Source organism: Streptomyces sp. NPDC059002, assembly GCF_042740435.1.
Classification (GTDB): domain Bacteria; phylum Actinomycetota; class Actinomycetes; order Streptomycetales; family Streptomycetaceae; genus Streptomyces.
In genome coordinates this window covers 222,201-279,752 of sequence record NZ_JBHYJI010000002.1, presented here as the reverse complement: position 1 = coordinate 279,752, position 57,552 = coordinate 222,201, and the positions used below count along the sequence as shown (strand labels likewise).

General features: G+C 71.9%; 47 protein-coding genes and 1 pseudogene (1 of these 48 cut by a window edge). 34 read left to right on the top strand and 14 right to left on the bottom strand.

What is annotated here, in order from left to right; genetic code table 11:
* Both ACFWZ2_RS03200 and ACFWZ2_RS03195 read right to left on the bottom strand, forming a co-directional pair.
* Positions 1-331 carry the beginning of an NAD-dependent epimerase/dehydratase family protein gene (locus ACFWZ2_RS03200; RefSeq protein WP_384540993.1) on the bottom strand. 614 nt of this gene lie to the left of the window's left edge, so only the first 331 of its 945 coding nucleotides appear in the window; its start codon is at positions 329-331; its stop codon lies beyond the left edge, outside the window.
* A gap of 155 nt (positions 332-486) precedes the next feature.
* Positions 487-1,425, bottom strand: a pseudogene (locus ACFWZ2_RS03195) (alpha/beta hydrolase family protein); the annotation flags it as partial.
* 192 nt (positions 1,426-1,617) lie between these two features.
* Here ACFWZ2_RS03195 and ACFWZ2_RS03190 point away from each other — a divergent pair.
* Positions 1,618-2,232 (top strand): TetR/AcrR family transcriptional regulator, encoded by a 615-nt coding sequence (locus ACFWZ2_RS03190; protein ID WP_384540990.1) that lies wholly within the window; start codon positions 1,618-1,620, stop codon positions 2,230-2,232.
* A 164-nt stretch (positions 2,233-2,396) separates the two neighbouring features.
* Positions 2,397-3,956: a PepSY-associated TM helix domain-containing protein gene (locus ACFWZ2_RS03185; protein WP_384540987.1), complete on the top strand. Its 1,560-nt coding sequence runs from the start codon at positions 2,397-2,399 to the stop codon at positions 3,954-3,956.
* Between the two features lie 15 nt (positions 3,957-3,971).
* Here ACFWZ2_RS03185 and ACFWZ2_RS03180 read toward each other — a convergent pair whose 3' ends face one another.
* Positions 3,972-4,406 (bottom strand): VOC family protein, encoded by a 435-nt coding sequence (locus ACFWZ2_RS03180; RefSeq protein WP_384540984.1) that lies wholly within the window; start codon positions 4,404-4,406, stop codon positions 3,972-3,974.
* Positions 4,407-4,633: 227 nt separating this feature from the next.
* Positions 4,634-5,308 carry a class I SAM-dependent methyltransferase gene (locus tag ACFWZ2_RS03175; RefSeq protein ID WP_384540981.1) on the bottom strand — a complete coding sequence of 225 codons (675 nt, stop codon included), beginning with the start codon at positions 5,306-5,308 and terminating at the stop codon, positions 4,634-4,636.
* 112 nt (positions 5,309-5,420) lie between these two features.
* On the opposite strand from ACFWZ2_RS03175, the gene ACFWZ2_RS03170 reads away from it, so the two are divergent.
* Positions 5,421-6,140 carry a hypothetical protein gene (locus ACFWZ2_RS03170; RefSeq protein ID WP_384540978.1) on the top strand — a complete coding sequence of 240 codons (720 nt, stop codon included), beginning with the start codon at positions 5,421-5,423 and terminating at the stop codon, positions 6,138-6,140.
* A gap of 163 nt (positions 6,141-6,303) precedes the next feature.
* Here ACFWZ2_RS03170 and ACFWZ2_RS03165 read toward each other — a convergent pair whose 3' ends face one another.
* Both ACFWZ2_RS03165 and ACFWZ2_RS03160 read right to left on the bottom strand, forming a co-directional pair.
* Positions 6,304-7,272, bottom strand: a complete 969-nt coding sequence (locus ACFWZ2_RS03165; protein ID WP_384540975.1) for a hypothetical protein — start codon at positions 7,270-7,272, stop codon at positions 6,304-6,306.
* A gap of 144 nt (positions 7,273-7,416) precedes the next feature.
* Positions 7,417-8,106 (bottom strand): YoaK family protein, encoded by a 690-nt coding sequence (locus ACFWZ2_RS03160; RefSeq protein ID WP_384540972.1) that lies wholly within the window; start codon positions 8,104-8,106, stop codon positions 7,417-7,419.
* Between the two features lie 97 nt (positions 8,107-8,203).
* Here ACFWZ2_RS03160 and ACFWZ2_RS03155 point away from each other — a divergent pair, with 97 nt between their 5' ends.
* The 9 genes from ACFWZ2_RS03155 to ACFWZ2_RS03115 all read left to right on the top strand — a co-directional run bounded on the left by ACFWZ2_RS03155 (position 8,204) and on the right by ACFWZ2_RS03115 (position 18,435).
* A complete protein-coding gene (locus ACFWZ2_RS03155) occupies positions 8,204-8,662 on the top strand; it encodes a ferredoxin (RefSeq protein WP_384540969.1) in 459 nt (152 codons plus the stop codon).
* 78 nt (positions 8,663-8,740) lie between these two features.
* The gene (locus ACFWZ2_RS03150; RefSeq protein WP_384540966.1) at positions 8,741-9,304 is read left to right on the top strand and encodes a cysteine hydrolase family protein; all 564 of its coding nucleotides are present in this window, start codon (positions 8,741-8,743) and stop codon (positions 9,302-9,304) included.
* A gap of 133 nt (positions 9,305-9,437) precedes the next feature.
* On the top strand, positions 9,438-10,637 hold the full coding sequence (locus tag ACFWZ2_RS03145) for an acyl-CoA dehydrogenase family protein (protein WP_384540964.1): 1,200 nt from the start codon (positions 9,438-9,440) through the stop codon (positions 10,635-10,637).
* Between the two features lie 100 nt (positions 10,638-10,737).
* Positions 10,738-12,312: an alpha/beta hydrolase gene (locus ACFWZ2_RS03140; RefSeq protein ID WP_384540961.1), complete on the top strand. Its 1,575-nt coding sequence runs from the start codon at positions 10,738-10,740 to the stop codon at positions 12,310-12,312.
* Between the two features lie 30 nt (positions 12,313-12,342).
* Complete coding sequence (locus ACFWZ2_RS03135; RefSeq protein WP_384540958.1) at positions 12,343-13,275, top strand: oxygenase MpaB family protein; 933 nt, start codon at positions 12,343-12,345, stop codon at positions 13,273-13,275.
* Positions 13,257-15,497: a tetratricopeptide repeat protein gene (locus ACFWZ2_RS03130; RefSeq protein ID WP_384540956.1), complete on the top strand. Its 2,241-nt coding sequence runs from the start codon at positions 13,257-13,259 to the stop codon at positions 15,495-15,497. Before ACFWZ2_RS03135 ends, ACFWZ2_RS03130 begins: the two co-directional genes overlap by 19 nt.
* Positions 15,498-15,572: 75 nt before the next feature.
* Positions 15,573-17,123 (top strand): phytoene desaturase family protein, encoded by a 1,551-nt coding sequence (locus ACFWZ2_RS03125; RefSeq protein WP_384540954.1) that lies wholly within the window; start codon positions 15,573-15,575, stop codon positions 17,121-17,123.
* 57 nt (positions 17,124-17,180) lie between these two features.
* A complete protein-coding gene (locus ACFWZ2_RS03120) occupies positions 17,181-17,798 on the top strand; it encodes a TetR/AcrR family transcriptional regulator (RefSeq protein ID WP_384540952.1) in 618 nt (205 codons plus the stop codon).
* 121 nt (positions 17,799-17,919) lie between these two features.
* Positions 17,920-18,435, top strand: coding sequence for a lytic polysaccharide monooxygenase auxiliary activity family 9 protein (locus ACFWZ2_RS03115; protein WP_384540949.1), 516 nt, complete (start codon positions 17,920-17,922; stop codon positions 18,433-18,435).
* Between the two features lie 1,010 nt (positions 18,436-19,445).
* Here the strand turns inward: ACFWZ2_RS03115 and ACFWZ2_RS03110 are convergent.
* A complete protein-coding gene (locus ACFWZ2_RS03110; protein ID WP_384540947.1) occupies positions 19,446-20,672 on the bottom strand; it encodes an FAD-dependent oxidoreductase in 1,227 nt (408 codons plus the stop codon).
* A 179-nt stretch (positions 20,673-20,851) separates the two neighbouring features.
* On the opposite strand from ACFWZ2_RS03110, the gene ACFWZ2_RS03105 reads away from it, so the two are divergent.
* Complete coding sequence (locus tag ACFWZ2_RS03105; RefSeq protein ID WP_384540945.1) at positions 20,852-21,964, top strand: NAD(P)H-dependent flavin oxidoreductase; 1,113 nt, start codon at positions 20,852-20,854, stop codon at positions 21,962-21,964.
* Complete coding sequence (locus tag ACFWZ2_RS03100; protein ID WP_384540942.1) at positions 21,961-23,511, top strand: acyl-CoA synthetase; 1,551 nt, start codon at positions 21,961-21,963, stop codon at positions 23,509-23,511. Before ACFWZ2_RS03105 ends, ACFWZ2_RS03100 begins: the two co-directional genes overlap by 4 nt.
* An 18-nt stretch (positions 23,512-23,529) precedes the next feature.
* Here ACFWZ2_RS03100 and ACFWZ2_RS03095 read toward each other — a convergent pair whose 3' ends face one another.
* Positions 23,530-24,408, bottom strand: a complete 879-nt coding sequence (locus tag ACFWZ2_RS03095) for a nitroreductase/quinone reductase family protein (protein ID WP_384540940.1) — start codon at positions 24,406-24,408, stop codon at positions 23,530-23,532.
* Between the two features lie 168 nt (positions 24,409-24,576).
* Between ACFWZ2_RS03095 and ACFWZ2_RS03090 the strand changes: the two genes are divergently transcribed.
* Together ACFWZ2_RS03090 and ACFWZ2_RS03085 are read left to right on the top strand one after the other, a co-directional pair.
* Positions 24,577-24,975: a MarR family winged helix-turn-helix transcriptional regulator gene (locus ACFWZ2_RS03090; RefSeq protein WP_384541264.1), complete on the top strand. Its 399-nt coding sequence runs from the start codon at positions 24,577-24,579 to the stop codon at positions 24,973-24,975.
* Positions 24,976-25,064: 89 nt separating this feature from the next.
* Entirely contained in the window at positions 25,065-26,609 is a 1,545-nt protein-coding gene (locus ACFWZ2_RS03085; protein ID WP_384540937.1) for an acyl-CoA synthetase, read from the top strand.
* Here the strand turns inward: ACFWZ2_RS03085 and paaK are convergent.
* Positions 26,572-27,873, bottom strand: coding sequence for a phenylacetate--CoA ligase PaaK (gene paaK / locus ACFWZ2_RS03080; protein ID WP_384540935.1), 1,302 nt, complete (start codon positions 27,871-27,873; stop codon positions 26,572-26,574). The genes ACFWZ2_RS03085 and paaK overlap by 38 nt on opposite strands.
* A 176-nt stretch (positions 27,874-28,049) precedes the next feature.
* On the opposite strand from paaK, the gene ACFWZ2_RS03075 reads away from it, so the two are divergent.
* From ACFWZ2_RS03075 to ACFWZ2_RS03060, 4 genes are all read left to right on the top strand, one after another.
* Positions 28,050-28,895 (top strand): alpha/beta fold hydrolase, encoded by an 846-nt coding sequence (locus ACFWZ2_RS03075; RefSeq protein ID WP_384540933.1) that lies wholly within the window; start codon positions 28,050-28,052, stop codon positions 28,893-28,895.
* Positions 28,896-28,994: 99 nt separating this feature from the next.
* On the top strand, positions 28,995-29,666 hold the full coding sequence (locus ACFWZ2_RS03070) for a chorismate mutase (protein WP_384540930.1): 672 nt from the start codon (positions 28,995-28,997) through the stop codon (positions 29,664-29,666).
* 108 nt (positions 29,667-29,774) lie between these two features.
* Complete coding sequence (locus ACFWZ2_RS03065) at positions 29,775-30,227, top strand: cupin domain-containing protein (protein ID WP_384540928.1); 453 nt, start codon at positions 29,775-29,777, stop codon at positions 30,225-30,227.
* A gap of 105 nt (positions 30,228-30,332) precedes the next feature.
* Positions 30,333-32,144, top strand: a complete 1,812-nt coding sequence (locus ACFWZ2_RS03060) for a WD40 repeat domain-containing serine/threonine protein kinase (protein WP_384540926.1) — start codon at positions 30,333-30,335, stop codon at positions 32,142-32,144.
* Between the two features lie 31 nt (positions 32,145-32,175).
* On the opposite strand, the gene ACFWZ2_RS03055 is transcribed toward ACFWZ2_RS03060, so the two are convergent.
* Positions 32,176-33,789 carry an acyl-CoA synthetase gene (locus tag ACFWZ2_RS03055; protein ID WP_384540923.1) on the bottom strand — a complete coding sequence of 538 codons (1,614 nt, stop codon included), beginning with the start codon at positions 33,787-33,789 and terminating at the stop codon, positions 32,176-32,178.
* A 209-nt stretch (positions 33,790-33,998) separates the two neighbouring features.
* On the opposite strand from ACFWZ2_RS03055, the gene ACFWZ2_RS03050 reads away from it, so the two are divergent.
* The 7 genes from ACFWZ2_RS03050 (at position 33,999) to ACFWZ2_RS03020 (ending at position 41,629) form a co-directional block, all read left to right on the top strand.
* A complete protein-coding gene (locus ACFWZ2_RS03050) occupies positions 33,999-34,799 on the top strand; it encodes a crotonase/enoyl-CoA hydratase family protein (protein ID WP_384540920.1) in 801 nt (266 codons plus the stop codon).
* Between the two features lie 107 nt (positions 34,800-34,906).
* Entirely contained in the window at positions 34,907-35,875 is a 969-nt protein-coding gene (locus ACFWZ2_RS03045; protein WP_384540918.1) for a Zn-ribbon domain-containing OB-fold protein, read from the top strand.
* Complete coding sequence (locus tag ACFWZ2_RS03040) at positions 35,876-36,955, top strand: thiolase domain-containing protein (RefSeq protein WP_384540915.1); 1,080 nt, start codon at positions 35,876-35,878, stop codon at positions 36,953-36,955.
* 8 nt (positions 36,956-36,963) lie between these two features.
* Positions 36,964-38,130: a thiolase domain-containing protein gene (locus tag ACFWZ2_RS03035; RefSeq protein WP_384541262.1), complete on the top strand. Its 1,167-nt coding sequence runs from the start codon at positions 36,964-36,966 to the stop codon at positions 38,128-38,130.
* A gap of 107 nt (positions 38,131-38,237) precedes the next feature.
* Complete coding sequence (locus tag ACFWZ2_RS03030) at positions 38,238-38,480, top strand: DUF397 domain-containing protein (RefSeq protein WP_384540913.1); 243 nt, start codon at positions 38,238-38,240, stop codon at positions 38,478-38,480.
* 157 nt (positions 38,481-38,637) lie between these two features.
* Complete coding sequence (locus ACFWZ2_RS03025) at positions 38,638-39,138, top strand: hypothetical protein (RefSeq protein WP_384540911.1); 501 nt, start codon at positions 38,638-38,640, stop codon at positions 39,136-39,138.
* A gap of 262 nt (positions 39,139-39,400) precedes the next feature.
* A complete protein-coding gene (locus tag ACFWZ2_RS03020) occupies positions 39,401-41,629 on the top strand; it encodes a glycoside hydrolase N-terminal domain-containing protein (RefSeq protein WP_384540909.1) in 2,229 nt (742 codons plus the stop codon).
* A gap of 108 nt (positions 41,630-41,737) precedes the next feature.
* Here the strand turns inward: ACFWZ2_RS03020 and ACFWZ2_RS03015 are convergent, their stop codons facing one another.
* Both ACFWZ2_RS03015 and ACFWZ2_RS03010 read right to left on the bottom strand, forming a co-directional pair.
* Positions 41,738-42,733 carry a helix-turn-helix domain-containing protein gene (locus ACFWZ2_RS03015; protein ID WP_384540906.1) on the bottom strand — a complete coding sequence of 332 codons (996 nt, stop codon included), beginning with the start codon at positions 42,731-42,733 and terminating at the stop codon, positions 41,738-41,740.
* Between the two features lie 110 nt (positions 42,734-42,843).
* Positions 42,844-44,835: an N-acetylmuramoyl-L-alanine amidase gene (locus ACFWZ2_RS03010; RefSeq protein ID WP_384540904.1), complete on the bottom strand. Its 1,992-nt coding sequence runs from the start codon at positions 44,833-44,835 to the stop codon at positions 42,844-42,846.
* 355 nt (positions 44,836-45,190) lie between these two features.
* Here ACFWZ2_RS03010 and ACFWZ2_RS03005 point away from each other — a divergent pair, with 355 nt between their 5' ends.
* Positions 45,191-46,054: a GyrI-like domain-containing protein gene (locus ACFWZ2_RS03005; protein WP_384540901.1), complete on the top strand. Its 864-nt coding sequence runs from the start codon at positions 45,191-45,193 to the stop codon at positions 46,052-46,054.
* Between the two features lie 19 nt (positions 46,055-46,073).
* On the opposite strand, the gene ACFWZ2_RS03000 is transcribed toward ACFWZ2_RS03005, so the two are convergent.
* A complete protein-coding gene (locus ACFWZ2_RS03000; protein ID WP_384540898.1) occupies positions 46,074-46,907 on the bottom strand; it encodes an alpha/beta hydrolase in 834 nt (277 codons plus the stop codon).
* A 136-nt stretch (positions 46,908-47,043) separates the two neighbouring features.
* Positions 47,044-48,261 carry an ROK family protein gene (locus ACFWZ2_RS02995; protein ID WP_384540895.1) on the bottom strand — a complete coding sequence of 406 codons (1,218 nt, stop codon included), beginning with the start codon at positions 48,259-48,261 and terminating at the stop codon, positions 47,044-47,046.
* Positions 48,262-48,451: 190 nt separating this feature from the next.
* On the opposite strand from ACFWZ2_RS02995, the gene ACFWZ2_RS02990 reads away from it, so the two are divergent.
* Genes ACFWZ2_RS02990 through ACFWZ2_RS02965 form a run of 6 tightly spaced genes read left to right on the top strand, consistent with a single transcriptional unit; the run spans position 48,452 to position 57,320 of the window.
* Positions 48,452-50,020: a sugar ABC transporter ATP-binding protein gene (locus ACFWZ2_RS02990; protein ID WP_384541259.1), complete on the top strand. Its 1,569-nt coding sequence runs from the start codon at positions 48,452-48,454 to the stop codon at positions 50,018-50,020.
* On the top strand, positions 50,017-51,021 hold the full coding sequence (locus ACFWZ2_RS02985; protein WP_384540893.1) for an ABC transporter permease: 1,005 nt from the start codon (positions 50,017-50,019) through the stop codon (positions 51,019-51,021). The genes ACFWZ2_RS02990 and ACFWZ2_RS02985 overlap by 4 nt, the downstream gene beginning before the upstream one ends.
* Positions 51,018-52,031 (top strand): ABC transporter permease, encoded by a 1,014-nt coding sequence (locus ACFWZ2_RS02980; RefSeq protein ID WP_384540890.1) that lies wholly within the window; start codon positions 51,018-51,020, stop codon positions 52,029-52,031. The genes ACFWZ2_RS02985 and ACFWZ2_RS02980 overlap by 4 nt, the downstream gene beginning before the upstream one ends.
* Positions 52,028-53,242: a substrate-binding domain-containing protein gene (locus tag ACFWZ2_RS02975; RefSeq protein WP_384540886.1), complete on the top strand. Its 1,215-nt coding sequence runs from the start codon at positions 52,028-52,030 to the stop codon at positions 53,240-53,242. Before ACFWZ2_RS02980 ends, ACFWZ2_RS02975 begins: the two co-directional genes overlap by 4 nt.
* On the top strand, positions 53,239-54,129 hold the full coding sequence (locus ACFWZ2_RS02970) for a sugar phosphate isomerase/epimerase family protein (RefSeq protein ID WP_384540883.1): 891 nt from the start codon (positions 53,239-53,241) through the stop codon (positions 54,127-54,129). Before ACFWZ2_RS02975 ends, ACFWZ2_RS02970 begins: the two co-directional genes overlap by 4 nt.
* A 50-nt stretch (positions 54,130-54,179) precedes the next feature.
* Positions 54,180-57,320, top strand: a complete 3,141-nt coding sequence (locus ACFWZ2_RS02965) for a ThuA domain-containing protein (protein WP_384540880.1) — start codon at positions 54,180-54,182, stop codon at positions 57,318-57,320.
* Positions 57,321-57,552 lie beyond the last annotated feature (232 nt).

The following is a 57,552-nucleotide window of genomic DNA, read 5'->3' as shown; positions in this document are numbered from 1 at the left end:
GCCGTACGCCCCAATCCTGCGCCGCCTGCACGGCGTTGAGGAGTCCGTCGAGCGCCTGCCGTGTCGCCTCGACCGGCGCGTCGGGGACGGGCGGCCAGGGGTAGGACCCGGCCAGATGCACGATGCCCGTGATGGGGTGACGGCGTCCGATCGAGAGCAGGGCGTCGCGATCGGTGATGTCCGCCCACTCCACCGCGATCCGCGCCCCGGCGAGCACGGCCGGGAGTTCACGGGCGCGGCGCTGGACCACGACGCACTCCTCGCCCTGGTCGAGCAGGGCCCGCACGGTGTGGGACCCGATGAAGCCGAGGCCGCCGGTGACGAGGATCATCGCTGGGCCTGAGCTTGGGTGCGGGTGCGGGTGCGGGTGCGGGTGCGGGTGCGGGCATGGGCGTGGGCGTGGGTCTGGGTCTGGGCGACGTGGGGCAGGGCCTGGGCCTCGGTCTGGCTATCGGCCGCGGTCTGGTTCGCGTCCCCGTTCCCGTCCTTGCTCCGCACCGACCCCAGCGCGTCCGGGTCGTCCGCCAGGGCGGCGGTCGCCGCCTTCCAGCCGGTGTCCTCGGGGGAGAGGACGCTGTGCAGGAAGGCGGTGGTGAGCCGTTGGAGCAGGGCGACGCGGGCGGGGTTCTCGTCCGTCGTCTCGGCGGCCTCATGGCCGGGTATGCCGCCGAGCGAGTGCTCCGCCCCGAACAGGGTGAGCAGGCTCTTGCTGCCGGGGCTGTGGACGTACGGGTCGGTGAACCAGTCCGGTCCTCGGGTGGACAGGTGGGACTGGTCGTGGTCCCCGGCGACGATGAGGGCCGGTGGGGTCATGGTGGCGAACGACGGCCGCATGAAGGGGAGATGCTCGACGGCGAACGGGGTCAAGTCGTCGCCCAGGCCGGTCAGGGCGAGCAGCACTCCCGCCTTGACCCGGGGATCGGACATGTCCTCGCCGGGCACGCCGTCGGAGTCGAGGACGCGCGCGCCGAGCAGGGTGCTTGCCGTCTGCGCGCCCCAGGAGTGCCCGGCCACGGCGATCCGCTCGCGGTCGACGCGCCCGCGGAGCCCCGGCACGGCGGCTTCCAGGGTGTCGAGTCCGTCCAGCACGCGCTTGAGGTCGTCGGTGCGGATGCGCCAGATCCGCGGCGTACGAGGGTCGTCGGCAGGTAGGCCGAGTGTCCTGGAGTCGAGGTGGGTCGGCTGGAGGACCACGAAGCCGTGTGCGGCCCAGTGGTCGGCCAGCGGCGCGTAGCCGTCCATCGACCAGCCGAAGCCGTGCGAGAAGACGATGACGGGCGGGGCGCTGCCCGTCGCGGGGGCGGACACCCGGACCTGGAGGTCTTCGCCGCGGCCCGGGGCGGGCAGGACGACGGGCTTCGCGGAGATCACCGTGGCGGGAGCGGGCGCGGGCTGCCGCGGGGTGGTGGCGTTCGGGTCGGACATGGAGGTGCCTTCCGATCAGGTTCTTCGGACTCTTGGTGCGGTGGCACGGCGGCACGGGCGCGGCCGTCGACGGTCTGCCATCATGAGCAAAACGGAACCTTGCTCCGCCAACGATACGGAACGCTGTTCCGCTTTACAACCCCTTATGGAATCTCACGGAATCTCATGGAATATCGCGGAAGGAGCGTCTTGGTGAGCGACGGCAAGGGCGCCAAGGGTGGCAACGGCAGCAGCGGGCAGACGAGCGCCGCCACCCCCAAGCGCAAGGACGTCCGGCGCAATCAGCAGACCCTGCTGGACGCGGCCGCGGCGATGTTCATCGCCAAGGGCGTGGAGGCGCCGGTGCGCGACATCGCCGCCGAGGCCGGTGTCGGTGTGGGCACGGTCTACCGTCACTTCCCCACGCGCGCCGACCTCGTCATCGCCGTCTACCGTCACCAGATCGACGCCTGCGCCGACGCGGGCCCGGCCCTGCTCGCGGCAGGACCGACGCCGCACGCCGCCCTGGAGCGCTGGGTCGACCTCTTCGTCGACTTCCTCGTCACCAAGCACGGCCTTGCCGCCGCGATGCAGTCCGACAGCGCCGGTTTCGAGACACTGCACGCCTACTTCCTCGACCGTCTCGTGCCGGTGTGCACCGAACTCCTTGAGGCCGCCGTCGCCTCCGGCGAGATCCGCGCCGACCTCGACGCCTACCAACTCATGCGCGGCATCGGCAATCTCTGCATCGGCGCGGAGAGCGACGCCCGCTATGACGCGCGCCGCATGGTCGCGCTTCTCGTCGCGGGGCTGCGCGCGCCGCGCTGACCGCGGGCGGGGGTGCGCGGGGGTACACGAGGCGTATCCGACGGGGTGTGGCACGCGTCACGCGCGATGGCTGGAACTCGACGGGTGCGCGGCCCGACTCCTGGACCGGTCCGGCTGTCGCCGGTCCGCGGCCCGCCGACTCAGCCGACCCAGGAGAACACCCCATGCCCGCCGAACCCACCGTCCTCGCCCCAGGCGACGGGCAGCAGCCGGACGAACCGGCGAAGCCACCGCAGGACTCGCCGAACCCGCCCGCCGCCCGGTCCGCCACCCGGCGTGCCGCCTTCGCGTCGTTGCGTCCGCTCGTCCTGCGACTGCACTTCTACGCCGGGCTCTTGATAGCGCCCTTCCTGCTGATAGCCGCCACGACCGGACTCCTGTACGCCGGGTCGTACCAGGCCGAGAAGATCGTGTACGCCGACGAACTCCGTGTCCCCATCGGCAAAGACGGCAAAGACGGCAAGGACGGCAAGGACGGCAAGGACGGCAAAGACAAGGACGAACTGCCCCTGGCCCGGCAGGTGGCCGCGGCCCGTGCGGCACACCCCGAGGGCACGGTCAGCGCGGTGCGGCCCTCGCCGGAGGACGGCGCGACGACCCGCGTCCTGCTCTCCGGGGTGCCCGGTGTCGATCCCGAGCGCACGCTCGCCGTCTTCGTGAACCCGTACACGGGCGAGGTGCGCGGCGCGCTGGAGCAGTACGGCGCCACCGGAGCGCTGCCGCTGCGCACCTGGATCGACGAACTCCACCGCGATCTGCACCTCGGCGAGCCGGGCAGGCTGTACAGCGAACTCGCCGCCAGCTGGCTCTGGGTGATCGCGGGCGGCGGACTGGTCCTGTGGTTCGGGCGGCGCAGGTCGCGCCGGAAGCTGCGGGGCACGACGGGCCGCCGCCGCACGCTGTCGCTGCACGGTTCGGTGGGTGCCTGGGCGGCCGCGGGGCTGTTCTTCCTGTCGGCGACGGGCCTGACCTGGTCGGCGTACGCGGGCGAGAGCATCAGCGACCTCCGGGAAGCCATCGGCCAGACGACGCCCGCGGTGACGGCGACCCTGGCACCCGGCGGCGCGTCCGGCGCGGGCTCCGGAGGGGAGCACGCCGGTCACGGCATGTCCGGCGGTGCAGGTGCAGGTGCAGGGGCAGGGGCAGGGGCAGGGGCTGGCGCAGGGAAGGCGGGCTCCGACGTAGGACTCGACGCCGTCCTCAAGTCCGCCCGCGCCCAGGGCCTTTCGGACCCCGTGGAGATCGTCCCGCCGGCCGACGCCTCCTCCGCGTACGTCGTCAAGCAGGTCCAGCGCAGCTGGCCCGAGAAGCAGGACTCGGTCGCCGTGGACCCCGCGAACGGCGAGGTGACCGACGTGCTGCGGTTCGACGACTATCCGGTGCTCGCCAAGCTGACCCGCTGGGGCATCGACGCGCACTCGGGTTCGCTGTTCGGCCTCGCCAACCAGGTCGCGCTCGCCGCCCTCGCCGTATGTCTGATCCTGCTGATCGTCTGGGGCTACCGGATGTGGTGGCGGCGCGGCCGCGGCAGCACCTTCGGGCGTCCCATGGCGCGCGGCGCGTGGCAGGACGTACCGGCGTACGTCCTGGTGCCGCTGCTCGCGGCGATCGCCGTGGTCGGCTACTTCGTGCCGCTGCTGGGCATTCCGCTCGCGGCGTTCCTCGTCGTGGACATCGTGCTGGGCGAGATCGCGTACCGGCGCGGGAAGCGCACGTACGCGTGAGGTGAGGCCGGGAGGTCAGGCCGGGGCGGCGGCGACGCAGAATTCGTTGCCCTCCGGGTCGGCCATCGTGACGTGGTGGCCGTCGAACTCGGCCAGGACGCTGCCGCCCGCGCCGACGAGGCGCGCGGCCTCCGCCCTGATCCGCGCCCAGCGTTCGGCGGTGCTGCCGTGTCCCGGCACCCGGACGTCGATGTGCAGCCGGTTCTTCGTGGTCTTCGGCTCGGGGACCTCGAGGAGGGAGAGCCGGGGGCCGACGCCGTCCGGGTCGCAGAGCCACGCCCCGCCGTCCGCCGGGTCGTCGTCGGGCAGGTCGAAACTCGCGAGCCACTCCTCGCGGGTGGTGAACGGCGCGGGCGGCGGCTCGTCGACGTAGCCGAGCGCGGTCTTCCAGAAGGCGGCGAGGAGCTGGGCGTCGGCGCAGTCGAGGGTCAGATCGATTCTGGTGGCCATGCCGGGACCGTACTGCGCGGCACCGACGGTCCGCGGTCCGGATGAGGGTGGTTCGGCCCGGTTCGGGGCGGCCGCGGGCGTGGCTCAAAAGGCAGCTCAAGGCGGGTCGGGGAGGGGCCCGGCGGCGAGAAGTTTTCGTTCGTGTGTGTGACTCCGCTCTGTGCGGGGCACCCGATCTGTGGGTCCCGCCGTGTCTCCCCCGTCGCGGCGGGGCCCGACCCTTTGCCTCACGCCCCTTCGGGCCGGTGGGCCACGAACGTGGCGAGGGTCCGTGTGGCCCCTTCCTTGGGCTCCTGCACGAACCGGGCGGTGACGACGAGCCCCGCCCTGCCGAGCAGTTCGACGATCCGGTCCGGTGGCAGCAGATGGGACTCGAAGGACACGGGATGACCGCCGTACGCCTGGGCCGGCCGCAGCCGCTGAGCGGCCTTCACATGATCGGCCCCGACATGCCCGGCGACCATGAGGTGCCCGCCGGGCGCGAGCGTGCGACGGAATTCGCCGAACACGAGCGGCAGCACCTCCGGCGGCGTGTGGTGGACGGAGTAGAAGGCCAGGATCCCGCCGAGCGTGGCGTCGCCGATCGCCAGCCCGGTCATCGAGCCGACGGTGAACGTCAGGTCCGGGTGGGCCCGCCGGGCGAGTTCGACCATCGCGGGTGACAGGTCGACCCCGAACGCGGACACCCCGAGCCCGGCCAGATGGGCCGTCACCAGGCCGGGACCGCAGCCCAGGTCCGCGACGGGCCCGAGGCCGTCCGTCCGTACGGTCTCGGCGAACGCGGCCAGCATCGCGCGCGACCAAGGATCCAGCTCCGCAGGGGACTTGACCCGTGCGACGTAGTCGGCGGCGACGGTGTCGTAGGACGTGCGGACGGAGGCGAGATAGGAGAGGTCGGTCATTCGGGCGACTCTAGGCGGGCCTGTCGAAGTCCGGTGCGGGATCGCGCCCCGCAGGGGCGGTCACGGTCACTCGGGGTTCGTCCAGGGGTCGGCTCCGCCTCAAGGCGGACCCGTGGCGGGGCTGCCCCCGGGAGCCGTCGGCCATGTCTTCGCCACGGGGGAGCGCGGCGCGGGGCAGGGCGGGGAGACGGTCACGGTCGCCTGGTCGGTGGAGCCCGTGCGGGCCGAACTCCCCGTGCGGGGGCGGTGCGTGGCCGTGCACGACATCATGGGCAGGCGGGTCGCGGCCGATGTCACGGGCGACGGGGTACGCGGCGTGCGCGTCCGGCTCTCCCGCGATCCGGTGTACGTCGTCTGCGTCGACGACGGGCCAACCGGCGTACGTACGACACCCGTTGGCGAGGGATCCGGCCCGCGTCCGCCGCGGCGCACGCTCTCCCCGGCCGAGCACATCGTCCTCAGCCAGCGCTACGCCGCGCGCAACGCGGCACCGGGCAAGGAGGACGGCGACGCCGGACCGCCCCTCGGCCACCGGCTCGGTACCCGCACCCGGATGACCCTGGACGTCTACAACTTCCATGCCGTCCCGCAGGCCGTGACCGTCACGGCCCACCCGGCCGACGGCTGGACGGCGCGCCCGCGCGGGCCACGACGGGTCCGGGTTCCGGCGCTGGGGCGCGTCGGCGTGGAGTTCACCCTCACCGCGGACCGCACCGTACGGCGTCGGGTCGATCACCGGCTCGCCTTCTCGGCCGTACCCGAAGACGGTGCGGCCGTGCCCCGCTCGGTGGCGATGATCCACCTCAAGGGGCGGGCCCGGCACGGGACATGAGGGGCCTTCAGAGGAGTACGCAGGGGTGTGCCCACCCCGGCAGGGACGGGCCGGGGTGGGCACGGGGCGGTGCGCGGGGGACGCACCGGAGAAGGCGGGCGCGGCGGGTGACCGGCCGAGCGGCTGAGGCCGGATGTCACCGCGCCCGCCTGGCTCTGCTGGATCAGCCGAACTTCACGGAGCTGATCTTGTTGTCGAAGCCGATCGTGGCCAGGTCCGCCACATCGCCGTTGATGACCTTGGACTCACCGGTGCAGCCGCGGCCCGACCAGATCTTCGCCGACCCGCTCATGGAGATGGACGAGGCCACCTTGGGCCGGGCGACGTTCTGGCAGCCCTTGCCCGCGACGCCCTGGGCGGGACCGTTGTCCGAGAAGTTGGCGTCGTCGAAGAGGACGGCGCTGGTGGCGGGCGCCTGCTGTGCCTGATCGGACGCGGCGTCGTCCTGGCCCGCGGGCTGCCCCGACTTCTGGCCGTCGGGCCGGACGCCGAACCAAGTGCCGCCCACGCCCTGGCCGTTGGTGTCGCCGGGCCTGACGTCCTTGCTGAAGCGGTAGACCGGCCAGCCGCCGATGGTGACCTGGTGGGTGCCGTCGGCCCGGGTGATGACGCCGACGGCCGACGGCTCCACCCCGTCGACGAAGATCTTGCCGCCGGGGTTCACGAGCACGGGCGGCCAGGTGGTGGCGCAGGCGCCGTTGCAGTTGGACCGGGACGGTGAGGCGGTGTCCTTGTCGAAGCGGTAGAGGGTGAAGCCGGAGCCGTTGACGACGACCGGGTCGAGGTTGCCTGCGCGGCTCGCGGAGAGCTGGACCCACTTGCGCTGCACGGGCTTCGCCGCGGGCTTGCCCGGCGGGTTGGCCCAGTCCCCGGTGTTCTTGGGCGCGCTGTTCTGCTTCGCCGTACCGGACTTGAAGGCGAGGTCCATGGAGCCGGAGTCGGCGGCCTGCTCGGTGGCCGACGAAGTGGCCCCGGAGTCCGCGGACTTGGCGCCGGAGTCGGTGTCGTCACCGCCGCCGCAGGCGGACAGCAGCAGGGCTCCCGCGGCCGCGAAGGACGCGAACAGGGTGGCGTTCCTGCGGTACTTGGAGGTCGTGCCGGTCGTGCCGTCGGTGGCGGGCGTGCTGGTCATCGGGATCTCCTCGGTTGTCGACGCTGCCCAACTCGTGCGTTCGAAGCGTGAGTACGGGCGCCGGGCGCCGCCTCGTTCAGCGCCTTACGGGACCGAGACCAAACCGAGACATTGTCTAAAGCGCGATGATTTCCGGGAGTTGAGTCAGTCCCCTTCGCGGTAGCCCACGGCCGTCGCGGTGACGATCGCCGTACTCAGGAGCAGGGGCACGCCGATGCCGTGATGGAGGACGAGCCACGCACCGGGGACCGCGCCCGCGAGCATCGCGACCACGGCGACGGTCCGGCGCACCGCCCGGGCGTCGGTACCGCCCGCGAGCCGGGACTCCGCGGCGAGGGCGGCCAGCGTGCGGGTGAGCACGGTCGTGGTCATGTCCGGCACGGCCAGCTTGCCCACCGTGCCGTTGCGCAGCCCCATCGCCAGCGCGACCAGGGCGATCACCGGATACGGCGGCCTGCCGTCGGCCGCGAACGCGACGGCGGTCGCGATGCCGAGCAGCACGGCCTCGCCCCACACCGCGGCGCGCACCCACGGAACCCGGTGTCCGCCCCGGAAGGCGCGCGCGAGCCGCCCTGCCGCCACGGCGCCGGCCAGGAACGCGGCGAGCGACACCAGCGAACCGGTGACCGAGAACCCCGGCGCACCGGCCAGGGCGAAGCCGATGACGACGACGTTTCCCGTCATGTTGGCGGTGAACACGTGGCCGAGGCCGAGGTAGCAGATGGCGTCCACGAGACCGCTGACCGCGGTCAGCGTGATGAGGACCAGGGACAGCGGATGACGGTTCCCGATCTGCGCGGTCGGCACGGCGCGGCTTCCTTGGTGCGTGGTCATCCGGCCGTTCTACCGCGCCGGACGGGCAGGCCGGGGCGGGTGCGGGTTTGAGCCATGGTGCGACGGCTACCCGAGAGGTGTCGAAGGGAGGGGTTCCGTGACTTTCACACCGTCCTCGCCGGCCCTGCCGGCCACGCCCCGCGACGTCGGCACCGACATCGCCGCACCACCGAGAAGCGCGCCGGAGCCCCGTGGGGACGGCCTTCAGGAGGCCCGCCACGAGGACCTCGTCCGCTACTTGGAGGACCGCTTCGCCTGCGCCCAGGCCTGCGACGAGTGCGTCCGCACCTGCGCCGCGCGCCAGGGGCCCGCCGACCCCGGAGCCATGCCCCGCCTCAACTCGGTCTGTGCGGACGTGTGCGACGCGACGGCGCGCGTGCTCTCCGAACAGAGCGACCAGGACGAGCAGCGGGTCCGCATACAGGTCGAATGGTGCCGTGCCGTCTGCTTCCAGTGTGCGAGCCTCTGCGACCTGCGGACCCCCGCCGACCGCTGCGTGGAGGCGTGCCGCCGCTGCGTGCGGGCATGCGACGTGTTCCTGGCGACCCTGGGCTGAGGCACCGCGCGGGCTAGCCTCCGGTGACGCCCCCGGCAATGCCGCCGGGAGCGAGCCGATGGGGAAAGGACCGCGAACATGGTGCACAACGCCCTTCTCGTGATGGACGTCCAGCGGGACATCGTGGACATCGCCGACGACGGATCCGGCTATCTGTCCCGTCTGGGCAAGGCGATCGAGGGGGCCCGGGCCGCGGGCATCCCCGTGATCTACGTGGTCATCGCGGTGCGGCCGGACATTCCCGATGTCAGCGAGCGCAACAAGGTGCTCACCGCCGCGGTGCGCGACGGCCTGTTCGCCGAGGGGGCGCACGGGACCGGGATACATGACGACGTCGCGCCCAGGGAGGGCGACATCGTGGTCACCAAGAGGCGGGGCAGCGCCTTCTCGGGCAGTGACCTCGACCTCGTGCTGCGCGCCCGCGGCATCGAGGGCCTCGTCCTGACGGGCATCGCGACCAGCGGCGTGGTCCTGCACACCGCGCTCCAGGCCACCGACCTGGACCTCGCCCTGACCGTCCTGCCGGACGCCTGCCTCGACACCGATCCCGAGGTGCACCGGTTCCTGATCGAGAAGCTGTTCCCGCGCTGGGCGGACATCGTCCCCGTCGACGACTGGGTGGCGTCCGTCGCGTCGCGGTAGGCCGGCCGCCCCATGGGTGGGGCCCGCCCCCGTCACTCGCCGCGTCGACGCCATTCCCTATTACTGGAACGCGTTCTACTGTGTGCGCCGTCAAGTCCGGGACCGAGTGAGCCAGTCTGAGCCTGGAGGGGCCGTGCACCTCGAATACACGCCTGAGCAGCAGCGGTTGCGCACCGAGCTGCGTGCCTACTTCGCCGAGCTGGTGCCGGACAACGTCTATGCCCGGTACGGTGATCCCGCCGCCCAGAAGCGGTTCTACCGGGAGACGGTCCGCCGCCTCGGCACGGACGGCTGGCTCGGCGTCGGCTGGCCCAAGGAGTACGGCGGGCGCGGGCTCTCACCCATGGAGCAGTTCATCTTCTTCGACGAGGCGGCACAGGCGGGCGTGCCGCTGCCGCTCATGGCACTGAACACCGTCGGCCCGACGATCATGCAGTTCGGCACGGAGGAGCAGAAGAGCTACTTCCTGCCGAGGATCCTCTCCGGCGAACTCGACTTCGCCATCGGCTACAGCGAACCGGACGCGGGCACCGACCTCGCCGCCCTCAAGACCAAGGCCGTACGCGAGGGCGACGAGGCCACCGGCCACTACACGGTCAACGGGCAGAAGATCTGGACGACCAACGGCGACACGGCCGACTGGGTCTGGCTCGCCGTGCGCACCGCGACCCCCGAGGAAGGCGTCCCGCTGCACAAGGGCATCACCATGCTCCTCGTGCCGACGAGCGACCCCGGATACTCCTGCACCCTCATCAACACCCTCGCCTCGCACGACACCACCGCGAGCTACTACGAGAACATCCGCGTCCCGGTGTCCCGCCGCGTCGGCGAGGAGAACAAGGGCTGGCGGCTCATCACCAACCAGCTCAACCACGAACGCGTCACCCTCGCCGCCCACGGCACCATGGCCATCCGCGCCCTGCACGACGTGCAGCGCTGGGCGATGGACACCAAGCTCGCCGACGGCCGCCGCGTCATCGACCTGAACTGGGTGCGCCAGCGCCTCGCCAGGACCCACACCCGGCTCGACGCGATGAAGCTCCTCAACTGGCAGATGGTGAACGCCGTCCAGGAAGGCACCCTCACCCCCCAGGACGCCTCCGCCGTCAAGGTCTACGGCTCCGAGGCCCGCCGCGACGCCTACGCCTGGCTCATGGAGATCGTCGGCTCGGCCGGCGCCCTGAAGGAGGGCTCCGCGGGCGCGGTCCTCCATGGCGAACTCGAGCGCGGCTACCGGTCGGCGGTGATCTTCACCTTCGGCGGCGGCAACAACGAGATCCAGCGCGAAATCATCTCCTGGATCGGCCTGGGGATGCCGCGCGTCCGCAGGTGAACCAGTCGCGCACACCTTTCGCCCGTGCCCCGGGGGAGGCAAACAGGCCCGTGCCGCGTCCAACTGGTCGGTACCCAAAACCGAACAGAAGGAGCGTCACGTGCAGCACTTCGCCCACCGGCGGCGCCTGGTGCCGCTGATCGCGCTGGGGGTCGTCGCCGGGCTCGCGCCGGGGATCGCGGGCGGGTCGGCCTCCGCCGTCACCAGACGGACGGCCGCCGCCTCCCAAGACGCCCCGGCCGCCGACCGGTTGGCCCCGTACACGCGGCAGAAACTCACCTGGGAGCGGTGCGCCCCCGACAAGCCCGCCGCGTTCCAGTGCGCGACCCTGAAGGTGCCCCTCGACTACCGCGCGCCCGAAGGCAGGCGGATCGACGTGGCGATCTCCCGGATCAGGACGAGCGATCCCGACAAGCGGCGCGGCATCCTCACCATCAACCCGGGCGGGCCCGGCGGACCGGGACTCGACCTGCCGCTCGAGGCCGCCGACGCGCTGCCGAAGGCCCTGCTCGACCAGTACGACATGGTCGGCTTCGACCCGCGCGGAGTCGGCAGGAGCACCCCCGTCAGCTGCGGGCTCACCCCCGACGAGCTGCCCTATCCGCGCGTCACCCGCGACGCCGCCGACGCGGCGCGGAACGAGGCGTGGGCCAAGACGTTCGCCGACAAGTGCCGTGCCGCGGCCGGTGAACGGCTGCCGCACAACAGCACCCGCAACACCGCCCGCGACCTGGACGTCATGCGCGCGGCCCTGGGCGAGCGGAAGCTGACGTACTTCGGCATCTCGTACGGCACCGCGCTCGGCGCCGTCTACCTCCAGCTCTTCCCGCACCGAGCCGACCGGTTCGTGCTCGACAGCGCCGTCGACCCGGGCCGCCTGTGGCGCGGCATGTTCCGCATCTGGGGTCCCGAGGGCGAGCGGGCCTTCCAGCGGTGGACGAAGTGGACCGCGGGCCAGGACCGTACGTATCACCTCGGCAGCTCCCCGGCCGAGGTCGGCAGGACCTTCTGGGGGCTCGTCGCGCGGGCCGACGAGGAACCGATCGTCTTCGGCGACGCGACACTCGACGGACCCGCCGTACGCGACCTGCTGCGGCCGGAGTTGTACAGCGTGCGCAAGGGAGCGGAGGCCGTGGCGATGCTCAAGAAGGCCGCCGACGGCGAGCACGTGCCGGGGCTGCCCGCCGAGGAGCCGGGCGAGAACGAGATCGCCAGCCAGACGGCCGTGCTCTGCGCCGACGCCCCCTGGCCGCGCGACCCCGGCGTCTACCGCCGCGACGCCTTCCGCGACGCGGCCCGCCATCCCCTGTACGGCGACTTCGCCGCCTCCATCGTCCCCTGCGCCTACTGGCCGAGGGGCGCCGAGCCCGCCACCACGGTGCACAACGACGTCACGTCGCTGATCGTGCAGAACGAATGGGACCCGCAGACACCGCTGTCCGGCGCACGCGCCATGCACCGCGCCCTCAAGGGCTCCCGCATGGTCACCGTCGACGAGGGAGAGGGCCACGGAGTGGTGTTCAGCGACACCCGCAACGCCTGCGCCGAGAACGCCGCCCTCGGCTACCTCGCCACGGGCAGACTGCCGGACCGCGACATCACGTGCCACGCGACCCCGGGGTCGGCCCGGCACCGCTCTGGGGATGCCACGCTTCCGCGGCTAACCTGGCCTTGACCGGCAGTCAGGAGAGGAGGCGCGCGCACCATGGCAGGAACCGACGCCGACCCCGGGCTCTTCGGACCGTGCTCCGTGACCTGGCAGGCCCACGCGGACCCGATGATGTGGATCGCCGGGATACGCGCCCTCTACCTCCAGGCCCTGCATCCGCGCGCGGTCCGCGGCGTCATGCAGAACTCCGACTTCCGCAAGGACGCCTGGGGCCGCCTGATGCGCACCGCGGGCTTCGTCGGCACCACCACGTACGGGACCACCGAGGCCGCCGAGCGGGCGGGGGCCCGCGTCCGCAAGATCCATACGATGCTCAAGGCCACCGACCCGGACACGGGGGAGCGGTACGGCGTCGACGAGCCGGAGCTGCTGCTCTGGGTGCACTGCGCGGAGATCGACTCCTATCTCCATGTCGTACGCCGCTCCGGGTTCCGCCTCACCGGCGCGCTGGCCGACCGGTACGTCGCCGAACACCGGGAGAGCGCCCGCCTGGTCGGCCTCGACCCCGCCGACGTCCCCGCGTCGACGGCCGAACTCGCCGCGTACTTCGAGAAGGTGCGGCCCGAACTCGCCGCGGGGCCGGGGGCTCGCGCCGTCGACGACTTCCTGCGGCGGCCGCCGACCCACCCCCTCCTCGTTCCCGCGCGCGCCCTGCTGTGGCGGCGCGTGGCCGATCTGGCCTACGCCGCCCTGCCTCCATACGCCCACGAGCTGTACGGCAGGCCCGCCCCGCGGCCCGCGACGGTGACCCGCCGCCTGGAACTCACCGGCACCGCCCTGCGCACCATTCCCGCGCGTGTGCGCTGGCAACTGCCGCCCAAACACATCCTGCGGGCCATGGCCCGGCTCGGACCGGGCAGCCGCCCGGTACCGTACAAACTCGACAGACGGGACGCCATACTGGACGGGCCGGGGAGGGCGCAGCGAGGCAACGGGGGCGACAGCGCGAGATGGCGGACACCAGGCTGATCCACGGCCGGTACCGGTTGCTGGATCTGATCGGGCGCGGCGGCATGGGCGAGGTGTGGCGGGCGCGCGATGAGTCGCTCGGCCGCAGGGTCGCCGTCAAGTGCCTCAAACCGATGGGGCACCAGCACGACCAGTCCTTCACCCGCGTGCTGCGCGAACGCTTCCGGCGCGAGGCCCGGGTCGCGGCCGCGCTCCAGCACCGCGGCGTCACGGTCGTGCACGACTTCGGCGAGTACGACGGCGTGCTGTATCTGGTGATGGAGCTGCTCGAAGGGCGCAATCTCAGCCAGCTCCTGGAGGACAACAAACAGCATCCGCTGCCCGTCGACGACGTCGTGGAGATCGCCGAGCAGGTCGCGTCCGCCCTCGCGTACACCCATGAACAGGGCATCGTGCACCGGGACTTGAAGCCCGCGAACATCATGCGGCTCTCCGACGGCACGGTGAAGATCTGCGACTTCGGCATCGCGAGGCTCGGCGCCGACATCGGCTTCACCTCGCGCCTGACCGGCACCGGCATCGCCATGGGCACCCCGCACTACATGTCGCCCGAGCAGATCAGCGGCGACCCCGTCGACCAGCGCAGCGACCTGTACTCCCTGGGCTGTGTGCTCTACGAGATCGCCACCGGCGCCCCGCCCTTCGACCTGGAGGACGCCTGGGCCGTCCTCGTCGGGCACCGCGACACCGCGCCCGAGCCGCCGCGCCGCCACCGCGGCGAACTGCCCGAGTACTTCGAGCGGGTCGTGCTCGACCTGCTCGCCAAGGAGCCCGCCGACCGGCCGCACGACGCGCGCGATCTCGGCCGCCGCATCACCATGGGCCGCACTTCGCGCTCGTACGTCCCCACCGTCGTCACCACCCCGCCCGTGCGGCGCCACGAACAGCCGCCGTCCCACGAGCCGCGCCTGCCCTCCTGGACCCGCGGCATGACCACCGGGCACAAGGCGAGCGGCGCGTCCGCGCTGCGCACCACGCCGCCCGACGCGGCGGCGGGCCTGACCGGCGAGTGGATCCCGCGCACCGACGCGCGCCGCACCGCGGCTCCCGGTGAGCCCGAACGGCCCACGCCGTCACCGGAGTTGATCGCCACCCTCACCGGCAGACACAACGCCGGACTGAGCCTCGGCAGGCTGGGCCGCTGGGCCGAGGCGGGCGAGGTGCACCGCGCCGTCGCCGCCGAGCGGGAGCACGCCCTCGGCCCCGACCACCCCGACACACTCGCCAGCCGCTACGAAGTGGGCTTCACGCTCAGCCGCACGGGTCGCGCCGCCGACGCGCTGCGCGAGTACGGCCGCGTCGCGCAGGGGCGGGAGCGCTCCCTGGGGGCCGAGCACCCGGACACGCTCGCCGCCCGGCAGGAAATGGCGTACGTGCTGGGCCAGTTGGGGCGGCACTTCGAGGCGCACCAGGCGTACACCGCGGTGCTCTCCGTACGGGAGCGCACGGCGGGCCCCGACCACCCGGACACCCTGCGCTGCCGCCACAACCTCGCCTACAACCTGAGCCGCCTCGGCCGCCTGGAGGACTCCTACCGGCTCGCCGAGGAGGTAGCGGCCGCCCGCGCGCGGGTGCTCGGCCCCACCCACCCCGACACGCTCGTCACGCGGTACGAAGTGGCGTACGCGCTGGGCCAGTTGGGGCGCTGGCCGGAGGCCCTGCAGACCTACCGCGAGGTCGCCGACGCCCGGGTGCGGGCCCTCGGCGCCGACCACTCCGACACGCTCGCCGCCCGCTACGAGGTCGGCATCAGCCTCGGCAGGCTCGGCCGCAGCGGCGAGGCCCTGGAGCTCTACCGCGACCTGATCGACGACCGCACCCGCGTGAACGGCCCCGCCGACCCCGAGACGCTGCGCGCCCGGCACGGCCTCGGCGTGAACCTCGGCCGGCAGGGCCGCTGGGAGGAGGCACTCGCGGAGGCCCGCGACGTGTGCGCCATCCGCGAGCGCGTCCTGGGCGCCGACCACCCGGACACCCTGGTCAGCCGCCGCGAGGTCGCCGTCGGCCTCGGCTGGCTCGGCCGCTGGGCCGACGCCCTCACCGAGTACCGCAGGGTGGCCGCCGCCCGCGAACAGGTCCTGGGCGCCGACCACCCCGACGCCCTGGCCAGCCGCAACGACGAGGCCCACTGCCTGGAGCAACTGGGCCGCGGCACCGAGGCCGTCGAGCTGTACCGCAGGGTGGCGGTGCTGCGCCAGCAGCGGGCCTCCGGCGGCCACTGACCGGCCCGCCCCGGCGCGGCGCGCCTGTCCGCGACGGGCGGGGCCGCAACCGCCGGGCCCGTGCTAGGAAGAGTCATGCCTGATCGCGATGTGTACGACGCCGTCATCGTCGGCGGTGGTCACAACGGTCTCGTCGCCGCCGCCTATCTCGCCCGCGCCGGGCGGTCCGTGCTGCTCCTGGAGCGGCTCGCGGACACCGGGGGCGCCGCCGTGTCCAGCCGGCCCTTCCCCGGGGTCGACGCGCGGCTCTCCCGCTACTCGTACCTGGTCAGCCTCCTCCCGAAGAAGATCGTCAGGGACCTCGACCTCGACTTCAGGGTGCGTACGCGCACCGTCTCCTCCTACACCCCCACCGAGCGCGCGGGCCGCCCCACCGGACTGCTCGTCGGCGGCGGCGAGGCCCGCACCCGGCAGGCCTTCGCCCGGCTCACCGGCGACACCGGCGAGTACGAGGCATGGCGGGCCTTCTACGCCATGACCGGACGGGTCGCCCGCAGCGTCTTCCCCACGCTCACCGAACCCCTGCCCACGCGCGCCGAACTGCGCGCCCGCGTCGACGACGACACCGCCTGGCGCACCCTCTTCGAAGAACCCATCGGCGCGGCGATCGAGCAGCGCTTCGCCGACGACCTGGTGCGCGGCGTCGTCCTCACCGACGCCCTCATCGGCACCTTCGCCGACGCCCACGACCCGTCCCTGCGGCAGAACCGCTGCTTCCTCTACCACGTCATCGGCGGCGGCACCGGCGACTGGAACGTGCCGGTCGGCGGCATGGGCGCCCTCACCGGCGCGCTCGCCGCCGCCGCGCGCGCCGCGGGCACCCGGATCCGCACCGGATGCGAGGCCACCCGGATCGCGACCGACGGACAGCGCGCCGAGGTGACGTACGCGACGGCCGGCGGCGAGCACACCGTCGCGGCCCGGCACGTCCTGGTCAACGCGTCCCCGCAGGCCCTCGCCGCGCTCCTGGGCGATGCACCGCCGCCGCCCGCCGAAGGCGCGCAGCTCAAGGTGAACATGCTGCTCAAGCGGCTGCCGCGACTGCGCGACACCTCCGTCGACCCGCGCGAGGCGTTCGCCGGGACCTGCCACATCGGCGAGGGGTACGAGGCGTTGGCGGCCGCGTACAGCCAGGCGGCCGCCGGTGCGCCGCCCGCCGCGCCGCCCTCCGAGATCTACTGCCACTCGCTCACCGACCCGACGATCCTCGCCCCCGCCCTGGTGGAGCGCGGCTACCAGACCCTCACGCTCTTCGGCCTGCACACACCGGCCAGGCTCTTCGCGCACGACCACGACGCCGTGCGCGCCGAGCTGCTCAAGTCGACCCTCGCCCAGCTGGACCAGCACCTCGCCGAACCGATCGCCGACTGTCTGGCGCTCGACGCGGAGGGCCGCCCCTGCATCGAGGCGAAGACCCCGCTCGACCTGGAGCGCGACCTCGGGCTGCCCGGCGGCAACATCTTCCACCGCGACCTCGCCTTCCCCCACGCCCAGGAGGACACCGGGCGCTGGGGCGTCGAGACCGGGCACGCCAACGTCCTGCTGTGCGGCGCGGGCGCGGTGCGCGGCGGAGGCGTCAGCGGCATCCCCGGGCACAACGCCGCCATGGCCGCGATGGGCGCATAACCGCTGGTGTACGGTCGGTTGTCGATCACCGGCGCGGCATGAGAGGGGGACGCAACGATGACATCCCGCCGAGGTGACGGCACACCGACCTTCACCGAGCAGGCCCGCCGCGGTCAGCTCATCGAGTGCACCATCGACCTGATCTCCACCAAGGGCTTCCCCGCGACGTCCCTCGCGGCGATCGCCGAGCGTGCCGGCCTGTCGAAGGCGGCGGTGCTCTACCACTTCTCGTCCAAGGACAATCTGACCCGGGCCACCCTCTCGTACGTCCTGGAGCGCTTCACCTCGTACGTCGAGGAGAAGGTGGCCGCCGCGCCGGACCCGCACGCGGCCGTCGTCGCCTATGTCCGCGCGATGGTCGGCTACCAGCGGGACAACCGCCGCCACGTCCGTGTCATCACCGAGATGCTCCTCGACGACGCGGACGGCACCCGGCTCAAGAACCCCGGCGGCCATGACACCGCGGGCCGCTGGAACACCCTCGCCGATCTCCTCGCGGCGGGTCAACGGGCGGGCGCGCTCCGGGAGTTCGACCCGCCGACGGTGGCCCTCGCGATCGGCGGCGCGATCGACGGGGTGATCGGCCACTGGCTCGTCCACCCGGACCTGGATCTGGACGCGGCGGCGGACGAACTGGAGACGTTCACGCTGTACGCGATCGAGAAGCGCGCCTGAAGCAGGCGTGGCCCGAAACCGGCCTTGACCGTGCCTTGCCAAAGTCTATGGTCTGGACTAATCGACGGTAGCACTTCACGCCGCACGCACCCCCATGACGCAATGCCGTGAAGGAGTAGGTATGGACAAGAAGCGGAAGGTGGCCGCCGCGATCGGCGCCGGTCTCGCGCCGGTACTGGCCCTCACCCTGCCGACCGGTTCGGCCAGCGCGCACGGCTACGTCAATTCGCCCCCGAGCCGTCAGGCGCAGTGCGCCGCGGGCACGGTGCAGTGCGGCGAGATCAAGTGGGAACCGCAGAGCGTGGAGGGCCCCAAGGGGCTGCGCAGTTGCAGCGGCGGCAACGCCAGGTTCCGGGATCTCGACGACGACAGTAAGGGCTGGCGGGTCAGCGACGTCAGCAGGACCCAGACCTTCACCTGGACGTTCACCGCCCGGCACCGGACGGCGAACTACGAGTACTTCGTCGACGGCACGAAGGTAGCCACCATCGACGGCCACAACCAGCAGCCCCCGGCGACCGTCTCCCACCAGGTCGACCTCGGCAGTGCCACCGGCAGGCACAAGGTCCTCGCCGTGTGGAACATCGGCGACACGGCCAACGCGTTCTACGCCTGCATCGACGTCAACATCCGCTGAACCGGCCCCCTGATCCGCTGTGCCGGTCTCTCGCCCCCCAATTGATCCCGCTCAATTGGTCTGCATCAGAGCATCTTTCAAGGACCCGCGCTTCTCTGAGAGCATGTCCGGTCCAGTAACTGATGCTGATGAGGGGTGAGTTGTTCCGCACAGCGAACGTGGCTCCCCGGGGAACGGGATCGCACCGACGGTTTCCGACCAGTCGCAACTCCCCTCTTTGCGCGACTGGTTGCGGGACAGGACCAACGTCGAGGTCGCGGTCGCCCCGGGGGCCGCGGGGCCCGGCGCGGGCAACAGCTTCCAGCGGATGGCGGAGCTGTTGACGGGCCCGTTGTGCGGCTGGCCAGCCGAACGTGTCAGGAGCTGCGCAACGTACCCCGCCGCGGCGAAGTGCCCGACCGGCTGATGGAGCTCTTCGCCGACGCCGCCGACGTCGCCCTGTTCTGCTTCGTGGGGCGCTGCCCGTCGACGTCATCGTCCGGACGCTGGGCACGGGCGCGTTCACCATGGCGGCGAGCGGCGCCTGCCGGACCGCGGGATTCGAGTCCGACGCGCACGCGCACGATCCGCCGACCTGCTTCACCAAGTACCCGCCCTCGCCGGAGGCGACGAGCCGGGACGTGCGTCGCGCAGCCCTCAAGTCGTGCTGGCCCTGGCCGTGTTGCTCGCTCTCCTTCTCAGCGGAGCCCTCGTCCCTCGACCCGGAAGGCCAGGTGACCCAGGTCCATATTTCCGGGCCGGGCAGTGCTTTCCGGCCAGGGGCAAGAGCAGTACCCAGGACAAGAGATCTATTCGACAGAGACGAAGAACCCCGGACTCCATTGCGGAGTCCGGGGCTTGTGTGGAGCGCTGGGCAGGCCTTGCGCCTGCATTTCCCCGCAGGAAGCGGGGCGTCTTTCCTTGGACGACCAACGCCGGGCCCGTGTCCGGGAGTTCCGGGTGCGGGTGCAAGATCAACCTTAGCGCATGTTCCGGGGTGCTCGAACCACGCCCGCATCCGGGACTCCGGCTCAGCGCCGGGCGAACTCCGGTGCGCGTTCGGGCCGTATGCCCACGCCGCCCAGATAGCCCGTCACCGTCCGCAGCGCGGGCACGCTGCGGAGCATCCGCAGGGGCACGGGCAGCCGGTCCCCGCTGAGCGTTCCGTCGAGCGCGGGGCGCAGCAGCATGTCGTGTTCGCCGCGCTGCTGACGCTGGGTCAGGGCCATCGGCAGCCAGCGGCGCTTCTGTACCCGTTCCAGATCGCGTACGCCGACCCGGCCGCGGCGCAGCGGTTCGGCGAGGATGCGTGCCGCGGCGACGGCGTCCTGCACCGCGAGGTTGACGCCGACGCCGCCGACGGGGGACATGGTGTGTGCCGCGTCGCCGATGCACAGCAGGCCATCGCGGTGCCAGCGGGTCAGCCGTCCCATCGTGACGTCGAGGAACTTCACGTCGTCCCAGGAGCGGATCTCCGTCAGGGCGTCCCTGTCCCAGTCGAGGAGCGCGCCGAGCCGGTCGCGGAACCAGCCGATGTCGTGGGCGCGCAGTTCCGCGTCGGTGCCCTTCTTGATGAGGTAGGAGGTCTGGTAGTAGTCGCCGCGGTCCATGGTGGCGGCGACCTGGCCGTCGCGGATGCTCATGAAGACGCGCCCGCGCCCCAGTTGTTCGCGCGGCGCGGGCACGCGGACCTGCCATACGTCGATGGGCACGTCGTACGCGACGGGGGTGAGCCCGGCCGCGGCGCGGACCAGTGAGTCGCGGCCGTCGCAGGCCACGGTCAGGTCGGCGGCGAGTTCGCCGGGCGTGCCGTCCTCGTCGACGTGGTGCACGCCGGTGATCCGCCCGGAGTCGTCCGTGCGCAGTCCGGTCGCCGCGGTCCGCATGCGCAGCGTGAACGAGGGCTCGTCGGCGGCCGCGCCCGCGAGCAGGTCGAGGAAGTCCCACTGGGGGACCATGGCGATGTACTTGTGCCGTCCGGGGATGTGCCGCAGGTCGCCCGCGACGACCGTCGTGTCGTCGATGCGCATCCGCATGTCACGCAGTTCGCGTACGGGCAGGCGCGCGAAGCGTTCACCGAGGCCGAGTTCGTCGAGCAGGCGCAGGGTCGACGGGTGGACGGTGTCGCCGCGGAAGTCGCGCAGGAAGTCGCCGTGCTTCTCCAGGACGGTCACCTCGATCCCGGCCCTGGCGAGGAGCAGACCGAGCATCATGCCGGCCGGGCCGCCGCCCACCACGCAGCATGTCGTGCGTTCCATGTAGCCGTCCTCCCTGAGTAGGTGCGGCCACACTAACCGATCGATCAGACAACTGACCAGGCGGTCAGACGACGGCGATTTCGGTGCGGATGGGGGTGCCGGTCCCGGCGGCCCAAAGAATCTGACACTGCATCAGAAAATCTCTTCCCTCGGCACGGCGGCTGCGGCATCCTGCGGCCATGCAGACGGAGTTGAGCAAGAAACTGGGAGTCGAGCACGCCATCTTCGGTTTCACGCCCTTCCCCGCGGTGGCCGCCGCCATCAGCAGGGCGGGCGGGTTCGGGGTGCTCGGCGCGGTCCGCTACACGGCGCCCGACGAACTGGCCAGGGATCTCGACTGGATGCAGGAGCACGTCGAAGGACAGCCCTACGGGCTCGATGTCGTCATGCCCGCCAAGAAGGTCGAGGGGGTGAGCGAGGCCGACGTCGAGGCGATGATCCCCGAGGGCCACCGGCAGTTCGTCAGGGACACCCTCGCCAAGCACGGCGTGCCCGAACTCGCCGAGGGCGAGGCGTCCGGCTGGCGCATCACCGGCTGGATGGAGCAGGTCGCCCGCAACCAGCTCGACGTCGCCTTCGACTACCCGATCAGACTCCTCGCCAACGCGCTCGGATCACCCCCGGCCGACGTGATCAAGCGGGCCCACGACCACGACGTCCTCGTTGCCGCCCTCGCGGGCAGCGCCCGGCACGCGCGCAAGCACGCGGAAGCGGGCATCGACATCGTCGTCGCCCAGGGGTACGAGGCGGGCGGCCACACCGGCGAGATCGCCTCCATGGTGCTCACCCCCGAGGCCGTCGAGTCGGTCGCGCCCCTGCCGGTGCTCGCCGCGGGAGGCATCGGCAGCGGCGAGCAGATCGCCGCCGCGCTCGCGCTGGGCGCGCAGGGCGTCTGGCTCGGCTCCCTGTGGCTCACCACCACGGAGGCCGATCTGCACTCGCCCGCGCTCACCAGGAAACTCCTCGCCGCGGGGTCCGGCGACACGGTCCGCTCCCGCGCCCTGACCGGCAAGCCCGCACGCCAGTTGCGTACGCAGTGGACCGACGCCTGGGACGACCCGCAGGGCCCGGGAACGCTGCCGATGCCCCTCCAGGGGCTGCTCGTCGCCGAGGCCGTGTCCCGCATCCAGAAGTACGAGGTGCAGGAGCTGCTCGGCACCCCGGTCGGTCAGATCGTCGGCCGGATGAACTCCGAACGGAGCGTCCAGGCCGTCTTCGACGATCTGACGCGCGGCTTCGAGCGGGCCGTCGACCGCGTCAACCGCATCGCGGGAAGGGGCAGCCAGTCATGAGCACACCCCCCAACGGCTTCTGGGCCCAGGCCGCGGCCGACCCGGGCCGCACCGTCCTCGTCGCACCGGACGGCGAGGAGTGGACGGCGGGCCGACTGCACGCCGTCGTCAACCAGTTGGTGCACGGGCTGCGCGCCGCGGGCCTGGAGCGCGGCGACGCGTTCGCCGTCGTCCTGCCCAACGGCGTGGAGTTCCTCACCGCGTATCTCGCCGCGTCCCAGGCCGGGTTCTATCTCGTCCCGGTCAACCACCATCTGGTCGGACCCGAGATCGCGTGGATCGTCTCCGACTCGGGCGCCAAGGTGCTCATCGCCCACGAGAAATTCGCGGAAGCGGCGGTCGCGGCGGCCGACGAGGCGGGCCTTCCCGCCACGCACCGCCATGCGGTGGGGGAGGTGCCGGGCTTCCGCCCTTACGCCCAACTCCTCGAAGGGCAGCCGGAGTCGGCTCCCGCGAACCGCACCCTCGGCTGGGTCATGAACTACACGTCGGGCACGACAGGGCGCCCGCGCGGCATCCGCCGCCCGCTGTCCGGCAAGCTCCCCGAGGAGTCCTACCTCGGCGGCTTCCTCGGCATCTTCGGGATCAGGCCGTTCGACGGGAACGTCCACCTGGTCTGCTCGCCGCTCTACCACACGGCCGTCCTCCAATTCGCGGGCGCGGCCCTGCACATAGGCCATCCGCTGGTCCTGATGGACAAGTGGACGCCCGAGGAGATGCTGCGCCTCATCGACACCCACGCCTGCACGCACACCCACATGGTGCCGACCCAGTTCCACCGCCTGCTCGCGCTGCCGGAGAAGACCCGGGCCGCGTACGACGTGTCCTCGATGCGGCACGCCATCCACGGCGCCGCGCCCTGCCCCGACCATGTGAAGCGGGCGATGATCGAGTGGTGGGGCGAGTGCGTCGAGGAGTACTACGCGGCCAGTGAGGGCGGCGGCGCCTTCGCCACCGCGGAGGACTGGCTCAAGAAGCCGGGGACCGTCGGAAAGGCGTGGCCCATCAGCGAGTTGGCGGTCTTCGACGATGACGGGAACAAGGTGCCGCCGGGCGAGCTGGGCACCGTCTACATGAAGATGACCACGGGCGGATTCTCGTACCACAGGGACGAGTCGAAGACGAAGAAGAACCGCATCGGCGACTTCTTCACCGTCGGCGACCTCGGCGTCCTCGACGAGGACGGCTATCTCTTCCTGCGCGACCGGAAGATCGACATGATCATCTCGGGCGGGGTCAACATCTATCCGGCCGAGATCGAGTCGGCGCTGCTCACCCATCCCGCGGTCGCGGACGCCGCGGCCTTCGGGATCCCGCACGACGACTGGGGCGAGGAGGTCAAGGCCGTCGTCGAGGTCGCCGAGGGCCGCGCGGCGGACGAGGCGCTCGCCGCCGAGATCCTCGCCCACTGCGAACGGCGGCTCGCGGGCTACAAGCGGCCCAAGAGCGTCGACTTCATCGAGGCGATGCCGCGCGACCCGAACGGCAAGCTGTACAAGCGGCGGCTGCGCGAACCGTACTGGGAGGGGTGCGAGCGCGCCATGTGACCTGGGGTGTACGGGAGTTCAGCCACCTGTTCCGTACAGCGACGGCAGCAGTTGTTCCTCCTCGTACGCGAAGTGCTCCTCCAGGTCGGCGGTGAGCCGGTCGAGTTCGGCGGTGAGGTCGACGGCGGCGTCCGGGGTCGTCAGGAGGGTCTCCAGTTCGGTGAGGGCGCGTGCCACGACCTTGTGCTCGTCGCGCAGGCGGGCGATCGCCGGGGCCAACTCGGGGTACTGGCCCTCCAGTCGGCTGAAGGCGCCGTCCTCGTTGGTGTGGTGTTCGTGGAGCGCGCCGCACAGCGTGAGGCAGTGCCGCGTGAGCTGCCTGCCCAGGGGAGCGGGCGGGCGGGCCGGGAGGCCGGAGGGGTGCTGCTCGACCTCCTCGCGCACGGCGGCGAGCTCGCGGCGCAACTCGCCGTGGACGCGCACCAGATGGTCGGCGATGGCCCGGTGCCGTGCCGGGGCGTCGACGGTGAGGCGGGTCAGGGCGACGACGGGGATGGTGCGCGGCGTGTCCTCCTGGTAGGCGATGAAGGCCGGGTCGCGCTCGCACTGCGCGCGGTACTGGGCGTCGCGCTCCTCGCCGTGCAGCGGCTCCGCGGTGACGGGGAAGCGGTCCACGCCGCCGCTGCCGTCGCCGATCTCGACGAAGGACCGGGAGGCGGCGAGGAGGTTGTGGTACCAGCCCGGGTTCGCAGGGGCGCCCGCGTTGGAGGCGAAGACGAGCAGGCGGGCGCCGTCGCGGGCGTAGACGGCGGGGTTGGTGCGGGGTGTGCCGCTGCGGGCCCCGGTGGTGGTGAGGAGCAGGAGGGGCGTGTCGGCGAACATCCCGCCGACCCGGCCGCCGTTCGCGCGGAACTCCTCGATGACCCGGCGGTTGAACCGTTCGACGTCGTGGGGCATGGGTGTGGCCTCTCCGATAGCATCGGCGTCACAGACTCCTTTGCTTCGAAAGCAAAGAAGATTTGATGGCAAAGCTATTGAGGGGAGTGCCGGGTGTCAACCGGCGACAGGAACCACGAAGGCCCCGGGCCCGACGTCGACGACGCCGTCCGGACGCTGCTGCTGCTCATGCCGCGCATGGTCGGGCGCATCAAGCGGATCACGATTCCCGAGGAGCTCCGGTCGCTCGAACTGGCACCCCGTCATCTCTCGCTCCTCGCCTACCTGTTGTTCGACGGACCGCTCAGCGTCAACGAACTCGCCGCGCGGCTCGGCGTCGCGCCCACGACCGTGAGCCTGATGGTGGGGGAGCTGAGCCGGAAGGGCGTCCTGGAGCGCGCGGAGGACCCGGCCGACCGCCGCCGGAAGATCGTGAGCATCGCCGACACGCACCGCACCTCGATCGACGGCTGGCTCGGCCGGGGCGCGCTCGCCTGGCGCAAGGCGCTCGCCCCCCTGACACCGGCCGAGCGGAAGCTGTTCGTCGGCACGCTGACGGCGTACGAGGACGCGCTCGCCGAGGACTGACCCCATGGCCGGAGCGGGCCGGGGCTCCGCGCGCCACGCACCCTGTTCAGGACCTTGACCGGGCGGCGCGCGGCGCACAGGATCACGCCATGACGGGTGCACACGGCAACACGGTCGACGGAGTCCTCGCACGCAGCGCGCGCCGCACGCCGACGCGCGCGGCGCTCCACTACGGCGAGCGGTCATGGACGTACCAGGAACTCGACGACGCCGTCTCACGCGCGGCCCGCGTCCTGCGCGACCTGGACCTGGCCCCCGGCGACCGGGTCGGCGCCTACGCCCACAACTCCGACGCGTACCTGATCGGCTTCCTCGCCTGCGCGCGGGCCGGCCTGGTCCACGTGCCGGTCAACCAGAACCTCACCGGCGACGAACTCTCCTACATCGTCCGCCAGTCGGGCAGCTCGCTCGTCCTCGCCGACCCGGACCTCGCGGACCGCCTGCCCGACGGCGTGCGGTCCCTGGCGCTGCGCGACGCGGACGACTCCCTGCTCACGCGGCTCGCCGCGGCATCGGCGTACGAAGGGGAACCGCCCGGCACCGACGACCTGGTGCAGCTGCTCTACACCTCGGGCACCACCGCGTCGCCAAAGGGCGCGATGATGACGCACCGGGCCCTGGTCCACGAGTACGCCTCCGCGATCGCCGCCCTGGACCTGAAGGCGAGCGACCGGCCCGTCCACTCGCTGCCGCTCTACCACTCGGCGCAGATGCACGTCTTCCTCATGCCGTACCTGGCGGTCGGCGCCGAGAACACCCTGCTCGACGGGCCCGACGCCGTGCGGATCTTCGACCTGGTCGAGGCGGGGCGCGCCGACAGCCTGTTCGCACCGCCCACGGTGTGGATCGGCCTCTCGAACCACCCCGAGTTCGCGGACCGCGACCTGGGCGCGCTGCGCAAGGCGTACTACGGGGCGTCGATCATGCCCGTGCCGGTCCTGGAGCGGCTGCGGTCCCGGCTGCCGGGGCTCGCGTTCTACAACTGCTTCGGGCAGAGCGAGATCGGCCCGCTCGCGACCGTCCTCGGACCCGACGAGCACGAGGGCCGGATGGACTCCTGCGGCCGTCCCGTCCTGTTCGTCGAGGCACGTGTCGTCGACGAGGAGGGCCGGGAGGTGCCGGACGGCACGCCGGGTGAAGTCGTCTACCGCTCACCGCAGTTGTGCGAGGGCTACTGGGACAAACCGGCCGAGACCGCGGAGGCGTTCCGCGACGGCTGGTTCCACTCCGGTGACCTCGCGGTGCGGGACGCCGAGGGCTATTTCACCGTCGTCGACCGGGTCAAGGACGTCATCAACTCCGGTGGGGTGCTCGTCGCTTCGCGGCAGGTCGAGGACGCACTGTACGAGCACGCGGGCGTCGCGGAGGCCGCGGTGGTCGGCCTGCCGGACGAACGCTGGATCGAGGCGGTCACCGCCATCGTCGTACGCGGAGACAAGGAACTCACCGAGGATGAACTCATCGCCCACGCACGCGAGAAGCTCGCCCACTTCAAGGCGCCCAAACGGGTCCTGTTCGTGGACGAGCTGCCGCGCAACGCCAGCGGGAAGATCCTCAAGCGGGAGCTGCGGGACCGGTTCGGCGCTGGCCCGCTATCTACGCCCCCCGCTCCCGCAGATCCACGATCCGCTTGAACTTGCCCACCGAACGCTCCAGCGTCTCCGGGTCGACGATCTCCACGCCCACCGAGACCCCGACGCCGTCCTTCACCGCCGCCGCGATCTCCCGGGCCGCCGCGTCGCGCCGCTGCGGCGGCGTGTCCGCGCGGGCCTCGGCCCGCACCGTCAGGGCGTCCATGCGGCCCTCGCGCGTGAGCCGCAGCTGGAAGTGCGGGGCGATGCCCGCCGTGCGCAGGACGATCTCCTCGATCTGCGTGGGGAAGAGATTGACGCCCCGCAGGATGACCATGTCGTCGCTGCGGCCCGTCACCTTCTCCATCCGGCGGAAGATCCGCGCCGTGCCGGGCAGGAGTCGCGTCAAGTCCCGTGTCCGGTAACGGATCACGGGCATGGCCTCCTTGGTGAGCGAGGTGAACACCAGCTCGCCGTGCTCCCCGTCCGCGAGCGCCTCACCCGTGATCGGGTCGACGACCTCGGGGTAGAAGTGGTCCTCCCAGATGTGCAGACCGTCCTTGGTCTCCACGCACTCCTGCGCCACGCCCGGGCCGATCACCTCCGAGAGCCCGTATATGTCCACCGCGTCGATCGCGAACCGCTCCTCGATCTCCCGCCGCATCTCCTCCGTCCACGGCTCCGCGCCGAAGATGCCGACCTTGAGCGAGGTCGTCCGGGGATCGACGCCCTGGCGCTCGAACTCCTCCAGGAGCGTGAGCATGTACGACGGGGTCACCATGATGACCTCGGGGCGGAAGTCCTGGATGAGCCTGACCTGGCGCGCGGTCATGCCGCCGGACGCGGGGATCACCGTGCAGCCGAGCCGCTCGGCTCCGTAGTGCGCGCCGAGACCGCCGGTGAACAGGCCGTAGCCGTACGCCACATGGACCTTGTCGCCCGGTCGGCCGCCCGCTGCGCGGATCGAGCGCGCCACCACGTCCGCCCACATGGACAGGTCCTGCTCGGTGTACCCGACGACGGTGGGCAGTCCCGTCGTCCCGCTGGAGGCGTGCAGGCGGCGCACCTCGGACTGCTCCACCGCGAACATCCCGAACGGGTAGTTGGCCCGCAGGTCGTCCTTGGTGGTGAAGGGGAAGCGCGCGAGGTCGGCGAGCGAACGGCAGTCGTCGGGGCGCAGGCCCGCCTTGTCGAACGCCGCCCGGTAGAACGGGACGTTCTCGTACGCGTGCAGCAGGGTGTCCTGGAGGCGCTCCAGCTGCAGGGCCGCGAGCCCCTCGGGGCTGAGCCGCTCCGAGGCGTCGAGGAGTAGCGGCGAACGCGTCATATGGAGTTCTCCCGTCCTTAACGGGCGACCGATCATTCGGTCGTCGATCTTCTGTCGAGCCCAGTAATCCAGGCGCGGAGAGGGCCGTCAAGGGATCGCGCAAGGCCGCGTCGAGCTGGGGCGTTGTGCCCGAGGAGCATTGCCCGGGTGCGACACGGGATGTGATGATCGCCTTCATGCCGACATTCAGCGCGTACGACGGGACCGAGCTCGCCTACCACGAGAAGGGTGAGGGCGAGCCGCTGATCTGTCTGCCCGGCGGGCCGATGCGGGCGTCCGCCTATCTGGGGGACCTCGGCGGCCTCACCGCGTACCGCCGTCTCATCCTGCTCGATCTGCGCGGCACCGGTGACTCGGCGGTGCCCGAGGACCCGGCGACGTACCGCTGCGACCGGATCGTCGACGACGTCGAAGCCCTCCGCGAGCATCTGGGCCTGGACCGGATCGATCTGCTCGCGCACTCGGCGAGCGGCAATGTCGCCACCCTGTACGCGGCCCGCCACCCCAAGCGGATCCGCGCCCTCGCCCTGATCACCGCGGCCAGCCAGTCGGTCGGCTTCACCGTGACCGTCAAGGACCACGTCGACGCGGTGGAGGTGCACAAGGGCGAGTCCTGGTATCCGGCGGCCGTCGCCGCGTTGAAGGAGATCGAGGCCGGGGGCAGCCCCGCCGACGCGGGGACCGCGCTGGCGCCGCTGGCCTACGGGCGCTGGGACGCGGTGGCCCGCGCGCACCAGGCGGCGAGCGCCACGGAGAAGAACGCGGAGGCCGCGGCGGCCTTCTACGGAGAGGGCGCCTTCGACCCGCCCGCGACCCGCGCAGCCCTGACGGAGCTGGCCGCCCCGGTGCTCGTCCTCGCCGGGGAGTACGACGGCGGCCCGAACCCGGCGCTCGCCGAGGAGTTCGCCGGGCTCTTCCCCGGCGGTGTGTGCCAAGTGCAGCCGGGCGGCGGGCACTTCCCGTGGCTGGACGACCCGGAGTGGTTCGTGCGGCGTGTGGCGGGATTCCTCGCGCAGGACTGAGCGGCGTCGCGCGCGGCGGTGCCGGCGGCTGCTCGTGCGCCGCCCGCCGAGCGCGTACGGTCGCTGGACGTCCGCCACCGATCCCCTGGGGGAACCGTCGTGCGTCTCACCTCTTCGGCAGGCCGTCTGCTCACCACCGGCACCGTGGCCGCCGCTCTGCTCGCGGGAGGCGGCGCGGCCGTCGCGGCGCCCGCGCGGCCTGCGCAGGTCACCGCGCCCGCGCGGCCCGCACCGGCCACCGTGCCCACGCAGTCCGCCCCCGCTCAGGCCACCGCGCCCGCGGGCCCCTACGCCCGGCTGTACCCGCTCGCCGACTGGTCCGCGCGGCGTCTGGCCACCGCCGATCTCGTCGCCGCCGCCAAGTACGGCACGGACAGCCCCATCGACGACCCGGCCCGTGAGCGGCAGGTCCTGGACGCGGTGGCGGCGCAGGCGCGGGAGATCGGCGCCGACCCCGAGGCGACCGTGCGGATCTTCCGCGACCAGATCGAGGCGAACAAGGTCGTGCAGCGCGGCCTGTTCCGGCGCTGGGACGCCGATCCGTCCCAGGCGCCGACCGAGCGGCCCGATCTCGCGGAGGTCCGCAAGGAGATCAACCGGATCAACGGCGAGCTGGTGCGGGGCATCGCCGCGTCGCAGGGCGCGCGGACGGCGCCGTACTGCGGCGGAGTCCTGACCGCCGCTGCCGTGCACGTCCGGCACGAACAGCGGCTCGACGCCCTGCATTCGGTGGCCCTGGGACGGGCGCTGCGGTCGGTCTGCGCGGAGTGACGCCCACAGAAAGGCATTTGCTGTATCGGCAAGGGTGATTGCCGTATCCGGTGCGGAGGTCGCAGTGTGGATCTCGTCCACGGCAGACCACAGCGAGAGGCCGCAACGATGACGAACCACCACAGCACCGGCACGGCAACCGACTCCACGGGCTCCGACGGCGCCGCGCCGCTCAACAACCGCGTCCACCACGTGCGTTCCGGTGAACTGGACGGCTTCGCCGCCATCAGCGGGGGCACGGTCGGCTCGAAGAAGCTCTGGATGGGCATGGTGGAGAACCCGCCGCTGAGTTCGACGGACAACCACCACCACGGCGACTCGGAGGCGGGCATCTACGTGGTCAGCGGCCACCCCGTGTTCGTCTACCACGACGGCACGCGGGAGGTGCGGGTCGCCGCGGGCCCCGGCGACTTCTTCCTCGTACCGCCGTTCGTCCCGCACCGGGAGGAGAACCCCCACCCGACCGAGCCCGCCGTCGTCGTGATCGCACGGACCACACAGGAGCCCGTCAAGGTCTCCGTGCCCGAGCTCTACCAGCTCACGGAGGCGGACCTGCCGTAGCGGATACGGTCAACTTCCTTCCTGCGACGCCTTCGTGCCGTACTTTCTGTACGGCAGGAATCCGCTGGGGCGTGGGGCACGCGCAGGCACGGGGCGGGGGCGCGGATGGATCTGTCCGGTGTGACGCTGGCGGACCGCTACGAACTCAAGGAGCTGATCGGGCGCGGCGGCATGGGCGAGGTGTGGCGGGGCCGCGACTCCTCGCTGCTGCGCCGTGACGTCGCCGTCAAGGTGCTCCCCAGCCGGCTCGATCCGGGCGTGGTGCGGCGCTTCCAGCGGGAGGCCGCCATCCTCGCCGGGCTCCAGCACCCCGGCATCACGGTGGTGCACGACGCGGGGGAGCACGACGGGCAGCTGTTCATCGTGATGGAGCTGCTGCAGGGCAGGGACCTGGCGCAGGTGCTTGCCGAGCACGGCGCGGGGCTGCCCGTCGACCGGGCCGTCGACCTGGTGCGGCAGACGGCGACCGCCCTGGCCGCCGCGCACGAGAGCGGCGTCGTCCACCGCGACCTCAAGCCGGGCAACCTGTTCGTACGCCCCGGCGACCAGGTCAAGATCTGCGATTTCGGCATCGCGAGGACGGCCGATGCCTCCTCGGCGCTCACTACGGCCGGACACGTCGTGGGCACGCCCCTGTACATGGCGCCCGAGCAGTGGCGCACGCAGGGAGTGGGCGCCCCCGCCGACCTGTACGCCCTGGGCTGCGTGCTGTACGAACTGTTCACGGGGCGGCCGCCCTTCACGGCCGACTCCGTCTTCGCCCTCATGCACCAGCATGTGACGGAGCCCGTGCCGCCGCCCCGGACGCTGCGGCCCGAACTCCCGCAGTGCCTCGACGACTTGGTCAGCAACCTGCTCGCCAAGCAGCCCGGCGACCGCCCGGACGCCACGGCGCTGGCCCGCGCACTGGCCGCCGCGCCGGACGCGCCGGATTCCGCCGTTCCACGTATCGGCGCGCCCGTCCGCCAAGCCGCCCCTCGGACCGTCACCCCACGACCGGTCCGCGCCGATGTCCTCGTGGGCAAGCAGCGCCTGACCCTGTCCGGGCACCGCACCTGGGTGCTCTCCCTCGCCTTCAGCCCGGACGGCCGCACGCTCGCTTCCGGGGGCGCCGACGAGTACGTACGCCTGTGGGATCCGGACAGCGGCGCAGCGCACGGCGACCCGCTTCCCGTGGGCAGCAACAGGGACGCGGCCGTGGCCTTCAGCCCGGACGGCCGCACGCTCGCCACCGGCTGCGGCAGATACGCGCGCCTCTGGGACGGCGAGACGTTCGAGGAGCGCCTGGTCCTGACCTACCCGGGCCGGATGAGATCGGTGACGCGGGTCGCCTTCAGCCCGGACGGCCGTACGCTCGCCACCGGCGGCAGCGACGGGGCGATCCGGCTGTGGGACGCGCACACCGGGGCCGCGGGCCCGGAGATGCGCTGGGCAGGCGGCTGGGTGACCCAGGTGGCGTTCAGCCCGAACGGCCGGCACGTCGTCGGCGGCGGCGAAGGAAAGACGACCCGGCTCTGGAACCTCCCCCTGGCCATGGAGCGCTGGAAGATCCCCGGGCGGGTCCTCACCACGGCCGTGGCCTTCAGCCCGGGCGGCCACATCCTCGCCACCGCGTCGGCCAACGACCTGCTCGTCCACCTCAGGAACCCCCGCAACGGCCACGACCGCCGCACACTGGACGCGCACGCCCGCGGGGCGCTGGCCCTGGCGTTCAGCCCGGACGGCCGTACGCTCGCCACCGCGAGCCACGACGGGGTGATCTGCCTCTGGGACCCGGAGACCGGTCACCGGCGGGCCGCCCTGCCCGGTCACGCGGGCGAGGTGCGCTGTCTGGCCTTCAGCCCGGACGGGGCGACCCTCGCGAGCGGCGGCCAGGACCAGGTGATCCGTCTTTGGGAGGTGCGGCTCGGCCGGTAGCCCGTGAACACCGGGTGCCCTGGCGGCTTTTCTAGCCCTGTGCCGCGACCGCCTTCGCCCACCGGTAGTCCGCCTTGCCGCTCGGCGAGCGCTGTATGCGCTCGGTGAAGACCACCGCCCGGGGGATCTTGTAGCCCGCGAGCAGTGTGCGGCAGTGGGTCTGGACCGCCTCCAGGTCCAACGCGGGTGCCCCCGTGCGGAGTTGGACGACCGCGGCGACGCGGTTGCCCCACCGCTCGTCGGGCACCCCGGCGACCAGCGCGTCGTACACGTCAGGATGCGATTTGAGCGCCTGCTCGACCTCCTCCGGATACACCTTCTCGCCGCCCGTGTTGATGCACTGCGACCCGCGCCCGAGGACGGTGACGATGCCCTCGTCGTCGACCGTCGCCATGTCGCCGAGCAGCACCCATCGTTCGCCGTCCTTCTGGAAGAAGGTCTCGGCCGTCTTGCGCGGGTCGTTGTAGTAGCCGAGCGGGACGTGGCCGCGCTGGGCGAGGCGGCCCGGCTCGCCGACCGGCACCGGCTCGTGCGTCGCGGGATCGACCACCTGGGTACGCTCGTTGACCTCCAGGCGGAAGCCCTTCTCCGGGCCCGAGTCGTCCGTGGCCTTGCCGTTGGATCCGGACTCGGAGGAACCGAAGTTGTTCAGGAGCAGCACATGGGGCACCAGCGCCTGGAACTGGGCGCGCACCGTCTCCGACATGATCGCCCCCGACGAGGAGACGCTGAACAGCGAGGAGAGGTCGGTGCCCTCGAGCGGGCCGTGCAGCGCGTCGATCAGCGGCCTGAGCATCGCGTCGCCGACCAGCGACACACTGGAGACCTTCTCGCGCTCGATCGTGCGGAGCACCTCTTCGGGCACGTACTTGCGGTGGATGACCACCCGCTGGCCGTAGTTGAAGGCGATGAACGAGGTCAGCGTCGACGTGCCGTGCATCAGCGGGGGAGTGGGGAAGAAGGTGAGACCGGGACTGCCCGCGGCGACGCGCTCGGCCAGCTCGTCGGGGCGCTTCACCGGCTCACCCGTCGGCTCGCCGCCGAAGAGACCCGCGAAGAACAGGTCCTCCTGGCGCCACATGACGCCCTTGGGCATGCCGGTCGTGCCGCCGGTGTAGATGATGAACTGGTCGTCGGCGGAGCGCGGTCCGAAGCCGCGCTCCGGTGAGCCCGCGGCCTCCGCGTCGGTGAAGGCGACCGCGTCGATCGCGGGTGCGTCGGCGGGCGGCTCGCCCACCCGCACCAGGTGCCGCAGCTTCTCGGTGCGCGGCAGCGCGGCCTTGACCCGTTCGGTGAACTCGGCGTCGAAGACGAGTGCGGCGAGGTCCGCGTCGCGGTAGAGGTAGACCAACTCCTCTTCCACGTAGCGGTAGTTGACGTTGACCGGCACGAGCCGCGCCTTGAGGCAGCCGAGGACCGTCTGGAGGTACTCGATGCCGTTGTACAGGTGCAGGCCCAGGTGCTCGCCCGGCTGCAGACCGCTGTCGATCAGGTGGTGGGCGATGCGGTTGGCGGCCGCGTCGAGCTCCGCGTAGGTGAGCCGGCGCTCCGCACCCGTGCCGGGATGGTCGACGTAGACGAGCGCCTCGCGGTCGGGGACCACGTCGACGACCGACTCGAACAGGTCGGCAAGGTTGTACTCCACCGCGCTCCTCCTGACCCCGGCGTCCACTCTGACGTCTCGCTTGGCGGTCATCAGAGCAGAGGCACCCCCAACTGGGAAGGGCCTCCGCAGAAGAAAACTGACTGGGTGTCAGAAAACTATTGAACTGGCTCCCCGCCTACTGCAACCTGTTCCAGGTCTGGAGCCGACAGGCCGGCCGTCCGGCGGCCGTCGAGGGAGGAGCACGGCACATGGGTGGGACGGAACACCTCACCGTGCGGCGCGAAGGCGCCACACTGATACTCACGCTGAACAGGCCCGAAGCGAAGAACGCGCTCTCGCTGCCGATGCTCGTCGGCCTGTACGACGGATGGCTGGAGGCCGACGCGGACGACGCGATCCGCTCCATCGTGCTCACCGGCGCGGGCGGCGCGTTCTGCGCGGGCATGGACCTCAAGGCCCTCGCGGGCAAGGGCATGGACGGGCAGCAGTACCGGGACCGGATGACGGCCGACCCCGATCTGCACTGGAAGGCGATGCTGCGCCATCACCGGCCCCGCAAACCCGTCATCGCCGCGGTCGAGGGGTACTGCGTCGCGGGCGGCACGGAGATCCTCCAGGGCACCGACATCCGCGTCGCCGGGGAGTCGGCGACGTTCGGCCTCTTCGAGGTCAAGCGCGGGCTGTTCCCCATCGGCGGGTCCACCGTGCGGCTTCCGCGGCAGATTCCCCGTACGCACGCGTTGGAAATGCTGCTCACCGGGCGGCCCTACGCGGCGGCCGAGGCGGCGGCGATCGGGCTCATCGGGCACGTCGTGCCGGACGGGGCCGCGCTGGAGAAGGCGTTGGTGATCGCCGAACAGATCAATGCGTGTGGGCCGTTGGCGGTGGAGGCGGTGAAGGCGTCCGTGTATGAGGCCGCCTCGCTGACCGAGGAGGAAGGGCTTGCGGCCGAGCTGAAGAGGGGGTGGCCCGTCTTCGACACCGCTGACGCGAAGGAGGGCTCCAGGGCCTTTGCGGAGAAGCGGGCTCCTGTCTTCCGGCGGGCCTAGGGCGCTCTTGGTCGTTCTTTCGCTGCGGGGTCCGCCTTGGCTGGTCGCGCAGTTCCCCGCGCCCCTGAAGGGGCCCGTCGTCGTTTCTGTGAAACGGAGTTCCGCCCATGGCATCTGCTGCCGTACCCGAGGTGCTGCGTGCTCCTCTGGTCGTCGAGTTTCCCTTCACCCGGTCCCTCGGGCCCGTGCAGAGCGCGTTCCTGACCGGGCTGCGCGAGCGCACCGTGCTCGGGGTGCGGACCGGTGACGGCAGGACGCTCGTCCCGCCCGTCGAGTACGACCCCGTGACCGCCGAGGAGATACGGGACCTGGTCGAGGTCTCCGCCACGGGCACCGTCACCACCTGGGCCTGGAACCACGAGCCCCGGCGCGGGCAGCCGCTCGGCACGCCGTTCGCCTGGGTCCTGGTGAGGCTCGACGGGGCCGACACCGCCCTGCTGCACGCCCTCGACGTGCCGGGGCCCGACGCCGTGCGCAGCGGCATGCGCGTGAGGATCCGCTGGGCCGCCGAACGGATCGGCGCCATCACGGACATCGCCTGCTTCGAGCCGGACGAGGGGGGCGGCGAGGGGCGGTCCGCGCCGCACGACGGTGTGTTCGCGGAACCCGTCACCGGGATCGTCGCGGCCGCGCGGCTCGACTACACCTACGCGCCGGGGCGCGCCCAGAGCGCGTACATCAACGCCCTCGCCGAACAGAAGACCGTCGGCGAGCGCTGCCCCTCCTGCCGCAAGGTGTACGTCCCGCCCCGCGGCGCCTGCCCCACCTGCGGCGTCGCCACGGCCGAGCGGGTGGAGGTCGGCCCGCGCGGCACCGTCACGACGTACTGCATCGTCAACATCAAGGCAAAGAACGCAATGACTGACGCCATCGAAGTGCCGTACGTCTACGCCCACATCGCCCTCGACGGCGCCGACCTCGCCCTGCACGCGCGCATCGCGGGGATTCCGTACGACCAGGTCCGGATGGGCCTGCGCGTCGAACCCGGGTGGACCGAGGGCGGCCGCTTCCCCGACCACTACCGGCCCACCGGTGAACCCGACGCCGACTACGACACGTACAAGGAGCTGGTGTAGATGGCGCCCCGCAAGCCGTCGGCGATGCGGCCCGTCCGGGACGTGGCGATCGTCGCCTTCGGGCAGACCGACCACCTGCGCACCACCGACGAGCTCTCCGAGGTCGAGATGCTCATGCCGGTGCTGCACGAAGTACTCGCCGCCACCGGCCTGAAGACCAGCGACATCGGCTTCACCTGCTCGGGCTCCTCGGACTATCTCGCGGGCCGCGCCTTCTCCTTCACGATGGCGCTGGACGGCGTCGGCGCCTGGCCGCCGATCTCCGAGTCGCACGTCGAGATGGACGGCGCCTGGGCGCTGTACGAGGCGTGGACGAAGCTGCAGACCGGCGACGCCGACACCGCGCTCGTCTACGCGTACGGCAAGTCGTCGCCGGGCTCCGTGCGCGACGTCCTGACCCGGCAGCTCGACCCGTACTACGTGGCCCCGCTCTGGCCCGACTCCGTGGCGCTCGCCGCGCTCCAGGCGCAGGCGCTCATCGACGCGGGCGAGACGGACGAGCCCGCGCTCGCCGGGATCGCGACGCGCAGCCGTACCTCTGCCGACTCCAACCCCCATGCACAGCTGGGGAGTTCGGCTTCGCAAGGCGACTATGCCGTACGTCCCCTGCGCACCGGCGACTGTCCGCCGGTCGGCGACGGGGCCGCCGCAGTGATCCTCGCCGCCGGGGATCGGGCACGCGAGCTGTGCGGGCGGCCCGCGTGGATCCGGGGCATCGACCACCGCATCGAGGCGCACGGGCTCGGCGTGCGCGACCTGACCGACTCGCCCTCCACGCGGCTGGCCGCGGAACGGGCCGGAGTCTTCGAGTCGCCCGTGGACACCGCGGAGCTGCACGCGCCGTTCACCTCCCAGGAGGTCGTCCTGCGCAAGGCCCTGCGGCTCGGCGACGGCGTCGACGTCAACCCCTCGGGCGGCGCGCTCGCCGCCAACCCCGTCATGGCCGCGGGGCTCATCCGGCTCGGCGAGGCCGCCGCCCGCATCCACCGGGGCGCCTCGGACCGGGCCGTCGCGCACGCCACGTCCGGGCCCTGCCTCCAGCAGAACCTGGTCGCCGTCCTGGAAGGAGACGCCCGATGAGCAATGCGGTGGGCAAGGAACCCGTCGCCGTCGTCGGAATCGGCCAGACCAAGCACGTCGCGGCCCGGCAGGACGTGTCCATCGCGGGCCTCGTCCGCGAGGCCGCCCAACGTGCTCTGACCGACGCCGAGTTGACGTGGACCGACATCGACGCCGTCGTCATCGGCAAGGCGCCCGACTTCTTCGAGGGCGTCATGATGCCGGAGCTGTACCTCGCCGACGCGCTCGGCGCGGTCGGCAAACCCATGCTGCGCGTCCACACCGCGGGCTCCGTCGGCGGCTCCACGGCGCTCGTCGCCGCGAACCTGATCGCGGGCCGGGTCCACGGCACCGTCCTGACCCTCGCCTTCGAAAAGCAGTCGGAATCCAACGCGATGTGGGGGCTCTCGCTGCCCGTTCCGTTCCAGCAGCCGCTCCTCGCGGGCGCGGGCGGATTCTTCGCCCCGCACGTGCGCGCGTACATGCGGCGCACCGGCGCCCCCGACACCGTCGGCTCCCTCGTCGCGTACAAGGACCGCCGCAACGCCCTGAAGAACCCCTACGCGCACCTCCACGAGCGGGACATCACCCTGGAGAAGGTCCAGGCGTCCCCCATGCTCTGGGACCCGATCCGCTACTCGGAGACCTGCCCGTCGTCCGACGGCGCCTGCGCGATGATCCTCACCGACCGTGCGGGCGCGGCCCGTTCGCCCCGGCCGCCCGCCTGGATGCACGGCGGCGCGATGCGCAGCGAGCCCACGCTCTTCGCGGGCAAGGACTTCGTGTCGCCGCAGGCGGGCAAGGACTGCGCGGCCGACGTGTACCGGCAGGCGGGCATCACGGACCCGCGCAGGGAGATCGACGCCGTCGAGATGTACGTGCCGTTCTCCTGGTACGAGCCGATGTGGCTGGAGAACCTGGGCTTCGCCGCGGCGGGCGAGGGCTGGAAGCTCACCGAGTCCGGCGTGACGGAGCTGGACGGCGATCTGCCGGTGAACATGTCGGGCGGCGTCCTGTCCACCAACCCCATCGGCGCGTCCGGCATGATCCGCTTCGCCGAAGCGGCACTTCAGGTGCGGGGTCAGGCGGGCGAACACCAAGTCGACGGCGCCCGCAGGGCACTTGGCCACGCCTATGGGGGCGGCTCGCAGTTCTTCTCCATGTGGCTCGTCGGAGCCGAACCGCCCACCAGCTGACCGGCCGTGCGCACCGGACGGGCGGCGGCCTTGCCTCCGCGGCCTGTCCGGCGCCCGGAGCGAAAGCTAGGCTGGCGCCGGACGACGCACTCGGGAGGAGCACGGACGTGGCCGAAAGCACCACTCAGCAGCACCCGCTCACGGGCTGGGACAAGCCGGAGCTCGACCTCAGCACGGCCGACTGGCGATCGAGCAGTGAAGGGCGCGGAGACGTGGAGATCGCCTTCGTCGAAGGGTTCGTCGCGATGCGCAACAGTGGACGGCCGGAGAGCCCGTCCCTCATCTTCACCCCGGCGGAGTGGGGGGCCTTCGTGCACGGTGCGCGCGAGGGAGAGTTCGACCTGACGTAGCGCTGCGCGCGGCTGGGGCGGTGTGGCTTTCCGGTTCGCCGCGGGTGAGTGGGGGCCGGCCGCGCAGTTCCCCGCGCCCCTTACGGGGCCCTTGCGGGAGCCCCGCAGGGGGAGGGGGCCGCGCCGGGGAACACGGCGGGGCACGTACCATGGGCGCATGTCCTTCCTCCGCCGCCGCAGCGCCGCCACCCCCGCGGGCCCGGACTTCGATGTCCTGGCCATGGACCCCGGTGACTGGCCCGGCAATCTCGGCGCGGGCCTGCTGCCCGCGCCCGACGGCAGCTGCCAGGGCGTTTTTCTGCGCTACGACCTGTTCGGCGGCCGCGGGCCCGCGATGATCATCGGCAACCTGCCCGAGGGTTCCCAGGCGCGGGACACCGCCGAGGGCGAGGTGCCCTTCGAGGTCGGGCAGCTGCTGCTCGCGCTGGAGAACGACGAGGACATCACGGTCGTCTCGACGGAGGACATGCCGGTGATGCAGGGGGACAACCTCCTCATCGTGCGTCGCCTGAAGCTCTCGGAGAGCCGCATCTCCTGCGTGCAGTTCGACCGCAGTGACAACGTCCTCGTGACGATCGCCGCCTGGGACCGGCCGATCACCGACGACCTCTACGCGCTCCTGAAGCCGCTGCCCGCCGAGCTCTTCCAGCAGGGCTGACGCGACCGCACCACCCCATTCGTCCAAGCGCCGCCCCGTTCCGTCCAAGGAACGGGGCGGCGCTCTGTCTTGCCAGGCAGTCATCGGACTTTTAACGTGGCCGGTCATGACTCAGGGGATGACACGGAGAACCACGATGAAGTCGGCGCTCGGTGGGGCAGCCGTCATGGCAGCGGGCGGAGGAGCCCTCGGGGGTGGCGCCGCGGCGGCGGAGGGCGGGGGAGCGAGCAAGCACTCATCCGATGAATCGGACGCATCATCGGTGCTCTGGTATCGGGCTCCTGCCGCCGACTGGGAGCGCGAGGCCCTCCCCATCGGCAACGGTGCCCTCGGCGCCATGGTCTTCGGCACCCTCGCCACCGAGCGGCTCCAGTTCAACGAGAAGACCCTGTGGACCGGAGGGCCCGGCTCCGCCGAGGGATACGACTTCGGGAACTGGCGCGCGGCGCGTCCCGGCGCGCTCGACGCCGTGCGCACGGAGCTCGACGAGAAGGGCAGGCTCGCCCCCGACACGGTCGCGGCGCGGCTCGGCCAGGCCCGGCGCGGCTACGGCGCGCACCAGACGTTCGGGGATCTGCACATCGACGTGCCGGGGGCGCCGGGCGCACCGGACGCGACGTACCGAAGGAGCCTCGATCTGGGGCAGGGGATCGCGACCGTCGCGTACGAGCGTCAACAGGTGGCCCACCGGCGGGAGTTCTTCGCCTCGCACCCGGACGGGGTGATCGTCGGACGGCTCTCCGCCGCGCGTGCCGGTCAGGTCGGCTGCACCCTGCGGTACACCTCGCCGCGCGCCGACTTCACCGCGCGGGCCGACGGCGACCGGATCACCGTGCGCGGTGAACTCGCCGACAACGGGCTCGCGTTCGAGGCCCAGATCAGGATCGTGCACGTGGGCGGCGCCCGCACCGCGCACGCCGACGGCAGCGTCACGGTGAGCGGCGCCGACCACGTCTGGTTCGTCCTCGCCGCGGCCACCGCGTACGCCGACACCTGTCCCGACTACCGGGGCGACGACCCGCACGCCGCCGTCACCCGCACCGTCGACCAGGCCGTCGCCGCGGGCCACGAGGCGTTGCGCGACCGCCACATCCGCGACCACCGCGCCCTCTACGACCGCGTCGCTCTCGACATCCGCCAGGCGCCGCCCGCCGACGTCCCCACCGACCAGCTCCTCAAGCAGTACACCGGGGGTGCGACCGCCGCCGACCGGGCCCTCGAAGCCCTCTTCTTCCAGTACGGCCGCTATCTGCTCATCGCCTCCTCGCGCGCGGGCTCGCTGCCCGCCAACCTCCAGGGTGTGTGGAACAACAGCACCACGCCTCCCTGGTCGGCGGACTACCACACCAACATCAACCTCCAGATGAACTACTGGCTCGCGGAGGCGGCCAACCTGCCCGAGACCACCGCGCCGTACGACCGGTTCGTCGAGGCCCTGCGCGCGCCAGGACGGCGTACGGCCAAGGAGATGTTCGGCAGCCGCGGCTGGGTCGTGCACAACGAGACCAATCCGTACGGCTTCACCGGAGTGCACGACTGGTCGACCGCCTTCTGGTTCCCCGAGGCCGCGGCCTGGCTCACCGCGCAGCTCTACGAGCACTACCGCTTCGGCGGCTCCACGGACTACCTGCGCTCCACCGCGTATCCCGCGATGAAGGAGGCCGCCGAGTTCTGGCTCGACAATCTGCGCACCGACCCGCGCGACGGCACCCTCGTCGTCACGCCCAGCTACTCGCCCGAGCACGGCGACTTCACCGCCGGTGCCGCCATGGCCCAGCAGATCGTCCACGACCTGCTCACCAACACGCTGGAGGCGGCCCGTACGCTCGGCGACTCACCCGCCTTCCGCGCCGAGTTGGCGAAGACCCTCGACGCGCTCGACCCCGGCCTGCGCGTCGGCTCCTGGGGTCAACTCCAGGAGTGGAAGGCCGATGTGGACGACCGGACGGACGACCACCGGCACGTCTCCCACCTCTACGCCCTGCACCCAGGACGCCAGATCGAGCCGGGCAGCAGATGGGCGGACGCGGCGAAGGTGTCCCTGACGGCGCGCGGTGACGGCGGCACCGGCTGGTCCAAGGCGTGGAAAATCAACTTCTGGGCCCGGCTGCGCGACGGCGACCACGCGCACAAGATGCTCTCCGAACAGCTCAGATCCTCCACCCTGCCCAACCTCTGGGACACCCACCCGCCGTTCCAGATCGACGGGAACTTCGGCGCGACCTCGGGCGTCGTGGAGATGCTGCTGCAGAGCCAGCACGACGCCATCGAGATCCTCCCCGCGCTGCCCAAGGAGTGGCCCGAAGGATCGGTGCGCGGCCTGCGGGCGCGCGGCGGCGCCACCGTCGACATCGAGTGGGCAGGCGGCCGCGCCCGTCGCATCGTCGTGCGGGCGGCGCGGACCCGTGAACTGACCGTGCGCAGCGCCCTGTTGAGCGGCGGAGAGAAGACGTTCAAGGCGCGTGCCGGGCAGCGCTATGTCTTTGAATGACCCTGTACTCGGGCCCCGGCACCGTACGATGCCGGGGCCCTTGCTCCCCCCTGGTTCCCTCACATCGTGACGCGGGGCGGGGGCCGCGAGTTGGCGATGCGTGCGGCGTTACTTGTCGCTCGGTGCGACGCGTTGCCCGGCGGGCTGATCGTGTGACGCCGACCGCCGGAACTCTCTGGGCGGCACGCCGTACGCGGCGCGGAACGCCCGGCTGAAGTCCGCGGGGCGCAGGAAGCCCCACCTGGCGGCGACGGCGCTGATCGGGCGGCGACGCAGCCGGGGGTCGGCGAGGTCGGCGTGGCAGCGTTCCAGGCGGCGCCTGCGGATCGAGGCCGCCACGGTCTCGCCCTCTTCGAGGAAGAGCGTGTGCAGGGAGCGCACGGAGATGTGGTGGTGGGCCGCGATCTCCGCGGGGCCCAGGTCGGGATCGCCGAGGTTGTGGTCGATGAAGGCGTTGACGCGGGACAGCATGGCCTGGCGGCGGGTGTCCGCCGGCAGGTCGCCGTAGGCCCCGAGGTGCTGGGCGAGGCTCGCGCCCGCCAGATCGAGGGCCATCGCCCCCAGCCGGCCCAGTTCCCGCGGATCGCAGTCGGGGCCGTAGGAGTGCAGCGTGGTCATGAACCCGGCGAGGATCGCCCCCATGCCGGTGCGGCTCGACAGGGGCCTGGCGAGCAGCGGGCCGACCTTGTCCGGCGGCAACGGCAGCCCGTCGCGCGGCAGTTGCAGGATGAGCACCTCGGTGTTGCGGCCCTTGTCGGGCACCTCGCCCTCGAAGGGGCGCGCGAGGTCGAAGAGCACCATGTCGCCGAGGACAAGGCCGGAGTCCTGGCGCTGCTGACTGATCCACAGCGGGCTGCCGGAGACGAAGGTGAGCTGGTACGTCCCCGGGTCGGCCCGCCGGATGTCCGCCCAGGTGCGTCTCAGATACGCGGGCGGGCTGTTGAACGCGGCCACCCGCACGGCGCCGAGGTCAAGCACCGAGGCGCACGCGGGGAAGTCCACCGCGCCGTCCGCGCTGGTCATGGTGAGCGGTGCCAGTTCGCGGGAGACGAGATCGCCCCAGAAGGGCAGCTGTTCCTCGGCGGGCAGATCCTTGTTCGACACGTTCAGCCACATCGCGCACCCCCAGAGAACCACCGTGCCACGGACGGCGGGTCCGGGCCCGCCCCCACGCGGACCCGGACCCGCCCCTTCAGGGCGGCTCTACGGCGGCGCTACGAACCCGACCGCACCACCTGCACATCGGCGGCCCGCACGTACCCGACCCGGTGCCCGTACTGGATCACGTAGTACATGTCCTTGCCGCGCACCACCTTGTGCGGCGCCGTGTCGAACGTCGGGGCGTAGAAGTACTCGCCCGGCACCTTGTCGCCGATCACGTACTCCTGGCCCGCGAGGATCTTGTACGGCAGCGGCGAGACGGTCTGCACGGGCACGCCCGCCGGGTAGGCCTCCTTCTCCGGGTACGCGCGGCCGTACACCGGGACCTCGGCGGCGCCCGCCTTCGGCGTCACCACCCAGCCCTTCGCGTCGACGGCCGTGGGCTGCTTCTCCGGGTTCTTGAACCAGGCCTTCTGGCCCAGGTACCAGACGGCCGTCCAGTCGCCCGCGCGGTCGGCGACCGCGTACTGCTGGCCGGTGGAGAGCCGCGCCCCCGTGTCGTTCACGTCGATCGTGGAGTCCTGGCCGCCCGGGCGCTTGCCGATGTCCTTGATCAGTGGGGCGTCGTCACGCGGCTCGGTGTGCACGCGCACCGCGGCCGAACCGTGCGGCACGCACTTCTCGCCGGGCTTGACGCAGCCCGTGTACTCGGGCTGGTTCGCGGAGTACTTCGGCGCCACCGTCACCAGACCGCCGTCCGGTCCCGCCGTGCGGTGGAACGGCTTGCCGAGCAGCGTGAAGTAGTGCTGCCAGTCCCAGTACGGGCCGGGGTCCGTGTGCATGCCCGGGATCGACGAGGTCACCGTGCCCTGCACGTTGTCGTGGCCGAGGATGTGCTGCCGGTCCAGCGGGATGCCGTACTTCTTCGCGAGGTACTTCACCAGGCGCGCCGACGTGCGGTACATCGCCTCCGTGTACCAGGTGTCCGGGGCGGTGAGGAAGCCCTCGTGCTCCAGGCCGATCGACTTGGAGTTCACGTACCAGTTGCCCGCGTGCCAGGCGACGTCCTTGGCCTTCACATGCTGGGCGATGTGGCCGTCGGTGGAGCGCAGCGTGTACTGCCACGACACGTACGTCGGGTCCTGCACCAGCTTCAGGACCCCCTCCCAGCGGCCCTCGGTGTCATGGATGACGATCGAGTCGATGCTCTGCGTCTTCGGGCGGTTCCCCAGGTCGTGGTTGCCGTAGTCGGGGTTGCCCTGGGGGTCCTTGAACTCCTCGTACGGTGCGGGGATCCACTCGCAGGCGACGGTCTTGGGGCACTCCGTCTCGCCCGCGGCCGCCTTGCGCAGACCCATGCGCCGCAGCTGCGCCGCATCGGTCCGCAGGCCCGGCTCCGGCGCGAGCGTCACACGCTGGCCCGCGTCCGTGACGCGGTGCTCGCCGTCGCGGATGACGGCGAACACGTCATTGGCGTACGAGGCGGCGGTCGCCTCGTCGTCCGCGCCGGAGAAGCGGGCGATGGCGCCGTACCAGTCGGCGGGGTCCTGGCTGAGCGGCTTGCCGAGCTTGTGCTGGGCGGCGGCGAGCAGCGCGGCGCCGCCCTCCACGTTGGCGGCGGGGTCCGTGCGCAGCTGCTCGGCGGAGCGGCCGGAGAGCTCGGCGGCGCGCGGCAACGTCTTGAGTCTGGCCGGGAGTTGGGACTCCGTGGGCACCTCGGCCTTCGGCGGCGGGGCCGGCCGCGAGGTGTCGCCGCGCGGGTCCTCCTTGCCCTCGCTGTGGTGCGGGGCGTTGGCCAGGGCGGTCCGTGCGTCGGTCAGGTGCATGGGGCCGTAGCCGCCGGTCACGCTGGCCGCGCCGCCGTGCGCGTCCCAGCGGGACTGGAGGTAGGAGACGCCGAGCAGCACGCTCTGCGGCACGCGGTACTCGGTGGCGGCGGCCGCGAAGGCGCCCTGCAGCCGTGCCGCCGACGCCTGTTCGGGGGCGCCGGACGACGGGGCGGCGCCGAGCAGCGGAACCAGCAGACCGGCCGACGCGAGGGCGCCCGCCGTCCTGACGGTGCGTCTGCGGGCCGAGGGGGTACGGGCGGTGGCGGATCCTCGCAAGACAGCCTCCTGGGCCGGTGAAGCGTGATGGGGCGTGCGGGGCCGGTCGTGCGTCAGTGGTACCGGCTCTCCGACGATCCGTCAATCATGCCCAGAGGACGGGATTTCCCATGTCAGCGACGGTACCGGCGGGTTACGCACAGGTTTTCGCCAAGGGTGCCGCCACCGCCTGCGGCGCGTCAGTGGCGTGGACCAATGAGCGGGCGGGAGATCCACCTGTTCGGGGGAGTGCGGGGGAGCGGTGACCCTTCGGATCCGCTCCGCGCGCACCCGACCTGATCGGGCACAGGATGTCGGGTCGGGCACCCTGGGTGCTGCCTAGCGTGGTGATCACGAACAAGGAAGGAGGCCGGGAGTGCTGGACCGGCTCAATGAGGCCATGGAACACATCGAGCGCCGCCTCGATCAGGCCATCGACGTGGCGGATCTGGCGCGGATCGCGACGACGTCGGAGTACCACCTGCGCCGGATGTTCTCGGCGCTCGCGGGCATGCCGCTGTCGGAGTACATCCGGCGCAGGCGGCTCACCGTCGCCGGTGCCGAGGTGCTCGCGGGGCAGGAGTCGCTGCTCGACATCGCCGTGCGCCACGGCTACGGCTCGGGCGAGGCCTTCGCCCGGGCGTTCCGCGCCATGCACGGCGTCGGCCCCGGCGAGGCACGGCGCACCGGCGCCGCGCTCGTCTCCCAGCCCCGGCTGACCTTCCGCCTCACCGTCGAAGGGAGCAGCAGCATGCGATACCGCGTACTGGACAGGCCCGAATTCACCGTCGCGGGCCTCAAGACCCGGGTGCCACTGGTGCACGCGGGACCGAACCGGGCGATCATCGACTTCGTCCGCGGGATCTCCCCGGGGACCCTGGAGCGCCTGGAGAAACTCTCCGACCAGGAACCCCAGGGCATCGTCGCGGTCTGCGACGATCTGGACCCGAGCCGCGCCGAGGGCACCGACCTCGACTACTACCACGCGGTGATCACCTCGGCGGACGTGCCCGATGACCTGACCACCCTGTCCGTGCCCGCGGGCACCTGGGCGGTCTTCACCGTCTCGGGTCCCGTGCCACGCGCCATCCAGGAGCTGTGGCGGGACGTGTTCACCGAGTGGTTCCCCTCGAACCCGTACCGCAGCCGCCCCGGCCCCGAGATCCTGCGCACCCGCCTGTCGGCGGACAAGGCCGAGGCCGACGCGGAACTGTGGCTGCCGGTGGAACGGGAGGGCTGACGCACGGACGCGGCCCCGCTCAGTCGAAGCGGCGCAGGAACGTCAGCGCGACGTCTGCGACCTCCTTCCACCTGCTGTCGAGGGTCAGCGCGTGGTCGCGTCCGTGCAGCTCGACGATCTCCGTGACGCAGGAGTTGCGCTTCTGGAGCTTGTACGCGCCTGCGGCGAGCGCCCAGGGCACGGCGTTGTCCTGGCCGCCGGAGATGATGAGGAGCGGGCCGCGCTGCGGATTGCGGGAGTCCGCCTTGGCCTCGGTGCGGGGGTTGAAGTTGGCCATGGCCGCCTGCATGGGCGGGGCGCACGGTGCGGGCACGGCGTACCGGTCGTAGATGGCCCTGGCCTCCTCCGCGCCGACGGCGTTGGCGTAGGCGTAGCGGAACTGCTCGTAGGTCAGGGCCTTGGCGCGCTTCCGGTTGGCCGGGTTGGCGATCATCGGGATCAGGGAGCGCAGCGTCGACAGGGGCAGGGCGAGGATGCCGCGGAACGGCGCGGGGTCGATCGCCACCGATGCGGTGGACAGACCGCGCCCCGCGAGGATCTGGGTGAGCATCCCGCCGACGGAGTGGCCGATCACGACGGGCTTGCGGTCCAAGGTGCCGATCAGGCCCGCGAGATGGTCGGCGACCTGTCCCACGGTCCTGCCCGCGATGGCCTCGGGGCGCTCCCTGGCCTCGGCCACGGTCGCCGGTTCGCCCGGCCAGGTCAGTGCGACCGGTGCGTACCCTGCGGCCTCGAAGTGCGGGAGCCAGTGGTCCCAGCTGCTGGCCAGCATCCACAGGCCGTGCACGAACACGGCGGGCGTGCGACCGGAGGCGTTGGCCCGGTCGATCTGCTCTGCGTCGGTAGCGGACATACCCTGACGCTACGGTCGCAAGTCCCCTGCCGTAAGGGGGAGTTGGCGGTGTGGCCGATACTGCCGTGTTCGCTTCCGGATCGTGCGGTCGGCGCGGCGCGAGGGGCCCGCGAGGCGCGGCGGGTGCGGTGCCGGGTCAGCGTGCCGCGCCCGCCAGGACCCGGTCCACCTGTCGTGGCGACAGGGCGTGCTCGACGGCGAGGATCCCGGCGCCGACCGCCGCGGCGTTCTCGCCGGTGCGGCTCGGCTCGATGCGCAGCACATGGGTGGCCAGGGGGTGCGAGCGGCGGTACACCGCTTCCCGTACGCCCGCGAGGAGCTGGTCGTGCACGGCGGCCAGCGCGCCGCCGACCACCACCGTGTCCGGGTTGAAGAAGTTCACCAGGCCCGCGAGCACCTCGCCGACCGCCCTGCCCGCCTCGCGCACCATGCGCACGGCGTCGCGGTTGCCGGACTTGACCAGGCGTACGACGTCGCTGCCCGATGTCGCCTCCAGGCCGAGCCCGGACAGCCTGCGGGCGAGGGCCGCGCCGCCCGCGACGGCCTCGAGGCAGCCGGAGTTGCCGCACCGGCACGGGTCCTCCAGGTCGCCGACGCGGATGTGCCCGATGTCGCCCGCGCTGCCCTGCGCGCCGCGGTGCAGCCGGCCGTCGGCGACGATGCCGCAGCCGATGCCCGTGCCCACCTTGATGTAGAGCAGATAGCGGGTGTCGGGGAAGGCGCGGCGCTGCTCGGCGAGCGCCATCACGTTCACGTCGTTGTCGACGAGGGCCCGCGCGCCGAAGCGGTCGGCGAAGAACTCGGGGATGGGGTACTGGTGCCAGCCCGGCATGATCGGCGGGTCCACCGGGCGGCCGGTGGAGAACTCCACGGGTCCCGGCACACCGACGCCGATGGACTGCAGCGCGTCCGGTGAGCGCTCGGCCTCCTTGAGGAGCGTGTGCAGGGTGCGCTCCACATGGCCGAGAACCGCCTGCGGCCCGTCCGCGATGGACAGCGGGTCCTCGCGCAGCGCGAGCGTCTCGCCGCCGATGTCCATGAGCGCGACCCTGCAGTGCGAGGCGCCCAAGTCGACGCCCGCGACGGCGTGTTCACGGGTGCGCAGGCGCAGTCTGCGGGGCGGCCGACCGCCCGTGGACCCGCCGTCGGCCTCCTCCGTGAGGAAGCCGTGCGCGATCAGGGCGTCGACGCGCTGCGACACCGTCGAGCGGGCGAGGCCCGTCAGGCGCGCGATGTCCGCGCGGGTCGCCGCGGCCCCCGTACGCACCAGGGCGAGCACCTCGCCGGGCGAGGACGGCGCGGCGGACGGCGCGGAAGAGGCCTCGGGAAACGGATGATCCGGCGCTCCAGACATGCAGCCACCCTAGGGACGAGTTTCGCTGCTCACAAGGCCGATGGTGTTCGACGATCGACCTAAGTCACCGTCAACTCCTGTACGAACAAAGCTGCTTGGGCCCTTGACAGGTCAAAGCTGCCTCATCACATTGCTCTGCAGACCGCTGCCGAAGGAGCCGAGGGTGCAGGCGATGCAGGCGACACAGACGATGTTGGCGATGCACGGCGTGTCCAAGAGCTTTCTCGGGGTGCGCGTGCTGCACGGCGTCTCGCTCGACCTCGCCGCCGGTGAGGTGCACGCGCTCGTCGGCGAGAACGGCGCGGGCAAGTCGACGCTGATGAAGGTCCTCGCCGGTGAACACGTCCCCGACGAGGGCACCGTCGTCCTCGACGGCAAGGAGCACGCCTTCACCCATCCCGCGCAGGCCCAGGCCGCCGGGATCGGCATCATCCACCAGGAGTTCGCGCTCCTGCCGCACCGGACCGTCGCGGAGAACGTCTTCCTCGGCCGCGAACCGACCCGCTACGGCCTCGTCGACCGCCGCGCGATGGCGGCCCGCACCGCCCGACTCCTGGACGAGGTGGGCGTGTCGGGCATCACCCCGCACACGCACGTCCGCGACCTCTCCGTCGCCCGCCAGCAGACCGTCGAGATCGTCAAGGCTCTCGCGTCCGACGTCCGCGTCCTCGTCATGGACGAACCGACCGCGCCGCTCGCCGACCACGAGGCGGGCCTCCTGCACGCCCTCGTGCGCCGCCTCGCGGACCGGGGCCTCGGCATCCTCTACATCTCGCACCGGCTCCGCGAGGTCTTCGACCTGTCGCAGCGCATCACGGTCCTCAAGGACGGCCGTCACGTCATGACGGTGCCCACCGATCGGACCGACCCCGACCAGGTCGTACGCGCCATGGTGGGACGGGAGTTGAGCGCCTACTACCCGCCGCGCGCGAGCCCCGGCGACCTCGGCGACGCCCGCCTGACCGTGCGCGGCGGCGGCAACGACCGCCTCACCGGCATCGACCTGACCCTGCGCGCGGGCGAGGTCACCGGCATCGCGGGCCTGCAGGGATCCGGCCGCACGTCCCTTGCGCGGGCCCTGTTCGGCGCGGCGCCCTTCACCGAGGGCACGATGACCGTGGACGGCACCGCGCTGCGCCCCACCACCCCGCGCCGGGCCATCCGTGCGGGCATCGCCCTGGTCACCGAGGACCGCAAGGCCGAGGGGCTCGCCCTGCGCCAGTCCGTGCGCGACAACGCCCTCCTCGTGACCCGCGCCGTCCCCACCCGGGAACGCCCCGTCGCGGCACGGGAGTTGACCGCACTCCTGGAACGCGTCCGGCTGCAGGCACGCGGCGAGGACCAGCAGGCCCAGTACCTGTCCGGCGGCAACCAGCAGAAGGTCGTCATCGCCAAATGGCTCGCCGCACGGCCACACGTGCTGCTCTTCGACGAGCCGACCCGCGGCGTCGACGTCGGCGCCAAGGCCGCCATCCACACCCTCGTCCGCGAGCTGGCCCACGAGGGCCTCGCCGTGCTCATCGTCTCCTCCGAACTCCCCGAACTCATCGGCATGAGCGACCGGATCCTCGTCATGGCCGACGGGCGGATCGCCGGTGAACTCCCGCCGGGCGCCGCCGAGGAGGACGTGATGCGCCTCGCCACCACGCGGCACGCGGCCGGGCCCGCCCCCGGCGGGACCGCAGGGCACGAGCCCGCCCCCGGCAGCACCGCGGGGGACCGCAGACCCGACCGGAACAGACCGGAAGGAGCCGGATGACCGGCACCGCCGTCGCGCCGCCGCCCACCGTCACGTCCGGCGCCCCGCGCCGCCGCGCCCGCCTCGCCGACCCGGCCGTCGGTATCTGGCTCGCCGCGGCGGCCGTCACCGCGCTCGGCTGGATCGTCGTCGCGGCCCGCGGCGGGGACTTCCTCACCACCGCGAACGTCGTCGGCATCCTGCAGAACTGCGTCGCCCTCGGCCTCGTCGCCGTCGGCCAGACCGCCGTCATCCTGACCGGCTCCCTCGACCTGTCGGTGGCCTACCTCATCAGCCTCGGCACGCTCGTCGCCGCCACCACCATGGAGGACGGCAGCGCCGTCACCGCGGTCCTCGCCGTCCTCGCGCTCTCCGCGGCCGTCGGCCTCGCCAACGGCCTCATCGTCACGGGCCTCAAGGTCAACGCGTTCATCGCGACGCTCGGCACCGCCTTCATCCTGCGCGGCTGGATCGAGGACACCTACACGGGCCCGGCGGGGCGGGTCTCCGCCTCTTTCCAGCATCTCGGCTACGACCGCGTCGGACCCGTCCCGGTCTCCGTGTTCCTGCTGCTCGCCGTCGCCGCCGCACTCTGGCTGATCACGCGCCGCACCCGCTTCGGACACCATCTGTATGCCACAGGGGGCGACGAACACGCGGCGCGCCTGTCCGGCGTGCGCACCCGGCGCACCGTCATCGCCGCGCACGTCCTGTGCTCGCTGTGCGTGGGCGCCGCCGCGCTGTTCCTCGCCGCGCGGCTCGGCGCGGGCGCCCCCTGGGCGGGCACCGAGGCGCGCTACGACCTGGAGTCGATCGCCGCCGTCGTGCTCGGCGGCACCGCGCTCGCGGGCGGCCGCGGGGGAGTGGTCGGCACCCTCGGCGGCGTCCTCGTCCTCGCCGTCCTCGACTCCGTCTTCAACCAGCTCGGCGTCGACCCGTTCTTCAAGAACGTCGTCCGCGGCGTCGTCATCATCGCCGCCGTCGCCCTCTACGCCCGGCGCGGCGGCAGGAGGCCCGCATGACCACGGCAACCGCTACAACTCCCGCCCTCCACCGGCGTGTTGTGAAGTCCTTGGGAACCGGAGCCCCGGTCTACGCCCTCCTCGTCGTGCTGCTCGCCGCCCTCGCGGTCACCGATCCCGGCTTCTACGAACCCGACCGCTTCCTCGCCTTCGTCAAGCGCGCGGCGCCGCTGGTGATCCTCGCCGCCGGGCAGTATCTCGTCATCGTCTGCGGGGAGTTCGACCTGTCCGTGGGGGCGATCGTCACGGCGGGCGTCGTCGCCGGGGCCGAGGTCTACGGCTCCTTCCCTGACGCGCCCTGGCTGCTCGTCGCGGCCGGGCTGCTGCTCGCGGGCGCACTGGCCGGCCTCGTGAACGGTCTCATCGCCACCGCGCTGCGCGTCCCCTCGTTCATCGCCACCCTCGGCATGATGCTGATCCTCGAAGGCGCGGTGTTCTTCTGGACCGGCGGTTCACCGCATGGTCAACTGCCGCAGGACTTCCGCCAGTTGGGTCGGGGCACGGCGCTGGGCTGGCTGCCCTGGGCGGTCCTCGCCTGCCTCGCCGCGGGCGCGCTCGCCGTGCTGCTCATGCGCTCCGACTTCGGCCGTACGCTGATCGCCACCGGGGACGGCGAACGCGCCGCCGCCCTCGCGGGGGTGCGGGTGCACCGGGCCCGCGTCATCGCCTTCGTCCTGTCCGGCGCGGCCGCCGCGCTCGCCGCGATCCTGGTCGGCGGCTTCTCCGGGGTGTCCGCGCAGGCGGGCCGGGGCTACGAGTTCGAGGCGATCACCGCCGTGGTCCTCGGCGGTGTCGTGCTCGGCGGCGGGCGCGGCAGCGTCGTCGCCGCGATGGCCGGCGCCTTCTCGCTGCAGGCCCTGTTCACCCTGCTCAATCTGCGGGGCGTGTCCGGCGCCCTGGAGTCCACCGTCCAGGGCGTCATCGTCATCGCCGCCGTCGGCATCGGGGCCGCCGACTGGTCGCGGCCGCGCCGCCGCCGTACCCACTCCTCGGGAGGCACACCCTCATGAATCCCCGCAAGGTCCGCAGACGCACCCTCGCGTCGGCCGCCGTCCTGCTGACGGGCGCCCTGCTCGCCTCGTGCTCCAGCGACACCCCGCCCGACGCGCCCGCCGCGGCGGGCGGGAGCACGGACTCCGGCGGCGACAAGCCGTCGAATTTCTTCGAACGGGCCGAGTACGAACGGCAGTTGAGGCTCGCCGAGGAGACGCCCAAGGGTCCCGCGGGCAAGCCCTGGGAGCAGATGCTCGAACCGCGGATGATCTCCACCGCCCCGTACAAGAAGAAGGACCCCGGCGACATCCACCTCTGCTTCTCCAACGCCGGGGTCTTCAACCCCTGGCGGCAGGTCGGCCTGAAGAACATGAAGGCCGAGGTGAAGCAGCACGCGGAGATCTCCGACTTCACCGTCCTCGACGCACAGGGCAAGGACGACAAGCAGATCTCCGACATCCAGGAGCTGGCGGGCAACAAGGACTGCGACGCGCTCATCGTCTCGCCGAACACCACCGCCACCCTCACGCCCGCGGTGAAGGAGGCCTGCGGCAAGCTGCCCGTCATCGTCTTCGACCGCGGTGTGGAGACGGACTGCGCGGTCACCTTCGTGAACCCGATCGGCGGGTACGGCTACGGCGCGGTCGCCGCCGACTTCCTCGTCGACGAGGTCAGGCCCAAGGGGAAGATCCTCGCCCTGCGCATCTCGCCCGGCGTCGACGTCCTGGAGACCCGCTGGTCGGCGGCGAAGCTCGCCTTCGACAAGAGCGAACTCGACGTCGCCGACGTGAAGTTCACCGAAGGCGACCCGGCCAAGACCAAGTCGATCGTCGCCGACGCGATCTCCCGGCACGGCTCCATCGACGGCGTCTGGATGGACTCGGGCGCCACCGCCGTCGCCGCCGTCGAGGCCTTCGAGGACGCGGGCGTCGACGTGCCGCCGATCACCGGCGAGGACCAGCAGGACTTCCTGGAGGCCTGGAAGGACAAGAAGCTCACCGCGATCGCCCCCACCTACCCCACGTTCCAGTGGCGTACGCCGGTCATCGCCGCCCTGCGCGTCCTGGCCGGGAAGCCGGTCCCCAAGGAGTGGAAGCTGCCGCAGCCCACCGTCACCCAGGCCAACCTCGACGAGTATCTGAAGGACGGCATGCCGCCGCTGCACTACGCGATGTGCGGCTGTCAGCGGCTGCCGGGCTACCCCGAGGACTGGGGAGGCAAGAAGTGACCGCCGCCTCCCAAAGGGCTGATGCCGTCTGGCAGTTGGGCGCCAACCCGTGGATCTGGCACTCGCCCGTGACCGCCGAGGCGCTCGCCGAGACGCTGCCCCGCCTCGCGGCCTTCGGCTTCGACTGCGTGGAGATCCCGCTGGAACGGCCCGACGACTGGGACCCCGCGTCCACCGTGAAGCTCCTCGACGCCACGGGCCTCACCCCCGCCGCCGTCATCGCCGTGATGCCCGAGGGCCGCGGCCTGGTCCGCGCAGACCCGGGGACCGTCCGCGCCACCCAGGACTATCTGCGCCGCTGCATCGACGCCGCGCACGCGGTGAGTGCCCCCGTGGTGGCGGGCCCGGTCTACGCGCCGGTCGGCCGCACCTGGCGGATGGACGAGGCCGCGCGTTCGGCGGCGTACGAGGAATGGCGTACGCACCTCGCGCCGGTCGTCGCCTACGCGGCCCGCGCCGGGGTCCGCATCGCCGTCGAACCCCTCAACCGCTACGAGACGAGCCTGCTCAACACCGTCGCGCAGACCCTGGAGGCCCTCGAAGGGCTGCCCGAGGAGTCGGTCGGCATCGCCCTGGACACGTACCACCAGAACATCGAGGAACACTCCCTGCCCGAGGCCGTGCGCGCCGCGGCGGGCCGGATCGCCCACGTCCAGGTGTGCGCGAACGACCGCGGCGCGCCCGGCACCGACCACCTCGACTGGCCCGGCTTCCTGGCCGCCCTGCGCGCGGCGGACTACCGGGGCGCCCTGTGCATCGAGTCGTTCACCGCGCACAACGACGCCATCGCCGTCGCGGCCTCCGTCTGGCGGCCCCTCGCCCGCAGCCAGGACGCGCTCGCCTCCGACGGCCTCGGGTTTCTGCGCCGCGCGCTCGCGGCCCGCTGAGTTTCCGGCATCCGGCACCCGCACCCCCGTCCACACAGAGAGGACCACTCATGAGCTGTCATGCTCGTGACATATCCGGTCTGAGAGGTCCACGAAGAGGGATCACCGCCGTGGTGACGGCACTGCTCCTCGCCGTGGGCTTCCTGCCCGGCACCGGAGCCACGGCGGCCGACAAGGCCCCCGCCTTCCGCGCCCTGCTCTTCACCAAGGCCGTCGGCTACGTCCACGACTCCATCCCGGCCGGCATCCAGATGGTCAGGGAGCAGGCCGCGCAGGAGAACTTCGAGGTCGTCCAGACCGACGACGCCACCGTCTTCGACGACGCGAAGCTCAAGGACTTCGACGTCATCGTCATGCTGCAGAACTCCGGCATGGTCTGGGACACCGAGGCCCAGCGCGACGCGATGAAGAAGTACGTGAAGAGCGGAAAGGGCGTGGTCGCCCTGCACAACACCCTCGACATGGGCGTCGAGGACTCCTTCCCCTGGTGGGACGACCTCATCAACGCCGGTGCCCACATGCCCGCCCACTCCCCGGGCGTCCTCAAGGGCACCGCCAAGGTCGCCGACCGCTCGCACCCCTCCACCAAGGGCCTGCCCGAGCGCTGGGAGCGCCCCGAGGAGTGGTACAACTTCGACAAGAATCCCCGCGGCGACGTGCACGTCCTGGTGACCGCCGACGAGACCACGTACAACCCGGGCGGTTCCGCGATGGGCGCCGACCACCCCATCTCCTGGTGCCGGGGCGCCGAGGGCGGCAGGGTCTGGGCCACCGCCATGGGCCACGACAAGGCGTCCTACACCGAACCCGCCTTCCGCGAGCATGTCCTCGGCGGCATCAAGTGGGCGGCGGGCAACGCCCCCGGCGACTGCGGCGGCACCGTCTGGTCCGGCTACGAGAAGACCGCACTCGACGACAACACCGCCGACCCCATGGAGCTCGACGTCGCCAAGGACGGCAAGGTCTTCTACGTCCAGCGCAGCGGCGAGGTGAAGATCTTCGACCCGAAGACCCACGCCACCACCACCGCGGGCAAGGTCGACACCTACACCGGCGGCGAGGACGGCCTCGTCGGCATGGAACTCGACCCCGAGTTCGCCGACAACCGCTGGATCTACCTCTACTACGCGCCCGCAAAGGCCACCGACGACGTCAACCGCCTCTCCCGCTTCACGGTCACGAAGGACAACACCCTCGACCTCGCCAGCGAGAAGAAGCTCCTCGACGTCCCCGCCTACCGCGACCGCACCTTCCCCGAGCCCGGACACACCGGCGGCGCCGTCGAGTTCGGCCCCGACCGCACCCTCTACCTCGGTGTCGGCGACGACACCCCGCCCAACCTCGACCCGGCCTGGCAGGGGTACGCCCCGCTCGACTGGCGCCCCGGCAAGCAGATGCTCGACGCCGCCCGCACCGCGGGCAACACCAACGACCTGCGCGGCAAGATCCTGCGCATCAAGCCGACCGACTCCGGCGGCTACACCATCCCCAAGGGCAACCTCTTCGCGAAGGGCACGGCCAAGACCCGGCCCGAGATCTACGCGATGGGCTTCCGCAACCCGTTCCGCTTCACCGTCGACCCCAAGACCGGTTATGTGCACGCCTCCGACTACGGCCCCGACCGCGGCGGACCGACCACGGAGCGCGGCCCCGAGGGGCTCGTCGAGGTCAACGTCATCAAGAAGGCGGGCAACTTCGGCTGGCCGTTCTGCCACGGCAACAACCAGGCGTACGCGCCCTACGACCCCGACACCCAGAAGGCCGGCGCCAAGTTCGACTGCGCCAAGCCCACCAATCCCTCGCCCAACAACACCGGACTCAAGGACCTGCCGCCGCTCCAGCAGCCCGACATCTGGTACGGCTACGGCGAGTCCAAGGAGTTCCCGGAGATGGGCTCCGGCGGCTCGGCGCCCATGAGCGGAGCCGTCTACCACTACGACGCGAAGAACCCCTCCCCGACGAAGTTCCCCGCCTACTTCGAGGGCGCGAACTTCTTCTACGAGTGGGCCCGCGACTCGGTGAAGGAGCTCCGCTTCGACAAGGACGGCAAGCTCCTGAAGATCAACGACTTCCTGAAGTCCGCGAAGTTCGCCAAACCGATGGACATGACCTTCGGCCCCGAAGGATCGCTCTACGTCCTGGAGTGGGGCAGCGAGTTCGGCGGCGGCAACAACGACTCCGGGCTCTACCGCATCGACTACGCCCAGGGCCAGCGCATCCCGCTCGCCAAGGCCAAGGCGTCCGCCACCAACGGTCCCGTCCCGCTGAAGGTCGACTTCTCCAGCGAGGGCAGCACGGACCCGGACGGCGATCCCCTCACCTACGCCTGGGACTTCGAAGGCAACGGCACGTACGACTCGACCGAGGCCAACCCCACCCACACCTACACCACCAAGGGGGACTTCAACGCCCAGCTGAAGGTCACCGACTCCTCGGGGAAGTCCGGCTACGCCAACATCCCCGTCACCGCGGGCAATACGGCACCCACCGTGAAGATCGAGACGCCGGTCGACGGCAGACTCATCGACTTCGGCGACAAGATTCCCTACAAGGTCACCGTCACCGACCCGGAGGACGGCACGATCGACTGCTCCAAGGTGACGGTCAACCCGGCCCTCGGCCATGACGACCACGAGCACCCCACCACCGACATCCCCGGCTGCGAGGGCACGGTCGACACCGGCGACCTCGGCGGCCACCCGGAGGGCGCCGACCTCACGTACGTCCTCAACGCCAAGTACACGGACAAGGGAGGTGACGGCACCACCGCCCTCACCGGCTACGGACGTGCGGTCCTCCAGCCCCGGCACAAGCAGGCCGAGTACCGCGACGACCAGTCGGGCACCCGCATCGTGTCCCAGGAGGGCGCCGAGAACGGCAAGCGCATCGGTGACATCAGCAACGGCGACTGGATCGCGTACAGCCCGATGAGCGTCGAAGGCGTGAGCAAGGTCGGCTACCGGTTGTCCTCGCCCTACGGCGTCGGCTCCATCGAACTGCGCGCGGACGCCCCCGACGGCAAGCTGCTCGCCACGACGCCCGTGCCCGACACCGGAGGCTGGGACACCTACCAGAGCACGCCCGAGGTCCCGGTGGAGGCGCTGACCGGCACGCACAAGCTGTATCTGGTCTTCACGTCCACCCAGGACAACGCGTTCGACGTCGACGCGGTGCAGTTCTCCACGTCATAGTCGGCGCGTCATAGTCCTGAGGTAGTAGCCAGGGGCATACGGAGGTCCGCGGGGGGGGCCACGGCAAAGAGCCCCCCCCCCCACCGGGCCCCCCCGCCCAGGCCCCACCCCCCCCCCCCCCCCAGGCCGGGTAGCCGGAGCCCCCCCCGGCGACCAGGGCGGGGCCCCGGAACAAGGCGGTTTGGTGGGGGCCGGCGCGGGGGGGGGGGGGGGGGCGCCCGAATTTTCGGGT

What these genes read in the sequence shown, in the direction of transcription:
- ACFWZ2_RS03185 (WP_384540987.1), top strand. Translation starts at nt 2,397, where the DNA reads ATGCCCGCCGAACCCACCGTCCTCGCCCCAGGCGACGGGCAGCAGCCG.
- ACFWZ2_RS03180 (WP_384540984.1), bottom strand. Translation starts at nt 4,406, where the DNA reads ATGGCCACCAGAATCGATCTGACCCTCGACTGCGCCGACGCCCAGCTC.
- ACFWZ2_RS03175 (WP_384540981.1), bottom strand. Translation starts at nt 5,308, where the DNA reads ATGACCGACCTCTCCTATCTCGCCTCCGTCCGCACGTCCTACGACACC.
- ACFWZ2_RS03165 (WP_384540975.1), bottom strand. Translation starts at nt 7,272, where the DNA reads ATGACCAGCACGCCCGCCACCGACGGCACGACCGGCACGACCTCCAAG.
- ACFWZ2_RS03160 (WP_384540972.1), bottom strand. Translation starts at nt 8,106, where the DNA reads ATGACCACGCACCAAGGAAGCCGCGCCGTGCCGACCGCGCAGATCGGG.
- ACFWZ2_RS03150 (WP_384540966.1), top strand. Translation starts at nt 8,741, where the DNA reads ATGGTGCACAACGCCCTTCTCGTGATGGACGTCCAGCGGGACATCGTG.
- ACFWZ2_RS03135 (WP_384540958.1), top strand. Translation starts at nt 12,343, where the DNA reads ATGGCAGGAACCGACGCCGACCCCGGGCTCTTCGGACCGTGCTCCGTG.
- ACFWZ2_RS03130 (WP_384540956.1), top strand. Translation starts at nt 13,257, where the DNA reads ATGGCGGACACCAGGCTGATCCACGGCCGGTACCGGTTGCTGGATCTG.
- ACFWZ2_RS03125 (WP_384540954.1), top strand. Translation starts at nt 15,573, where the DNA reads ATGCCTGATCGCGATGTGTACGACGCCGTCATCGTCGGCGGTGGTCAC.
- ACFWZ2_RS03120 (WP_384540952.1), top strand. Translation starts at nt 17,181, where the DNA reads ATGACATCCCGCCGAGGTGACGGCACACCGACCTTCACCGAGCAGGCC.
- ACFWZ2_RS03115 (WP_384540949.1), top strand. Translation starts at nt 17,920, where the DNA reads ATGGACAAGAAGCGGAAGGTGGCCGCCGCGATCGGCGCCGGTCTCGCG.
- ACFWZ2_RS03110 (WP_384540947.1), bottom strand. Translation starts at nt 20,672, where the DNA reads ATGGAACGCACGACATGCTGCGTGGTGGGCGGCGGCCCGGCCGGCATG.
- ACFWZ2_RS03105 (WP_384540945.1), top strand. Translation starts at nt 20,852, where the DNA reads ATGCAGACGGAGTTGAGCAAGAAACTGGGAGTCGAGCACGCCATCTTC.
- ACFWZ2_RS03100 (WP_384540942.1), top strand. Translation starts at nt 21,961, where the DNA reads ATGAGCACACCCCCCAACGGCTTCTGGGCCCAGGCCGCGGCCGACCCG.
- ACFWZ2_RS03095 (WP_384540940.1), bottom strand. Translation starts at nt 24,408, where the DNA reads ATGCCCCACGACGTCGAACGGTTCAACCGCCGGGTCATCGAGGAGTTC.
- ACFWZ2_RS03090 (WP_384541264.1), top strand. Translation starts at nt 24,577, where the DNA reads ATGCCGCGCATGGTCGGGCGCATCAAGCGGATCACGATTCCCGAGGAG.
- ACFWZ2_RS03085 (WP_384540937.1), top strand. Translation starts at nt 25,065, where the DNA reads ATGACGGGTGCACACGGCAACACGGTCGACGGAGTCCTCGCACGCAGC.
- paaK (WP_384540935.1), bottom strand. Translation starts at nt 27,873, where the DNA reads ATGACGCGTTCGCCGCTACTCCTCGACGCCTCGGAGCGGCTCAGCCCC.
- ACFWZ2_RS03075 (WP_384540933.1), top strand. Translation starts at nt 28,050, where the DNA reads ATGCCGACATTCAGCGCGTACGACGGGACCGAGCTCGCCTACCACGAG.
- ACFWZ2_RS03065 (WP_384540928.1), top strand. Translation starts at nt 29,775, where the DNA reads ATGACGAACCACCACAGCACCGGCACGGCAACCGACTCCACGGGCTCC.
- ACFWZ2_RS03060 (WP_384540926.1), top strand. Translation starts at nt 30,333, where the DNA reads ATGGATCTGTCCGGTGTGACGCTGGCGGACCGCTACGAACTCAAGGAG.
- ACFWZ2_RS03050 (WP_384540920.1), top strand. Translation starts at nt 33,999, where the DNA reads ATGGGTGGGACGGAACACCTCACCGTGCGGCGCGAAGGCGCCACACTG.
- ACFWZ2_RS03045 (WP_384540918.1), top strand. Translation starts at nt 34,907, where the DNA reads ATGGCATCTGCTGCCGTACCCGAGGTGCTGCGTGCTCCTCTGGTCGTC.
- ACFWZ2_RS03040 (WP_384540915.1), top strand. Translation starts at nt 35,876, where the DNA reads ATGGCGCCCCGCAAGCCGTCGGCGATGCGGCCCGTCCGGGACGTGGCG.
- ACFWZ2_RS03025 (WP_384540911.1), top strand. Translation starts at nt 38,638, where the DNA reads ATGTCCTTCCTCCGCCGCCGCAGCGCCGCCACCCCCGCGGGCCCGGAC.
- ACFWZ2_RS03000 (WP_384540898.1), bottom strand. Translation starts at nt 46,907, where the DNA reads ATGTCCGCTACCGACGCAGAGCAGATCGACCGGGCCAACGCCTCCGGT.
- ACFWZ2_RS02995 (WP_384540895.1), bottom strand. Translation starts at nt 48,261, where the DNA reads ATGTCTGGAGCGCCGGATCATCCGTTTCCCGAGGCCTCTTCCGCGCCG.
- ACFWZ2_RS02990 (WP_384541259.1), top strand. Translation starts at nt 48,452, where the DNA reads ATGTTGGCGATGCACGGCGTGTCCAAGAGCTTTCTCGGGGTGCGCGTG.
- ACFWZ2_RS02985 (WP_384540893.1), top strand. Translation starts at nt 50,017, where the DNA reads ATGACCGGCACCGCCGTCGCGCCGCCGCCCACCGTCACGTCCGGCGCC.
- ACFWZ2_RS02980 (WP_384540890.1), top strand. Translation starts at nt 51,018, where the DNA reads ATGACCACGGCAACCGCTACAACTCCCGCCCTCCACCGGCGTGTTGTG.
- ACFWZ2_RS02975 (WP_384540886.1), top strand. Translation starts at nt 52,028, where the DNA reads ATGAATCCCCGCAAGGTCCGCAGACGCACCCTCGCGTCGGCCGCCGTC.
- ACFWZ2_RS02965 (WP_384540880.1), top strand. Translation starts at nt 54,180, where the DNA reads ATGAGCTGTCATGCTCGTGACATATCCGGTCTGAGAGGTCCACGAAGA.